This window comes from Streptomyces sp. NPDC025273 (genome assembly GCF_040638585.1).
GTDB lineage: Bacteria > Actinomycetota > Actinomycetes > Streptomycetales > Streptomycetaceae > Streptomyces > Streptomyces cinereorectus.
Map to the genome: position 1 here is coordinate 277,020 of NZ_JBEZYP010000007.1, position 55,536 is coordinate 332,555.

At 71.2% G+C, this 55,536-nt stretch carries 26 protein-coding genes (1 of these 26 cut by a window edge); 21 read left to right on the top strand and 5 right to left on the bottom strand.

Translation table 11 applies throughout. From position 1 onward, the window contains the following. Positions 1 to 358: the end of a BTAD domain-containing putative transcriptional regulator gene (locus AB0F38_RS15025; RefSeq protein WP_361892200.1), read on the top strand. The gene continues 2,645 nt to the left of window position 1, outside the view; the window shows 358 of its 3,003 coding nt (coding positions 2,646-3,003); its start codon lies off the left edge, out of view; the stop codon is at positions 356 to 358. A gap of 48 nt (positions 359 to 406) precedes the next feature. Here the strand turns inward: AB0F38_RS15025 and AB0F38_RS15030 are convergent, their stop codons facing one another. Further along, entirely contained in the window at positions 407 to 619 is a 213-nt protein-coding gene (locus tag AB0F38_RS15030) for a hypothetical protein (RefSeq protein ID WP_361892107.1), read from the bottom strand. Positions 620 to 989: 370 nt separating this feature from the next. On the opposite strand from AB0F38_RS15030, the gene AB0F38_RS15035 reads away from it, so the two are divergent. The 15 genes from AB0F38_RS15035 (at position 990) to AB0F38_RS15105 (ending at position 34,097) form a co-directional block, all read left to right on the top strand. Then, a complete protein-coding gene (locus AB0F38_RS15035) occupies positions 990 to 2,324 on the top strand; it encodes a helix-turn-helix domain-containing protein (RefSeq protein ID WP_361892110.1) in 1,335 nt (444 codons plus the stop codon). Positions 2,325 to 2,476: 152 nt separating this feature from the next. Next, positions 2,477 to 12,001, top strand: coding sequence for an amino acid adenylation domain-containing protein (locus AB0F38_RS15040; RefSeq protein ID WP_361892113.1), 9,525 nt, complete (start codon positions 2,477 to 2,479; stop codon positions 11,999 to 12,001). Beyond that, positions 11,998 to 12,783, top strand: coding sequence for an alpha/beta fold hydrolase (locus tag AB0F38_RS15045; RefSeq protein ID WP_361892116.1), 786 nt, complete (start codon positions 11,998 to 12,000; stop codon positions 12,781 to 12,783). The genes AB0F38_RS15040 and AB0F38_RS15045 overlap by 4 nt, the downstream gene beginning before the upstream one ends. Positions 12,784 to 12,903: 120 nt before the next feature. Beyond that, positions 12,904 to 13,935 carry a TauD/TfdA family dioxygenase gene (locus AB0F38_RS15050; protein WP_361892118.1) on the top strand — a complete coding sequence of 344 codons (1,032 nt, stop codon included), beginning with the start codon at positions 12,904 to 12,906 and terminating at the stop codon, positions 13,933 to 13,935. An 8-nt stretch (positions 13,936 to 13,943) separates the two neighbouring features. Then, on the top strand, positions 13,944 to 15,854 hold the full coding sequence (locus tag AB0F38_RS15055) for an amino acid adenylation domain-containing protein (protein ID WP_361892121.1): 1,911 nt from the start codon (positions 13,944 to 13,946) through the stop codon (positions 15,852 to 15,854). A 77-nt stretch (positions 15,855 to 15,931) separates the two neighbouring features. After that, complete coding sequence (locus AB0F38_RS15060) at positions 15,932 to 19,723, top strand: condensation domain-containing protein (protein ID WP_361892123.1); 3,792 nt, start codon at positions 15,932 to 15,934, stop codon at positions 19,721 to 19,723. A gap of 166 nt (positions 19,724 to 19,889) precedes the next feature. Then, positions 19,890 to 27,032, top strand: coding sequence for an amino acid adenylation domain-containing protein (locus AB0F38_RS15065; RefSeq protein ID WP_361892126.1), 7,143 nt, complete (start codon positions 19,890 to 19,892; stop codon positions 27,030 to 27,032). Then, positions 27,029 to 27,244 (top strand): MbtH family protein, encoded by a 216-nt coding sequence (locus AB0F38_RS15070; protein ID WP_361892128.1) that lies wholly within the window; start codon positions 27,029 to 27,031, stop codon positions 27,242 to 27,244. The genes AB0F38_RS15065 and AB0F38_RS15070 overlap by 4 nt, the downstream gene beginning before the upstream one ends. A 186-nt stretch (positions 27,245 to 27,430) precedes the next feature. Next, entirely contained in the window at positions 27,431 to 27,844 is a 414-nt protein-coding gene (locus AB0F38_RS15075; protein WP_361892130.1) for a cobalamin B12-binding domain-containing protein, read from the top strand. Then, a complete protein-coding gene (locus AB0F38_RS15080) occupies positions 27,841 to 29,115 on the top strand; it encodes a methylaspartate mutase (RefSeq protein ID WP_361892133.1) in 1,275 nt (424 codons plus the stop codon). Before AB0F38_RS15075 ends, AB0F38_RS15080 begins: the two co-directional genes overlap by 4 nt. Before the next feature lie 79 nt (positions 29,116 to 29,194). Continuing rightward, on the top strand, positions 29,195 to 30,199 hold the full coding sequence (locus AB0F38_RS15085; protein ID WP_361892135.1) for an asparagine synthetase A: 1,005 nt from the start codon (positions 29,195 to 29,197) through the stop codon (positions 30,197 to 30,199). Further along, the gene (locus tag AB0F38_RS15090; RefSeq protein WP_361892138.1) at positions 30,196 to 31,500 is read left to right on the top strand and encodes a glutamate synthase-related protein; all 1,305 of its coding nucleotides are present in this window, start codon (positions 30,196 to 30,198) and stop codon (positions 31,498 to 31,500) included. The genes AB0F38_RS15085 and AB0F38_RS15090 overlap by 4 nt, the downstream gene beginning before the upstream one ends. Before the next feature lie 68 nt (positions 31,501 to 31,568). Continuing rightward, positions 31,569 to 31,880 carry a hypothetical protein gene (locus AB0F38_RS15095; protein WP_361892141.1) on the top strand — a complete coding sequence of 104 codons (312 nt, stop codon included), beginning with the start codon at positions 31,569 to 31,571 and terminating at the stop codon, positions 31,878 to 31,880. Positions 31,881 to 31,945: 65 nt separating this feature from the next. After that, positions 31,946 to 33,235: an MFS transporter gene (locus AB0F38_RS15100; RefSeq protein WP_361892145.1), complete on the top strand. Its 1,290-nt coding sequence runs from the start codon at positions 31,946 to 31,948 to the stop codon at positions 33,233 to 33,235. Positions 33,236 to 33,242: 7 nt separating this feature from the next. Further along, on the top strand, positions 33,243 to 34,097 hold the full coding sequence (locus tag AB0F38_RS15105; RefSeq protein WP_361892148.1) for a 4'-phosphopantetheinyl transferase superfamily protein: 855 nt from the start codon (positions 33,243 to 33,245) through the stop codon (positions 34,095 to 34,097). Positions 34,098 to 34,214: 117 nt separating this feature from the next. On the opposite strand, the gene AB0F38_RS15110 is transcribed toward AB0F38_RS15105, so the two are convergent. Together AB0F38_RS15110 and AB0F38_RS15115 are read right to left on the bottom strand one after the other, a co-directional pair. Then, the gene (locus AB0F38_RS15110; RefSeq protein WP_361892151.1) at positions 34,215 to 37,466 is read right to left on the bottom strand and encodes a GH92 family glycosyl hydrolase; all 3,252 of its coding nucleotides are present in this window, start codon (positions 37,464 to 37,466) and stop codon (positions 34,215 to 34,217) included. Positions 37,467 to 37,829: 363 nt separating this feature from the next. Further along, entirely contained in the window at positions 37,830 to 38,027 is a 198-nt protein-coding gene (locus AB0F38_RS15115; protein ID WP_361892206.1) for a hypothetical protein, read from the bottom strand. A 310-nt stretch (positions 38,028 to 38,337) separates the two neighbouring features. Between AB0F38_RS15115 and AB0F38_RS15120 the strand changes: the two genes are divergently transcribed. The 4 genes from AB0F38_RS15120 (at position 38,338) to pglX (ending at position 50,722) form a co-directional block, all read left to right on the top strand. Beyond that, positions 38,338 to 40,566 (top strand): AAA family ATPase, encoded by a 2,229-nt coding sequence (locus tag AB0F38_RS15120; protein WP_361892154.1) that lies wholly within the window; start codon positions 38,338 to 38,340, stop codon positions 40,564 to 40,566. After that, the gene (locus tag AB0F38_RS15125) at positions 40,563 to 41,771 is read left to right on the top strand and encodes a restriction endonuclease (RefSeq protein WP_361892157.1); all 1,209 of its coding nucleotides are present in this window, start codon (positions 40,563 to 40,565) and stop codon (positions 41,769 to 41,771) included. Before AB0F38_RS15120 ends, AB0F38_RS15125 begins: the two co-directional genes overlap by 4 nt. 651 nt (positions 41,772 to 42,422) lie before the next feature. Beyond that, entirely contained in the window at positions 42,423 to 47,105 is a 4,683-nt protein-coding gene (pglW, locus tag AB0F38_RS15130) for a BREX system serine/threonine kinase PglW (RefSeq protein WP_361892160.1), read from the top strand. Then, a complete protein-coding gene (gene pglX, locus AB0F38_RS15135) occupies positions 47,102 to 50,722 on the top strand; it encodes a BREX-2 system adenine-specific DNA-methyltransferase PglX (protein WP_361892163.1) in 3,621 nt (1,206 codons plus the stop codon). Before pglW ends, pglX begins: the two co-directional genes overlap by 4 nt. A 75-nt stretch (positions 50,723 to 50,797) precedes the next feature. Here pglX and AB0F38_RS15140 read toward each other — a convergent pair whose 3' ends face one another. Together AB0F38_RS15140 and AB0F38_RS15145 are read right to left on the bottom strand one after the other, a co-directional pair. Continuing rightward, positions 50,798 to 51,007, bottom strand: a complete 210-nt coding sequence (locus AB0F38_RS15140) for a DUF397 domain-containing protein (RefSeq protein WP_361892166.1) — start codon at positions 51,005 to 51,007, stop codon at positions 50,798 to 50,800. Continuing rightward, positions 50,989 to 51,831 carry a helix-turn-helix transcriptional regulator gene (locus AB0F38_RS15145; protein ID WP_361892169.1) on the bottom strand — a complete coding sequence of 281 codons (843 nt, stop codon included), beginning with the start codon at positions 51,829 to 51,831 and terminating at the stop codon, positions 50,989 to 50,991. Before AB0F38_RS15145 ends, AB0F38_RS15140 begins: the two co-directional genes overlap by 19 nt. 1,073 nt (positions 51,832 to 52,904) lie before the next feature. Here AB0F38_RS15145 and AB0F38_RS15150 point away from each other — a divergent pair. Beyond that, the gene (locus tag AB0F38_RS15150) at positions 52,905 to 55,472 is read left to right on the top strand and encodes a DNRLRE domain-containing protein (RefSeq protein ID WP_361892203.1); all 2,568 of its coding nucleotides are present in this window, start codon (positions 52,905 to 52,907) and stop codon (positions 55,470 to 55,472) included. The last annotated feature ends 64 nt before the right edge of the window (positions 55,473 to 55,536 follow it).

A 55,536-nucleotide genomic window follows, 5' to 3' on the forward strand; every position in this document is an offset into this window, starting at 1 on the left:
GCTGCTGGAACGGGGCGACCACGACCGGGCGGTGCTGACCTTCACGGAGGTGCTGGAGCTGTGCCACGAGTCCGGCGACGTCATCGGCGAGGGGCATCTGCTGCGTGACCTGGGGCACGCCTTCACCCAGATGGGCCGGCCCGACCGGGCCAGGGCCTTCTACGACCGGGCCATCGCGGCCCGGGAGCACATCATGGATTTTAGTGGTGGCGCGCTGGCGCGCCTGGATCTGGCGCGACTGCTGGAAGGGGACGCGGCGCAGTCCCGGGAACTTCTGATCCCCGCGGTCGACGTGTTCCGGGACCGGGGGATGGCGCGGGAGCTGACCGAGGCGAAGCGGTTGCTCGGCGTCGGCTGAGACCGTCAGGCCGACGGGGGGCGCTCGCCGTGAGCGGGGCGTGCGCGGTCAGTCCCAGGGGTTGTTGTCCGTGCCGGAGCCGGCCGGGGTCGTGCCCTCGGTGGGAGCGTCCTCGGTGGGGGCGGTGACGGCCGTCGGGGCGGTGGCGTCGGCGGCCTCCGCGGCCCAGCCCGTCTGAGCGCCCAGGCCGGTCACGATCACGATCAGGGCCGAGGCGACAGCGGTGCGGAGAGCGGTGCGGGCGGTGGTGTTCTTCGTCATCGGATTCCCTCTCGGTGGTGTCGTTTCCTTCTGACCACCAAATTACGGAGGACCGGATTCACGGGGCCGCCCGTGGCCTTATCTCCCCGCTATCACGGCATCGGCTCCCTATCACCGCGCCCGAAGTCCCTGGTCTCCCCCGCTCCTTGGGGATTCCGGCTCCGGGGACCTCCCCCGCTCCGTGGGCGGGGGAGGTCCCTGCCGCTTGTGACTCCTCCCCGTCCAGAGCCCGGGTCCGGGTCGGGCCGGTGGTCCGGGATAGCGGAAGTCCATGGGGGGTTAGGGCCGGGATGCCCCCTGGATAGTCGACGTTCGAAGGATGGAGGAAGAACCTTCGTCAGGCCCCGAACCCGACCAGCAGGAGCTCTTGATGACGATCAGCCCTTCCCCGCAGGACGCCACCCCGGACTCCTCGGCCCTGGGTTCCCTGATACGCGGACACCGGCTCCGTATCGGCCTGACCCAGCGCCAGTTGGCGGACCTCTCCACCATCAGCGTCCGCGCCATCCGCGACCTGGAGAAGGGAAAGGCGCAACGGCCCAGAACCGACACGGTCCGGCTGATCGCGGACGGCCTGCGGCTGGGACCCCGGGCCCGTACCGCTCTGGAGGAGGCGGCCCAGCGCGGACCCCGTGGAGGCGGTGACGGCAGACGTTCGGGCGCCGATCATCCGGCGCCGCCCGTGCCCCTGCACCCCCTCATCGGTCGGGAGGCGGAGACCGCGGTGGTCGTGGAGGAACTGAGGTCGGGGACCGAGCGCCTGATCACGGTGCTGGGGCTGAGCGGTGTGGGCAAGACCCGGGTCGCCCTGGAGGCCGCCTCCCAGCTGCACGCGGCGGGCTTCCCCGTACTGTGGCACACCGCCCCCGACTCCGGCTCCGCCGACTTCCTGCCCGCCGACGACGCTCCCTCCACCGCTCTGACAGCGGAATGCGCCGATTTCCTGCACGGCGGCGGGCAGACCGACGGGCTCCCGGCGCGCCTCGCGAACCTTGCGGGCGGCAGCGGCATCCTGCTGGTGCTCGACGGCGTCGACACGGGCCTGCTCGACGGCCACCGGCTGAACCGTCTGCTGCGTGACGTCCCCGGGGCCCGCCTGCTCCTCACCGCCGAGGAGCCCTGGAACGTCCCCTGCGAACGCCTCTTCCTGCTCTCCCCGCTGGACGCACCCGCCCCTCCCGCCGGCGCCGACTCCCCCGCCACCCGCTTCTTCCTCAGCCGGCTGCGGCGCGTCCGCCCGGACATCACGGCGGACGAACGGTCGCTGACGGACATCGCGCGGATCTGCCACCGCCTCGACGGCCACCCCATGGCGCTGCTCGCCGCCGCCTCCTGGCTGACCGTCTGCGACCTGCCCATCCTCTGCGGCATCGTGGACTCCGATCCCGCCGCCCTGCTCGACCACCTGTCCGGCGATCCGGCGGGCTCGCGCCTGAGGGAGCGGGCGGGCCGTACCATCGGCCGGCTGCCCGCCGGCCACCAGAGGCTGATCTCCGCCCTGCGCGAGGCGGGCGAGGACGAGTTCGGCCTGGGCGACGCCGTCCGGCTGACCGGCCTCCCCCTGCCCCACTGCGGCCGCATGGTGCGCGATCTGCTGGTCAGCGGGGTCATCCGGGCCAGTACGGACACGGGCCGCTCCGCGTTCCGGGTGCTGTGCGTGGTGCGGGCCCTCTCCCCGGCCACTGCCGCCGACGCTGCCGCCTGACTGCCGCCGCTCCGCCGAACTGCTGGCGCACCGCCGGGTCTACTGCCGCTTCGCGGCCCCACCCACGGGTTGTATGGCACTGCCCCGCCCGGCACGACCCTCCGCCCGGCGCCGTTCCGCCCACCTCCGCAGCGACTTCCCCAGGAGCTCCCATGCCGTCCGATGCGCCCGTCGCACCTGTCCCGGCCGTCGTCCGGTTGCCGCTCTCGGTGGCCCAGCGTGACATCTGGACGGCCCACACCCTCGACCCCACCGGGCTGCGGTACAGCGTCGGCGAGTGCAGGGAGATTCTCGGGCCGGTGGACCCGGAGCTGATGGCGGCCTCCTGGCGGCGGCTGGCCGAGGAGGCCGACTCCCTGCGTGTCCTGCGCTTCGAGGACGACGGGGAGCAGGTGTGGCAGCTGGTCGGCACGGACGCCGGCTCCCGCAGCCTGCCGTTCACCGACGTGAGCGCGATGGACGACCCGGAGGCGGAGGCATGGCGCCGGATCGACGCGATGGTCTGTGCCCCGTACGACCTGACCCGCCAGGCCCCCGTACGCTGCGCGCTCTTCAAGCTGGGCGAGGAGAGGTACTTCTACTTCTACGGCTTCCACCACCTGGTCGTCGACGGCGTGGGCGTCTCGATGCTGCTGGCGCGGCTGATCGCGCTGTACGAGCTGGCGGTCGCGGGCGAGCCGTGGGACGCCTCCCCCTTCGGACGGCTTGCCGATCTCATCGCCGAGGACACCGTCTACCGGCAGTCCGAAGAAGCGGCCGCCGAACGGAAGGGCTGGCAGGAGCACCTGGCCGGTGCCCCGGACGCGCCCCGCATCGTCCAGGGGGCCGGCCGGGCCCCCGCCGCGCACGGTGGACTGCCCTTCGCGCGGCGGAGCGTTGGGGTGTCCCCGGCGGACGCCGAGCGGCTGCGGTCCGTGGCCCGTACCGAGCGCGTCTCCTGGTCCATCCTCCTGGTGGCGCTGTTCACGGTCTACCTGCACCGGGTCACGGCCGCGGACGAGCTGGTGGTCGCCCTGCCGGTGACGGGCCGGAAGTCGAGGACCGCGCGGAGCACGCCCGGCATGATGTCGAACATCGTTCCGCTGCGGTTGCGCGTCCGGCCCGGGGAGTCGCTCAGCGCGCTGGTCCGGTCGGTGTCCACCGAGGTCAAGCACGGCCTGCGCCACCAGATGACCCGTTACGAGGACCTGTGCCGGGACGCGGGTGTCCTCGACGGTTCACGCAGGCTCGCCTCGCCCGTCATCAACCTCATGGGCTTCAACTCGGAACTGACCGTGTGCGGTCACCCGAGCGTCAACCACAACGTCAGCAACGGCCCGGTCGACGACCTGAGCATCACCGCGTACGACCTGGGAGCGGCCGGCGGGCTGCGCATCGACTTCGACACCCCGGTCGACGGTGTCGACGTGGACGCCGTCGCAGCCCATCAGGACCGGTTCGTCGGCTTCCTCGCCGGGGCCCTGGCCGCCGAGGAGCCGACCGCACGCGAGGTGGCCGGTCTGGACGTGCTGTCCGGGGCCGAGCGTGAGCTGCTGACCGGCCGTTGGGCCGGGCCGGTGGTGGAGGCCGACGAGACGACGCTGGTGGAGCGGTTCGAGGAGCAGGCGGCACGGTTCCCGGACAAGCCAGCACTGATCGACGGGGACCAGCGGGTCAGCTACGCCGCACTCAACGCCGACGCCAACCGGTGGGCCCGGCACCTGCGCTCGCGCGGCCTGGGCCGCGGTGACATGGCGGGCATCCTCTTCGAGCGTGGCGCTCTCTTCGTCACCGCTCTGCTCGCGGTCCTGAAGACCGGCGCCGCGCACGTACTGCTCGACCCCGACTTCCCCGACGAACGCCTCCGGTCGGCAGCCGACGACGCGGGTATCGGCCACCTCGTCACGCGCCAGGAGCTCGCCGGCCGTATCGCCGGCGGGTGGGCCGTCCATACCGAGGCCCCCGCAGCGCTCCTGGACCACGGCACCGGGAATCTCGGCCTCCCGCTCACCGCCGAGGACGCGGCGTGCCTGATGTTCACCTCGGGCTCGACCGGCCGGCCCAAGGGCATCCTGTCCTCCCACCGCAATCTCGTCTCGACCCTCACCCGGCAGAGCTATCTCCCCTTCGGCCCGGACCAGGTCATCCTCCAGTGCTCACCCGTCTCCTGGGACGCGTTCAGTCTGGAGCTCTGGGGCGCCCTGCTGCACGGTGGCACCGCCGTGCTCCAGCCGGGGCAGAAGCCCGAACCCGCGATCGTCGACGAGCTGGCACAGCGGCACCGCATCACCACCCTGCTGCTGTCCGCAACCCTCTTCAACTACCTCGTCGACGAACATCCCGAAGCCTTCGCGTCCGTCACCACCGCCTTCACCGTCGGCGAGGCCGCTTCCCCCACCCACGTCCACGCCCTCCAGCGGCTCCGGCCCGGCATGGCCGTCGTCAACGGCTACGGGCCCGCGGAAGCGATGATCTTCGCGACCACGCACACCGTCGAGCCGGGCACGGAGCCACACCCGGTGATACCCATCGGATCCCCCCTGGTCAACAAGCCCGCCTACATCCTGGACAGCCACCTGAGGTTGTGCCCGCCGGGTACGACGGGGGAGCTCTACCTCGCGGGCGACGGCCTCGCCCACGGATACCAGGGGCGGCCGGACATCAGCGCCACCCGCTTCGTCCCGCACCCCTTCGGGGGCGCGGGCAGCCGCCTCTACCGCACCGGCGACCTCGCCCACTTCGACCGGAACGGCGTCCTCCACTACGAGGGACGAGCAGACGACCAGGTCAAGGTCCGCGGCTTCCGGATCGAACCCGGCGAGATCGAGGCCGCTCTCCTCACCCACCCCCGCATCACCCAGGCGGTGGTCACCCTCCACGACGACCGGCTCGCCGCGTACGTCGTCGCGGATCAGCCCGTCCCTCTCGAAGAGATGCGCCGTCACCTGGCCGACCGGCTCCCCGAGCACCTCGTACCCGCGTCTCTGACACCCCTGGACCGGCTCCCCTTCACGGCCAACGGGAAGATCGACAAGCGTGCCCTGCCCGCCCCGTCGATCACTCCCACGGGCGGTCGCGCGTCCCGCACGGCCGAGGAGGAGATCCTGGTGGCGCTGTTCGCCAGGACGCTCGGCCTGCCCGACAGCCCCACGATCGACGACAACTTCTTCACGCTGGGCGGGCATTCACTGCTGGCCGCCCGCCTCACCAATCACATCGCCGACGCCCTCGGCGTCCGGCTGACCATCCGCGACGTGTTCCAGCACCCCACCCCCGCCCGCCTCGCCGCACACCTCACCGAGAAGAACGGCACACCCGCACCGCCCCCGCTCCTCGCGGCACCACACCAGGACGACGCACTGCCGCCGGCCTCCTACGCCCAGCAACGACTCTGGCTCCTGGCCGACATCGACGGCAAAAACGCCGCCTACAACGTCCCCATCGCCGTACGCATACAAGGCACCCTGCACACCACGGCACTCGAAGCCGCACTCAACGACGTCACCGCACGCCACGCACCCCTCCGCACCGTCTTCGAAACCATCGACGGCGAACCCCGCCAGCGCGTCCTGCCCCCCACCTCCACACAGACCACCGTCACACACCGCCACATCGACGCCGAAGACCTCGACACCGAACTGACCGCAGCCGCCCGCCACGTCTTCGACCTGCGCACCGAAACCCCCCTGCGCGCAACCCTCTTCGACCTCGGCAACGGCTCACAGGTCCTCCTGCTCCTGCTCCACCACATCGCCACCGACGGCAGCTCCAACACCCCCTTCTTCACCGACCTCTCCCACGCCTACCGAGCCCGCCTCACCGGAACCACACCCGACGACGAAACCGTCCTGGAACCGCTCCCCATCCAGTACACCGACTACGCACAGTGGCAACGACGCCTCCTCGGCTCCGCGGAAGACCCCGAAAGCCTCCTGGCCCAGGACCTCGACTTCTGGCGCACCACCCTCACCGGCCTCCCCCAGGAACACAGCCTCAACCTCGACCGGCCCCGCCCCGCCCACGCCACCCACCACGGCGGAGAAGTCACCGTAGAACTGGGCGACGACCTCTACGAGCGGATCCGTGAACTGTCCCGGACGCAGGGGTGCACCCCCTTCATGGTCGTGCACACCGCACTCGTCGCCGCCCTCACCCGCCTGGGAGCAGGCACCGACCTGGCCATCGGCTCACCCGCCTCAGGACGCGGCGACGAACAACTCCAGGACCTCGTCGGATTCTTCGTCAACACCCTCGTCCTACGCACCAGCACCGCCGGCAACCCCACCTTCCGGGAACTCCTCGAACACGTCCGCACCACAGACCTCGACGCGTTCGCCCACCAGGAAACCCCCTTCGACCTCGTCCTCGACACCATCAACCCCACCCGCACCCTCACCCGACACCCCCTCTTCCAGATCTGCCTCGGTCTGGAGGCAGGCAGCTTGCCGGAGCTGAGCCTGGCCGGTGTTCAGGCCGCGGAGGTGTCCGGTGTCCTGAACGGCTCGGCCAAGTTCGACCTGGAGTTCCTCCTCCGCTCCGACGACAGCAAGCGCCTGCACGGCGCGATCCTCTTCGCCCGGGATGTGTTCGACGAGGCGTCGGTACGGCGGATGGCCCGCGTCCTCGGCGGAGTCCTCCGGCAGGCACTGGCCGACCCGGACCTGCGCCTGGCCGACCTCGACGTCCTGACCGCGACCGAGCGCGAGCTGCTGACCGGCCCCTGGGCCGGAACCACCGCGGACACCAACGACGCGACCCTGGTCGAACGGTTCGAGGAACAGGCCGCACGCCGACCGGAGAAGACCGCACTGATCGACGGCGAACGGCGGGTGACGTACGCCGAACTCAACTCGACCGCGAACCGGTGGGCCCGCCACCTGCACGGCCTGGGCCTGGCCCGGGGTGGCATGGCCGGTGTGCTGCTGGAACGGGGAGCGGACTTCGCCGCGGCCGTGATCGCGGTGACGAAGACCGGAGCCGGATACACCCTCCTCGACCCCGACTTCCCCGACGAGCGGCTGCGCTCCGCCGCCCAGGACGCCGGCATCACCCACCTGATCACCGACGCGGCACTGTCGGAACGCCTGGGCGGGCCATGGGTCACGGTGGCCGAGGATCCCACTCGGCTCACCGCCCTGCGGGACGACGACCTCGGCTTCTCCCTCACCGGTGCTGACGTGGCGTGCCTGATGTTCACCTCAGGATCGACAGGACGCCCCAAGGGCATCCTCTCCTCCCACCGCAACCTCGTCTCCACCGTCACCGCACAGAACTACGGAACCTTCGGCCCCGACGAAGTCTTCCTCCAATGCTCACCCGTCTCCTGGGACGCCTTCAGCCTCGAATTCTGGGGCGCACTCCTCCACGGCGCCACCACCGTCCTCCAACCCGGACAAAAACCCGAACCCGCACTCATCACCGAACTCGCACACCAACACCACGTCACCATGCTCCAACTCTCCGCCAGCCTCTTCAACTACCTCACCGACGAACACCCCCAAGCCTTCACCACCGTCACCACCACCTACACCGGCGGCGAAGCCGCCTCACCCACCCACATACACAAACTCCACCAACACCACCCCCACCTCACCATCACCAACGGCTACGGCCCCGCCGAATCCATGGGATTCACCACCACCCACACTATCAACCCCACCAACCAACCCCCCACCACCATCCCCATCGGCACCCCCCTCACCAACAAAACCGCCCACATCCTCGACCACCACCTCCAGCTGTGCCCACCCGGCACCACCGGACACCTCTACCTCGCCGGCCACGGCCTCGCCCACGGCTACCACCGACGACCCGACACCACCGCCACCCACTTCATCCCCCACCCCTACGGACCCCCCGGCACCCACCTCTACCGCACCGGCGACCTCGCCCACTTCGACCACCACGGCCACCTCCACTACGACGGCCGAGCCGACAACCAAATCAAAATCCGCGGCTTCCGCATCGAACCCGGCGAAATCGAGAACACCCTCCTCACCCACCCCCACATCACCCAAGCCACCCTCACCACCCACCACGACCAACTGACTGCCTACTACGTCACCGAATCCACCCAGCTCACAGCGGACGACGTCCGCCGCCACCTGGCCGACCGGCTTCCCGAACACCTCGTACCCACCCACCTGACACCCCTCGACCGACTCCCCCTCACCCCCAACGGAAAAATCGACACCCGGGCCCTGCCCACCCCACGGTCGGTCCCTGGGACGCGGCGCGCACCGCGTACGCCGAGGGAGGAGATCCTGGTCACACTGTTCGCCAAAGCCCTGAAGACGACAGAGCCGGTCGGGGCCGACGACAACTTCTTCACGCTGGGCGGGCATTCGCTGCTGGCCGCCCGCCTCACCAACCACATCGCCGACGCCCTCGGCGTCCGGCTGACCATCCGCGACGTGTTCCAGCACCCCACCCCCGCCCGCCTCGCCGCACACCTCACCGAGAAGAACGGCACACCCGCACCGCCCCCGCTCCTCGCGGCACCACACCAGGACGACGCACTGCCGCCGGCCTCCTACGCCCAGCAACGACTCTGGCTCCTGGCCGACATCGACGGCAAAAACGCCGCCTACAACGTCCCCATCGCCGTACGCATACAAGGCACCCTGCACACCACGGCACTCGAAGCCGCACTCAACGACGTCACCGCACGCCACGCACCCCTCCGCACCGTCTTCGAAACCATCGACGGCGAACCCCGCCAGCGCGTCCTGCCCCCCACCTCCACACAGACCACCGTCACACACCGCCACATCGACGCCGAAGACCTCGACACCGAACTGACCGCAGCCGCCCGCCACGTCTTCGACCTGCGCACCGAAACCCCCCTGCGCGCAACCCTCTTCGACCTCGGCAACGGCTCACAGGTCCTCCTGCTCCTGCTCCACCACATCGCCACCGACGGCAGCTCCAACACCCCCTTCTTCACCGACCTCTCCCACGCCTACCGAGCCCGCCTCACCGGAACCACACCCGACGACGAAACCGTCCTGGAACCGCTCCCCATCCAGTACACCGACTACGCACAGTGGCAACGACGCCTCCTCGGCTCCGCGGAAGACCCCGAAAGCCTCCTGGCCCAGGACCTCGACTTCTGGCGCACCACCCTCACCGGCCTCCCCCAGGAACACAGCCTCAACCTCGACCGGCCCCGCCCCGCCCACGCCACCCACCACGGCGGAGAAGTCACCGTAGAACTGGGCGACGACCTCTACGAGCGGATCCGTGAACTGTCCCGGACGCAGGGGTGCACCCCCTTCATGGTCGTGCACACCGCACTCGTCGCCGCCCTCACCCGCCTGGGAGCAGGCACCGACCTGGCCATCGGCTCACCCGCCTCAGGACGCGGCGACGAACAACTCCAGGACCTCGTCGGATTCTTCGTCAACACCCTCGTCCTACGCACCAGCACCGCCGGCAACCCCACCTTCCGGGAACTCCTCGAACACGTCCGCACCACAGACCTCGACGCGTTCGCCCACCAGGAAACCCCCTTCGACCTCGTCCTCGACACCATCAACCCCACCCGCACCCTCACCCGACACCCCCTCTTCCAGATCTGCCTCGGTCTGGAGGCAGGCAGCTTGCCGGAGCTGAGCCTGGCCGGTGTTCAGGCCGCGGAGGTGTCCGGTGTCCTGAACGGCTCGGCCAAGTTCGACCTGGAGTTCCTCCTCCGCTCCGACGACAGCAAGCGCCTGCACGGCGCGATCCTCTTCGCCCGGGATGTGTTCGACGAGGCGTCGGTACGGCGGATGGCCCGCGTCCTCGGCGGAGTCCTCCGGCAGGCACTGGCCGACCCGGACCTGCGCCTGGCCGACCTCGACGTCCTGACCGCGACCGAGCGCGAGCTGCTGACCGGCCCCTGGGCCGGAACCACCGCGGACACCAACGACGCGACCCTGGTCGAACGGTTCGAGGAACAGGCCGCACGCCGACCGGAGAAGACCGCACTGATCGACGGCGAACGGCGGGTGACGTACGCCGAACTCAACTCGACCGCGAACCGGTGGGCCCGCCACCTGCACGGCCTGGGCCTGGCCCGGGGTGGCATGGCCGGTGTGCTGCTGGAACGGGGAGCGGACTTCGCCGCGGCCGTGATCGCGGTGACGAAGACCGGAGCCGGATACACCCTCCTCGACCCCGACTTCCCCGACGAGCGGCTGCGCTCCGCCGCCCAGGACGCCGGCATCACCCACCTGATCACCGACGCGGCACTGTCGGAACGCCTGGGCGGGCCATGGGTCACGGTGGCCGAGGATCCCACTCGGCTCACCGCCCTGCGGGACGACGACCTCGGCTTCTCCCTCACCGGTGCTGACGTGGCGTGCCTGATGTTCACCTCAGGATCGACAGGACGCCCCAAGGGCATCCTCTCCTCCCACCGCAACCTCGTCTCCACCGTCACCGCACAGAACTACGGAACCTTCGGCCCCGACGAAGTCTTCCTCCAATGCTCACCCGTCTCCTGGGACGCCTTCAGCCTCGAATTCTGGGGCGCACTCCTCCACGGCGCCACCACCGTCCTCCAACCCGGACAAAAACCCGAACCCGCACTCATCACCGAACTCGCACACCAACACCACGTCACCATGCTCCAACTCTCCGCCAGCCTCTTCAACTACCTCACCGACGAACACCCCCAAGCCTTCACCACCGTCACCACCACCTACACCGGCGGCGAAGCCGCCTCACCCACCCACATACACAAACTCCACCAACACCACCCCCACCTCACCATCACCAACGGCTACGGCCCCGCCGAATCCATGGGATTCACCACCACCCACACCATCAACCCCACCAACCAACCCCCCACCACCATCCCCATCGGCACCCCCCTCACCAACAAAACCGCCCACATCCTCGACCACCACCTCCAGCTGTGCCCACCCGGCACCACCGGACACCTCTACCTCGCCGGCCACGGCCTCGCCCACGGCTACCACCGACGACCCGACACCACCGCCACCCACTTCATCCCCCACCCCTACGGACCCCCCGGCACCCACCTCTACCGCACCGGCGACCTCGCCCACTTCGACCACCACGGCCACCTCCACTACGACGGCCGAGCCGACAACCAAATCAAAATCCGCGGCTTCCGCATCGAACCCGGCGAAATCGAGAACACCCTCCTCACCCACCCCCACATCACCCAAGCCACCCTCACCACCCACCACGACCAACTGACTGCCTACTACGTCACCGAATCCACCCACCTCACACCCGACGACGTCCGCCGCCACCTGGCCGACCAACTCCCCGAACACCTCGTACCCACCCACCTGACCCCCCTCGACCGACTCCCCCTCACCCCCAACGGAAAAATCGACACCCAGGCCCTGCCCACCCCACGGGCAGCCGTCTCCTCGGGCGGACGTCAGCCGCGCACCCCGCTCGAAGAGACCCTGGTCGCCCTCTTCGCCGGCACGCTCGGCACGAGCGCCGCGCTGACGATCGACGACGACTTCTTCACGCTGGGCGGGCATTCGCTCCTGGGCGCCCGCCTCACCAACCACATCGCCGGTTCGCTCGGCGTCCGGCTGACCGTCCGCGACCTCTTCCAGCGCCCCACCCCCGCCCGGCTCGCCGAGCACATCGCCTCCCTCCAGGCCGCCCCCGTGCAGAAGGCCCGACCCGCCCTCCGCCGCCGTACCAGGACAGAACGGATGAGTTCATGACCACCTCCCCGCCGCCCGCCGCAGAAGACGTCGTCTGGGACCTGCCGGGCGATGCCCCGCACCGCCTGTCACTGCTGGTGCTGCCGCACGCCGGGGGCAACGCCCACGCGTACGGCGCCTGGCGCGAGCACCTGCCGGCCGATGTGCGGCTGCTGATCGGCCAGTACCCCGGACGGGGCGCCCGCTACTGCGAGGACCTGCCCGAGTCGGTCGACGACCTGGCGCTGCCGGTGGTCGACTCACTGCCCGCGGACACCGGTGACCTGGTGGTCCTCGGCCACAGCATGGGCTCCTTGGTCGCCTTCGAGGTGACGCGCGCCCTTCAGGCGGCCGGCCACACCCCCCGGGGGCTGATCGCCTCCGCCTGCCGGGCGCCGGTCCTGCCCAACCAGTGCCCGGTGCACCCGGAGCTGCTCGACGACGACCAGCTGGTCGCCGCCATCAAGGAGCGCGGAGGCACCGACGACGGCATCCTCGACGAACCGGAGCTCCGCGAGATCGTCCTGCCGTCCATCCGGGCCGACTTCGCCATCGACGACGCCTACCGGTGCACCGTCCCCGACATCCGGCTCGACTGCCCGGTCGCCGTCTTCGGCGGCGACGCCGACCCGATCGTGCCGGTCGACATGCTCGGCGGCTGGTCCCTGGTGGCCGGGGGTGATGTCGTGCCGGAGGTTCTCCCCGGCGACCACTTCTACTTCCAGCAGGACCTGCAGGGCTTCTTCGCCCGCCTCAACCCTGTTCTGGCCACCCTGCGCGACGCCGCGACCGCGGCCGGCTGACCCCGTCGGCCAGCCTTCCGCGGGGTGCCGCGCGATCCCGTCCGCATGGTGCCGGGGCCCGTGGAACTCCACCGGATCCCAGCCCATCCACCGACTTCCAGCGAAGGACGAAGAACTCCCGTGACCACACTCTCCCAGCCCACCGCCACCGGCATCACCCCGATCCGCGAGCCCGGCAAGCCGGTTCTCGTGCACACCCCGGACTTCACCGGCATGGCCGAGGCCGCCGCCTGGCTCACCGCCCACCGCCCCGCCATCCAGGCCGAGTTGCACCGCTCCGGCGCCGTGTTGCTCCGTGGTCTGCCGGTCGAGGACGCGGCGACGTTCGCCGAGGCGCGTGACGCGCTCATCGCCGAGCGGGCCGGGTACAAGGAGAAGGCCACCCCCCGCACCGACTTCGGCGAGGGGGTGTTCTCCTCCACCGACCTGCCCGCAGTCCAGCCGATCCGTCTGCACAACGAGAACAGCTACACCCTGGACTTCCCCGGCGTCCTGCTGTTCGGCTGCGTCATCGCACCCGAGACCGGCGGTGCGACCACCGTCGGTGACATGCGCAAGGCACTCGCCATGCTGCCGGCTGACCTGACGGCCCGGTTCGCGAAGGCAGGCTGGCTGCTGGAGCGCAACTACTCCGACCTGGCGGGCATGCCCTGGCGCAAGGCCTTCTCCTCCGAGGAGCCGAAGGGCGCCGAGGAGTACTGCGACGCGAACGCCATCGGCTACGAGTGGCTGGACGAGGACACCCTGCGCACCCGGCAGCTCCGCTCCGCGATCATCACCCACCCGGTGACCGGTGAGCGCTCCTGGTTCAACCACTTCGCCTTCTGGAACGCCCGCACCCTGGACGAGGACGTCCGCGAGGTCCTCGTCGACACCTTCGGCGAGGACGGGCTGCCGTTCAACACCTACCTGGGCGACGGCACCTCCCTCACCGATGCCGAGGTGGACACCGTCAACGAGGTGTACCAGGCGGTCACCGTGCGCGAGACCTGGCAGCGCGGCGACCTGATGCTGGTCGACAACATCCTCTGCGCACACGGCCGGGAGTCCTACACCGGCGCCCGCAAGATCCTCGTCGCCATGGGCGAGCCCGTCCCGCTGGCCGACTGCTCCCCGAGCACCGCGCCCTCCACCACCCCGTACGGAGAGTGAGCCCCGCCATGACCGCCGTCCTTCCCGATCGCTCCCCCGCCCCCGCCCCGCTCCTCGCGCCGGACGGTTCCTGCGCGGGCTGCGACACCTGCTCCGCACCAGTCGGCCACCCGGCCTTCTGCTCCTGCGGCGACTGCGCGGCCGGTACCGGGCCGGCCGACCTGATGGCCCGGCTCTCCGCCGTCCCCGGCGGACGTACCGCCGTCGTGGGCGGTGACCGGGACCTGACCTTCGCCGAACTGCGCGAGGAGGCCGCCGCGTTCGCGGCCGGTCTGGCCGCCCGGGGCATCGGCCCGGAGAGCGTCGTGGCGCTCTGCCTGCCGCGGGGAGCCGACCTGGTCATCGCGATCATCGGCACCCTCACCGCCGGCGCCGCCTATCTGCCGGTCGACCCGGCGCTGCCCGAGGAGCGCCGCCGGTACCTCGTCGAGGACTCCGGCGCCGGCCTCGCGGTCGTCGCGGTCACCGCGTCCCTGCCTCGGGGCTCCGGCGTCCCGGCCCTCTCCCTGTCCGCCCTGACCTCGCAACAGTCCGGCCGTCCGGCCGTGTTCGCGCCGGAGCCGGTCGCCGCCGGCACGCTGGCCTACGTCATCTACACCTCCGGGTCCACCGGCCGGCCCAAGGGCGTGGAGATCGGCCGCGGTGCCGCCTCCCTGCTGCTGCGAGAGCTGGAGGGGGTGGGCGCCGCCACCGGGGAGGGCCGCCGGGTCGGCTGGAACGCCTCCCCGTCGTTCGACGCGTCGGTGCAGCAGTGGGTGCGGCTCTGCCGCGGCGACACCCTCGTGATGATCGACGAGGAGACCCGCCGGGACCCCTCGCTGCTCGCCGCGTTCATCGACGCCCAGGCCCTCACCGACCTGGACATCACCCCCTCGCACGCCGATCCGCTGCTCGACCTGCTCACCGGGGACGGCGGCCCCCGGCCGCTGACCCTGCTGGTCGGCGGTGAGGCGATCAGTCCGGCACTGTGGGACCGGCTGGCGGCTGCCCACCGGTCCGGCCTGCTGCGCGCGCTCAATGTGTACGGGCCGACCGAGTGCACCGTCGACGCCACCGCCGGCTGGATCGACCGGCCCGGCCGGCCGCACATCGGCACGGTGCTGCCGGGCCTGCGGGCGCTCCTGCTGGACGAAGGCCTCGCACCCGTCGCCCCGGGGGAGGCCGGCGAACTGTATCTGGCGGGCCGACGCGTCGGCCGCGGCTACCGGGGCCGTCCCGGGCTGACCGCGGAGCGGTTCGTCGCCGACCCGACCGGAGGCCCCGGCGAGCGGATGTACCGCACCGGCGACCGCTGCCGCCTGCTGCCGGACGGCCGGCTCGCCTACCTGGGCCGTGCCGACGGTCAGGTGAAGCTGCGCGGGCACCGCATCGAGCCGGCGGAGACCGAGGCCGCCCTGACCCGCCAGGACGGGGTGGCCGAGGCCGCCGTGATCCTGGGCGCGGACGCGGGCGGCACCGCCTGCCTGATCGCCTACCACCGGGGCGGCGACCCCGAAGTACTGCGCGCGGCGCTGACTGCCGAGATGCCCTCGTACATGGTTCCCTCGGCGTTCGTCCCCGTGGATCGCTTCGCGACGACGCCCAGCGGCAAGCTGGACCGCTCGGCGCTGCCCCCGAGTCTCCCCGCGGCCCCGGCGGAGCCCGGGCCGGCGGCGGCACAGGACGACGGGGCCGCTCCGGCCGGCCGTGCGGAGGAGCTGATCGCCCGGGTGTGGGCCCAGGTCCTCGGCCGCTCGTCGATCGGACCCGACGACAACTTCTTCAAGCTCGGCGGCCATTCGCTGCTCGCCATCAAGCTGGTCTCCCGGGTACGGGCCGAGCTCTCCCTGTCACTGCCCGTGAAGGCCGTGTACGCCCACCCGAGACTGCGTGACCTCGCCGCTCACATCGGCGAGCTCATGGCCGCCCGGGATGCCTGAACTCCTCCCGCGTATCCGCAGGTTCCGCCTTCCGCCCGTACCCCGCCCGCCCCCGCCCTTCCCGAGGAGCAGCAATCGTGATCCCCCTCTCCTACGCCCAGCGTCGGCTGTGGTTCCTGAACCGGCTGGAGGGCTCGTCCCCCGCCTACAACGCACCGGTCGTGCTGCGCTTCGACGGCACCCCCGACCGGGGTGCCCTCGCGGCGGCGGTGCGGGACGTGGTGGAGCGTCACGAAGTACTCCGCACGGTCTACCCGGCCAAGGACGCCGAGCCGTACCAGCACATCGTCGGCGATCCCGACGTACGGTTCGAGGTCCGGGAGTGCGCGGCCGGCGAACTGGATGCCGCCGTCACGGCCCTCGCGCGCACCCCCGTCGACATCGAGCGGGAACTTCCGCTGCGGGCACGGTTGTTCACCGATCCTGCGGGACAGGCCGTCCTCGTCCTGCTGATCCATCACATCGCCACCGACGGCTGGTCGGTCGGCTGCCTCCTGGCCGACCTCGACGCCTCCTACCGGGCCCGCGTCGAAGGCCGTGCTCCCGACCGGGAGCCGCTGCCCGTCCAGTACGCGGACTACGCGCTGTGGCAGCGGGACATGCTCGGTGATCCCGAGGACCCGCGGAGCACGGCGTACGAGCAGCTCGCCCACTGGCGCGAGGCCCTGGACGGCATCCCGGCCGTGACCCGGCTGCCCGCCGACCGGCCGCGTCCGGTGGAACCCTCCCACCGGGGGGCCACCGTCACCGGCCTCCTCGACGCCTCGGCCCACCGGGCGCTGACCCGGCTGGCCCGGGCCCACCGTGCGACGTTCTTCATGGCCGCCCGGTCCGCGCTCTGCCTGGCGCTGCGGGCGGCGGGCGCCGGCCCGGACGTGGTGGTGGGCACGCCGGTGGCCGGACGCCCCGAGGAGGACCTGCACGAACTCGTCGGATTCTTCGTGAACTCCCTCGCGCTGCGCGCCGATCTCTCCGGCGATGTCGGACTCGGCGCACTGCTGGACCAGGTCCGCGACACGGACCTGGCCGCCTACGCCCACGAGGACCTGCCCTTCGACCTGCTCGTGGAACACCTCAACCCGGAACGGTCCCTGGGCCGCCATCCCTTCTTCCAGGTGATGCTCACCGCGCAGACCGCGCAGGACACCACCGTGTCCATCGGCGGCATACCCGCCGCTCTCGACGGGGCCGACCTGGCGACCGCCAAGTTCGACCTCAGCTTCCACTGCACCGAGACGCACCGGCCCGACGGCGATCCCGACGGCGTGCAGCTCGGACTGCAATACGCGACCGACCTCTACGACGAGAACACCGCGCGGCTGCTCCTGACCCTCTTCCAGCGCGCGCTGGCGGCCTTCGCCGAGCAGGCGGGCGACACCCCCGTCAGCCGGATCGACCTGCTCACCGATGGTGAACGCCAGGAGCTCGACCGCCGTCATGAGGCCCTGACCCGGGCCGAACGGCACGCCGCCACCCAGGGCGCGCCGCACGACGGCGACCGGCCCGGCCAACGCCGCGCCGCCGATCCCCGCGAGGAGATCCTGCGCAGTCTGTTCGCGGAGATCCTGGGCCGTGAGGAGGTGCTGGCCTCGGACAACTTCTTCAAGCTGGGCGGGCACTCCCTGCTCGCCGGGAAGCTCACCAACCGCATCCGCACCACCCTCGGCCTGCGGGCCGCCATCCGCGACATATTCCTCGCCCCCACTCCCGGACAGCTGCTGCGGCGCCTCGGTGAGGACCGCGAGGACTCCGTACGACCTGCCCTGCGCCCGGTGCCGAAAGCACTGCGGCCCACCCGGACCCCCTTGTCCGCCGCCCAGCAACGCCTCTGGTTCATGAGGCAGTTGGAGGGACCGAGCGCCACCTACAACATTCCGGTGGTGACCCGGCTGCGCCGCCCGGTCGACCCGGACGCGTTCGCCGCCGCCCTGGGCGACGTCGCCGAACGGCACGAGGTGCTGCGCACGGTGTACCGGTCGGCGGGCGGTGAGCCCTATCAGGAGGTGCTGGAGGGCGCGCGACCCGTGCTGGAGACCGTCACGACGGACGGGCCGGACCGGCTGCGGGCGGCCGTGGACGCCGCCGCCGGGCACGTCTTCGACCTCGGCGCCGAGATCCCGTTCCGCGCCTGGCTCATGGAGGAGGCCGGCGGGAGCCAGGTGATGGTGCTGCTGGTGCACCACATCGCCGGGGACGGCTGGTCCACCGGCTGCCTGCTCGCCGACCTCGACACCGCCTACCGGGCCCGCGCCGGGGGCAGCGCTCCCGGCTGGCGACCGCTGCCCGTCCAGTACACCGACTACACCCTCTGGCAGAACGACCTGCTCGACGGCGAGCACGGCATCGCCGGTGAACAGCTCGCGTACTGGCGAAAGGCCCTGGACGGGATGGGACCGCTGCTCGCGCTGCCCACCGACCGGCCCCGGCCGGCGGAGGGTGACGGGGTCGGCGCCCTCACCGGCTTCGAGGTCGGTGCCGCCACCCACCGGGGGCTGCTGCGCATCGCCCGCCGCAACGGCGCGACCCTCTTCATGGTGGTGCAGGCCGCCCTCGCCTCGCTCCTCACCAGGCATGGGGCCGGCACCGACGTGGCGCTCGGCACCACCGTGGCGGGCCGTGCCGACGACGCCCTGCACCCGCTCGTCGGGTTCTTCGTCAACACGCTGGTCCTGCGCACCGACACCTCCGGGGACCCCGCGTTCACGGAGTTGCTGCGCCGGGTCCGCGACTCCGGTCTCGCCGCCTACAGCCACCAGGACCTGCCCTTCGACCGGCTCGTCGAGCACCTCAGTCCGCACCGTTCCGCCGCCCACGCTCCGCTCGTCCAGGTGATGGTGCAGGTGCACGCCGCCGGGACCGCGGCCGGCGCCCCCTCCGCCCTGGACGGCGATCCGGTCGTCTTCCGCAGCACCGGCGCCAAGTCCGACCTCACCTTCGCGCTGACCGAACGGGCGGAGCCGGACGGCGGCCCGGCCGGTCTGCAGGGCGTCCTCGAATACGCCACCGCGCTCTACGACGAGGACACCGCCCGCCTCCTGGCCCGGCGGCTGGCCGAGACCCTCGACGCGTTCGCCGCGGATCCGGGAGCGCCGTTGTCCGGGCCGCGGTACGGTCCGCCGGCTCCGGGCGGCCGGGAGGCGGTCCTCGACGAGCTGGGGCGTCCGGTGCCGGTGCGGGTGCCCGGCGAGGTCCACGCGCTCACCCCGGGCGGGGCGCCGCGCGCCACGGGGCGGCGGGCCTACCCCGGGGCCGACGGCGCCCTGCACCCCGTCGCCACGCAGACGGTGGGCGGTTACCCGGTGGAGCCCGGCCGGGTGGAGGAGGTGCTGACCGGGCACCCCGCCGTGTCCGGCGCGGCCGTCGCCGTCCGGGACGGCCGGCTGCTCGCGTACGTCGTCTGCGCGCCCGGCGCCGGTGAGGCCGAGCTGCGCGGCTGGGCCTCCGAGCGGCTGCCCGAGTACCTGGCCCCCGCCCGCGTGATCAAGGTGCCGCGCCTTCCGGGGCCGGGTGAGGACGCCGCGGAACTGCCCGAGGAGGAGACACCGGCGGCAGAGGTCCCGGCCGACTGGGAGGAACGCCTGCTGGGCGTCTTCCGCGACGTTCTCGACGGTCGCGCCATCAGCCGTTCGGACAACTTCTTCAAGTCGGGCGGCCACTCCTTGCTGGCCGTACGGCTGCTCAACCGCATGCGCTCCGAATTCGGCCAGGACCTCACCCTGCGGGACGTGTTCCGCAACCCGACCGTGACGTCCCTGGCCCGGCGGCTCGCCGCCGGTGACGGGGCCGCGGCCGCTCCGGCGGCGGCCGGACGCGCCGCGTCGCCGGCGCTGCGGCGCCGCACCCGCGCGGGCACCCGGAGCCGGGGCTGACGCCCCCGGCACCTGGCGGGACCGGCAGCTCCGGGCGGCATACTGCCGCCCGGAGCTGCCTGGCGTACTGCCCCGTCCCGGGTCGCGCCGCCCCTAGCGTGAAGGGCACGGAGGCGAGAGGACCCGTTCGCCCCGGTCTCTCGGCCCTTTACCGGAGGAAATCAGCATGGCCCCCATCAGAACGGAAGACCTGCTCGACGGCGGACCACCTCCCTCCCCCGCCCCGCCGGTGCTGGACCTCATCGCCCACCAGGTGCGCACCCGCCCCGGCGCCTGCGCCCTCGTCCACGGCACCGCCCGGCTGACCTACGCCGAGCTGGCCGGGGCGGTGCGCGACCGCGCCCGTGCCCTCACCGGGGCGGGTGCGGGCCCCGGTCGCCTCGTCGCCCTGCACCGGCCGCGCGGCATCGACGCGATCGTCGGCCTGCTCGCCGTGCTCAGCACCGGCGCCGCCTATCTCCCCCTCGACGTCGAGGCCCCCGACGCCCGCAACGCGGCTGTCCTGAAGGACAGTTGCGGAGACCTGGCACCCGCCCCCGCAGAGGTCGCCCGGCACGGTGAGGTCGTCCTGGCCGGCCCAGGTGCCGACGAGGACGCCGCGTACGTCATCTACACCTCCGGATCGACCGGCACTCCCAACGGCGTCGTCGTCGCCCACGACTCCCTCGCCCACTTCATCGCCGGCGCCATCCCCGTCTACGGCATCGGCGCCGACGACCGGGTACTCCAGTTCAGCCCGCTGCACTTCGACGCCAGCGTCCAGGAGGTCTTCGCCACCCTCGGCGCGGGCGGCACCCTCGTGCTGCGCACCGAGGACATGCTCGACGTCGCGGAGCTCCTGGCCGGGTGCGCCCGCCACGGCATCACGCTGCTCGACCTGCCCGCCGCCTACTGGCACGAACTCGTCTACGTCCTGGCCACCGGCTCGGCCCGGCTCCCGGACTGTCTGCGCACCGTGATCATCTACGGCGAGGCCGCCCTCCCCGAGCGGGTCGCCCAGTGGCGCGCCCTGGCCGGGGAGCGGGTCCGGCTGCTCAACGCCTACGGCCCCACCGAGACCACCGTGGTGGCCACCGTCGCCGACCTCAGCCGGCACGGCGACGGCCCCATCCCGATCGGCCGCCCCCTGCCCGGCGTACGGGCCGCGGTGGTGGGCGGTGAACTGTTCCTGCTGGGCGGCGGTCTGACGCGCGGATACCTCGGCCGTCCCGAGCTGAACGCCCGCCGCTTCACCGAGCTGGACGGCGAACGCGCCTACCGCACCGGCGACCTCGTCACCATCGGGGAGGACCGCCAGATCGTGTACCACGGCCGTGCCGACGACGAGGTCAAGATCGGCGGACAGCGCATCGACCCCGCCGCCGTCGACTCCGTCCTCGCCGGCCACCCCAAGGTCCGGGAAGCCGCCGTCGTCGCCCAGCAGGGCGGAGACGGTGTCAAGCGGCTCGTCGCCTTCGTGGTCACCGAGGGCGGCACCGGCGCCGAGGAACTGCGCGCCTGGATACGCGAGCGCATGCCCGCCGCGGCGGTCCCCGCCGCCGTCAGCGTCGTCGTCGCGCTGCCCCGTACCAGCTCCGGGAAGATCAACCGCAAGGCGCTGCGCACCGCCGACCCCCGGCTGCCGGTCGTCGACGAGGAGCCGCTGCCCGTCGACGACCGGGTGCCGCTCTCCCACGCCCAGCGCCGCCTGTGGCTGGTCAACCAGCTCGACGGCCCCTCCGCCGCGTACAACCTGCCGATCGTCCTGCACCTGGACACCGCGCCCGACCTCACCGCGCTGGCCGCCGCCGTGGGGGACCTGGCCGAGCGGCACGAGGCGCTGCGCACCGTGTTCCTCGCTCCGGGGGACGAGCCGTACCAGCACGTCCTGGCCCCGTCCGCGATCCGGCCGCGTACCGTCCTGTGCCCGTCCGGCGAACTTCCGGACCAGGTGGCCCTGTTCACCGCCGAGACCTTCGACCTCTCGCGTGAACTCCCCCTGCGGGTGGCTCTGTTCCTTCCCGAGGAAGGTCCCGGCGCGACCCTCGCCGTGCTGCTCCACCATGTCGCGGGCGACGGCTGGTCACTCACCCCTCTGATGACCGACCTGGCCCACGCCTACCGGGCCCGGACCGGGGGCGCCGCCCCCGACCGGGAACCATTGCCGGTCCAGTACGCCGACTACACCCTCTGGCAGAACGACCTGCTCGGCGCGAGTGAGGACCCGCACTCCGCCGTCTCCCAGGGCCTGGAGCACTGGCGCGAGGCCCTGGAGGGGGTGCCCGCCGTCACCGATCTGCCGCTCGACCGGCCGCGTCCCGCCGTCCCGAGCCACCGCGGCGGTCTGGTGGACGTCACCCTGGAGGCCGGCGTCCACGCACGGCTGGTCCGCCTGGCCGCCGATCACGACGCCAGCCTCCTGATGGTGCTCCAGGCAGCGCTGGGCCTGGCCCTGCGCGCGGCGGGCGGCGGCGAGCGGGTGGCCCTCGGCACGCCCGTGGCCGGACGCGACGACGAGGCGCTCGACGCCTTGGTCGGCTTCTTCGTCAATACGCTCGTCCTGCCCACCGACACCTCCGGCGATCCGGCCTTCGCCGATCTGCTGGGCCGGGTCCGCGACACCGACCTGGCCGCCTTCGCCCACCAGAGGGTCCCCTTCGACCTGGTCGTCGAGCACCTCAACCCGCCGCGAACGCCCGGCGTGCACCCGCTGTTCCAGGTGATGCTGACCCTGACAGCGGCCGGCCCCGACGACAGCGCCTTCCGCTTCGGCCCGATCGACGGCCGATTCACGGCCGCCGGCCCGGCCACCACCAAGTTCGACCTCACGGCCGCGTGTGTGGAGCACCGGGACGCCGCCGGAGCGCCCGCCGGACTGCGGCTCGCTCTGGAGTACGCCCGCGACGTCCTCGACGAGGACACGGCGAGCATTCTGCTGGCCGCGCTGGAACGCGCCCTGCGCGCCGCCGCCGACCGTCCCGCCTCCCTGGTCGCGGACGCGGCACTGGTCGCCGCCGACGACCGCCGGGCCCTGGACGGACGCCGGAAGCGAGCGGCCGCCCGGGCCGTCGAGGCAGCCGCCACCGCGGACCGTGCAGCCGCCCTCGCCGCCGACGCGCCGCCCGCCGAACACGTCGACACGCTGCGCGCCATGTTCGCCGAGGTCCTCGGACTGGACCAGGTCGGCCCGCACGAGGGCTTCTTCACCATCGGCGGCCACTCCATGAGCGGGGTGCGCCTCGCCAACCGGATACGGGCCCGGCTCGGCGCCGACATCTACGTACGCGACCTGCTGCTGGCACCCACTCCCGCAACCCTGGCCCGTCGTATCGCCACCGGCGTCACGGCCGACGGCGGCGAGCACGCCCCCGCCGCCGCGCGACTCGCCCCGCGCGCGGACCGGCCCGAGCGCGTCCCGCTGTCCTACGCGCAGCGCCGGCTGTGGTTCGTCGACGCCTTCGAGGGGCCCAGCGCCACCTACAACATCCCGCTGGTCCTGCACCCGGCCGAACCGCTGGACGCGGACGTCCTGGCCGAGGCACTGGCCGACCTCGCCGGCCGCCACGAGGCACTCCGCACCCGCTACCGGGCCGTGGACGGCGAACCCCACCAGGAGATCCTGCCGGCGGCCCGTCCCGCCCTCGACGTGCGGACCGTCCCGGCCGGGGCGCTCGCCGACACCGTCGCCGCGGCCGCCGGGCACGTCTTCGACCTCGCCGAGGAGATCCCCCTGCGGGGCACGCTGGTCGAACCGGACGACGGAAGCGGGCAGGTCCTCGTCCTGCTCGTGCACCACATCGCGGCGGACGGCTGGTCCACCGGGCCGCTCCTCGCCGACCTGGCCCACGCCTGCGTCGCCCGGGCCGGGGGCCGTGCGCCCGAGTGGCAGCCGCTGCCCGTCCAGTACGCCGACTACGCCCTCTGGCAGCAGGAGCTGAGCACCGGACCGGCCGCCCGCGCGCACCTCACGTTCTGGGAGAAGACCCTCGCGGGTGCTCCCCCGGTGCTCGAACTGCCCGCCGCGCGCCCCCGCCCCGCCGAAGCCTCCCACCGGGGCGGACACGCCCCCGTCACCGTCGACGCCGCGACCCACCAGGCCCTGGAGACGCTGGCCCGGCGCAGCGGCGCCACGCTCTTCATGGTTCTCCAGGCGGCGCTGGCCGCCGTCCTCACCCGGCACGGGGCGGGCACGGACCTGCCGCTGGCCACCATGACCGCGGGACGCGACGACGAGCAGCTGAGCGATCTGGTCGGCTTCTTCGTCAACACCCTGGTGCTGCGCACCGACACCTCCGGCGACCCGACCTTCGAGGAGCTCCTCGCCCGGGTCCGGGAGACCGATCTGGCCGCCTACGCGCACCAGGAACTCCCCTTCGACCGCCTGGTCGAACACATCAACCCGGCCCGCACCACCGCACACCACCCGCTGGCCCAGACGGTCGTCCAGCTCCACCACGACTACACCCGCGACGCCCCCGGCGCGGACGCCCTCTTCCGGCCGGCCGGACCGGGCGCCGGTGGGGGGATCTCGACCAAGTTCGACCTGACCTTCGCCATGTGGGAACGGCAGGACGGCGACGGGGAGCGGGCCGGACTGGCCGGCGGTCTGGAGTACGCCACCGACCTCTTCGACGCCCCGAGCGCCGCGCTGCTCGCCGCCCACATCGGGGAGTTGCTGCGGGTCGTGGCCGCCGACCCGGCGACACGGATCGGAAGGGTCGACCTGCTCACCGCGGCCGACCGGTTCCGGCTGATCGCCGAGTACAACGACACGGCCACCGCCACCGCGGCGCCGGCCCCGGGCACGGTGCACGAGCTGATCGCCCGGCGGGCGGCCGCGGCCCCGGCCGCCCCGGCGCTGATCACCGACGAGGAGACCCTCGGATACGGAGAGCTCGACGCCCGTGCCGAGGTGCTGGCCTCCCGGTTCCGGTCGGCGGGAGTGCGCCGCGGCGACACCGTGGGCGTCCTGCTGGAGCGCGGGGTGGCGCTGGTCGTGTCGGCGCTCGCCGCCCTCAAGTGCGGCGCCGCCTACCTGCCGCTCGACCCGCGGCTGCCGTCGGCCCGCATCGGGCTGATGCTGACGGACGCGCGGGCCGGTCTGGTGGTCACGGACGCCTCCCGCACCGCGTGCGTCCCGCAGCCGGAGGGCGCCGCCCTGCCGGTGCTGGCCGTGGACGCCGCCGTACCCGGGGAGGCGGCCGCGCCCGTGTCCGCGGCCTGCGGGGCCACCGGCGACGACCTGATGTACGTGATGTTCACGTCCGGATCCACCGGCCGCCCCAAGGGGGTCGGTGTCACCCACCACAACGTGGTGGCGCTGGCGGCCGACCGCGACATCGCCACCGGGGGCCCGCAGCGGATGCTGGTCCACTCGGCGACCGGGTTCGACGCCTCGGTCTTCGAGATCTGGGTGCCGCTGCTGAACGGCGGCAGCCTCGTGATCATGCGCGGTGACGGCACCGACCTGGCCGAGACCGGCCGGGCCGTGCGCGAACACGGCGTCACCGCCGCCTACTTCACCATGGGTCTGTTCCACGTCATGGCGGACGAGGGCCTGGACACGCTGGGGCTGCTCCGCGAGGTGTGGACCGGCGGGGACGTCGCCTCCCCCCAGGCCGTCCAGCGGGTCCTGGACCACTGCCCGGACACCGTCCTCGTCCACTCGTACGGGCCGACCGAGACCGCCTTCGCCTCCCACAACCAGTGGTTCACGACGGGTCAGCGTTCGCTCCGGGGCGCCGGGGTGCACCTCGGCCGCCCGATGGACAACACCCGCAGCCATGTCCTCGACGACGCCCTGCGGCCCGTGCCGCCGGGGGTGCCCGGGGAGCTGTACATCGCCGGTTCCCATGTGGCGCGCGGCTACACGGGACGGCCCGGCCTGACCGCGCAGCGGTTCGTCCCCGACCCGTTCGAGGCGGACGGCAGCCGTATGTACCGCACGGGCGACCGCGTGGTGTGGACCCCCGGCGGGGAGCTGCGCTTCCTCGGGCGCGCGGACGGCCAGATCAAGCTGCGCGGGGTACGGATCGAGCCGGGCGAGGTCGAACAGGCGCTGTCCGCGCACCCGGCGGCCGGGCAGGTCCTCGCCCTCGTCCGCGAGGACGCGCCGGGCCGCAGGAGCCTGGTCTGTTACGTCGTGCCGCGCGCCGGTGAGGCGGTCACCGAGGCGCAGCTGCTCGCCACGGCCCGCGCCGCGCTGCCCGAGCACCTCGTGCCCTCCGCGGTCGTCGTCCTCGACGCGATCCCGCTGACCGTCAACGGCAAGCCGGACCGCGCGGCGCTGCCCGCCCCGCGGCGGGACGCCGGGGCGGGCGGGGGGAGGCGGCCCCGCAACGCCCGTGAGGAGGTGCTGTGCGGGCTGTTCGCCGAGATCCTCGGTGTGCCCCGGGTCGGCATCGACGACAACTTCTTCGCGCTGGGCGGGCATTCGCTGCTCGGCATCCGCCTGGTCAGCCGCGTCCGCTCGGTCCTGGGCGTCGAACGCACCGTCCGCGACCTGTTCCGCTCGCCGACCCCCGCCGGGCTGCTCGGCTCCCCCGAGGACGGATCGGCCGGAGCCATGGGCGTGCTGCTGCCGCTGAGCACCCGTGGCGCCCGCCGCCCGCTGTTCTGCGTGCACCCCGGCACCGGTGTCGGATGGGCCTACGCCGGCCTGGCCGGGCACCTGGGCGACGACCAGCCGCTGTACGCCCTGCAGGCACGGGCGCTGAGCGAGCCGGGCCACCGGCCGCGCAGCGTCGAGGAGATGGCGGACGACTACCTCGAGCACATCCGGCAGATCCAGCCCTGGGGCCCCTACCGGCTGCTCGGCTGGTCCTTCGGCGGCATCGTCGCCCACACGATGGCCGTCCGGCTCCGTGAGGCCGGCGAGCGGGTCGAGCTGCTCGCGCTGATGGACGTGCACCAGACGGGGCCCGGCAGTGTGTCCGTACTGCCGCCGCAGGAGAGCGCGCCGGCGGCGGCCGGCGATCTCGCGGCCGAGGTGGAGCGCATCCGTCGCGAGGACCCCGTCCTCGGCGGGTTCAGCTCCGCCGAGATCCGGGGGGTGCTCGGTGCCTCCGAGACGCACGCCGCTCTCATGGCCCGGCACGTGCCGGGCGTGGCCGACACCGGCGCCCTCTTCTTCACCGCCCGAAGAAAGGGTGAGGCGGAAGGCGCCCTGGCCGCTACCTGGATTCCGTTCCTGGACGGAATCATCGAAAATCACACCGTTGAATCCGGTCACCTCCGGATGGCTGAGCAAGAGCCCATCTCACACGTCGGAAGAATCATCTCGGAGAAACTCTCCGCCCTGCAGGAAAACGAACTGAGGAGCCAGTCATGAGCAACGCCGTCAATCCCTTCGACGACACCGAGGGCATTTTCCACGTCGTCGTGAACGACGAGGGCCAGCACGCCCTGTGGCCCGACTTCGCGGACATTCCCGCAGGCTGGAGCAGCGTCTGGGGCACCGGAAGCCGCGCCGGCGCCCTGGAGTACATCACCGCGAACTGGACCGACATCCGCCCCCGGAGCCTGGTGGCCCAGTACTCCTGACACACCTCGGGAAAGAAACAGGCAGAAAAGAGCCGTGTCCCGCGCAATCCGCGCGGGACGTGGCTCTTTTCCCATTCCTCCTTCATCGCGACCGCCACGGGACGTGGATCGGAAAAGGAAACTGCCGCTCCGTACTGCCGCCCCGACTTCCCCTCCGGGAATCCTTACGACCCTATTCTCGAACACATGAAGATACTCCTGAGCGGAACCGCTTCGGATTCACACACATGGAATCTCGTGTACCTCGGGCTCTTCCTGGAGGAGCTGGGGCACGAGGTGGCCGGCCTGGGGCCCTGTGTGAGCCCGGAACTGCTGGTGGCCGCCTGCCGTCGGCACTCCCCCGACCTGGTGGTGCTCAGCAGTGTCAACGGCCACGGCTACCGCGACGGCCTGGCCGCCGTCCACCGGCTGCGCGCGGAGTCCGCGACGGCCGCACTGCCCGTGGTGATCGGCGGCAAGCTCGGCGTCGCCGGCTGCCGTCAGGAGGCCGACGTCACCCGGCTGCTGCGGGCAGGCTGCGACGCCGTCTTCGGTGACGGCGACCTCGACGCGCTGCGCGGCTTCCTGGCCGCCCACGCCCGCGAGCAGGTGCCGACATGAGCGCCGCACCACCGCCCTTCGGCTCCTTCGTCGCGGCGGGCGCCGCGGTCGGCCGCCTCGTCGTCCAGCCCCGCATGGGCTTCAGCGACCCCCGCGCGATGCGGACCGGCCTGGAGCGGACCAGGGCCGCCACCGCCACCACCGTCGGTACCCTGACCATCGACAGCTACACCCGGGTCGGCGATCTGGCCGGAGCCCGCGCCGCCGTCGCCGAGGGCGCCCGGCTCAACGGCTATCCGATCGCCACCCACCCGCAGGCCGTCACCCGGTCGCTGCTCGACGCGGTACTGGACGCCGACTTCCCCGTACAGGTACGCCACGGGTCCTCCCGGCCGGAGGCGATCATCCGCGCGCTCACCGCCGCGGGCCTCGACGCCACCGAGGGCGGCCCCGTCTCCTACTGCCTACCCTACGGACGCACCCCGCTGCGGGAGTCCGTCGAGGCCTGGGCGCGCGGCTGCGAGCTGCTCGCCGACAGCGCCCGCCCCGGCGGCGTACCGCACCTGGAGAGTTTCGGCGGCTGCCTCCTCGGACAGCTCTGCCCGCCGGGCCTGCTCGTCGCCATGAGCGTGCTGGAATGCCTGTTCTTCACCCAGCACGGCCTGCGCAGCGTCTCGCTGAGCTACGCCCAGCAGACCGACCAGGACCAGGACGAGGAGGCGGTACGCGCACTGCGGAGACTGGCCTCCGAATTCCTCCCGGCCGGCGTCGACCACCACGTCGTGCTCTACACCTACATGGGCGTCTACCCCCGCACCGAGCACGGCGCGACCCGGCTGCTGGAGTCGTCGGCCCGGCTCGCGGTGCGTGCCGGAGCCCACCGGCTGCTCGTCAAGACGACCGCCGAGGCCCACCGCATCCCCACCGTCGAGGAGAACGTGCGGGCGCTGGAGACCGCCGCCGCGGCCGCCGCGCTCGCCGGGCGTCCGCCGGCCGCGGGTCACGACGCGGGCGGCGAGGTGTACCAGGAGGCCCGCGCGCTGATCGAGGCCGTCCTCGGCCTCCACCCCGATCTGTCCCGCGCCCTGCCCACGGCGTTCGAACGCGGCCTGCTGGACGTGCCGTTCTGCCTCCATCCCGACAACGCGGGCCGCTCCGGCAGCTTCATCGACCCCGCCGGCCGGCTCCGCTGGTCCCGGACCGGGTCCATGCCGATCCGGGCCGACGCATCGGCCGACGCCACCGCGCTCACCGCCTCCGACCTGCTCACCGCCCTCAACCACGTCGCCGAACACCACGACCGTACGGCGGCGCCCCAGCCCGTCGGCTGACCCCGGCGGCCCGGTGCCGCCACCCGCGAACTCCCCGCGTCCCCGGACGCTTCAGGACGACCGAACAGGAGACCCTGCCATGGACCAGACCCCGCGAACCGGCGGAGCTGTCACCCCGCCCCCGCTCGGCGAACACCTGCGCTCACCCCGGCTGCGCGCCGCCATGCTCATCCAGCAGGAAGCCCTGCACGCCGCCAGGGACTACCTGCGCGGCCGGGACTTCGTGGAGCTGCTGCCGCCACTCGTCGGACCCGTCACCGACCCCGGCGGCCGCGGCGCCAAGGCACTGGACGTCGACTACTACGGCCATCCCTACAAGCTGATGACCAGCGCCATCCTCTACAAGCAGGCCTCGTTGCGCGGCTTCCCCAAGCTCTTCTACATCGCCCCCAACGTGCGGGTCGAGCCCGAGGAGACCGCCACCACCGGCCGGCACCTGGTCGAGTTCCACCAGATCGACGTGGAGATCGCCGACGCGAGCCGTGAGGAGGCCCAGGAGATCGCCGCCGGCCTCCTCACGCACGTCACCGAGCAGGTGTGCACGGCCCTCCCGGGCGTGCTCGCCGAACTCGGCCGCGAGGAGGCCGGCTTCGCCGACGTCCGCAGCGGCAAGTACGACGTGTGCACCCACCACGAGGCAGTCTCCCGGCTCCTGGCCTCCGGCCACCCGCAGAACCCCGACGGCGAGATCGACTGGGCCGGCGAGCGCCTCCTCTCCCTGGAGAGCGACCGGCCGTTCTTCATCAACGACTACCCCAAGGGCTCCCGCGGCTTCTACGACCGGGAGGATCCCGACAACCCCGGGGTGCTGCGCAACTTCGACCTGATCGCCCCGCATGGCTACGGCGAGCTCGTTTCCGGCAGCGAGCGGGAATCCGACTACGCGACCATCGTGACCCGCATGCGGGAGAGCGGCGAGAACCCCGCGAAGTACGCCTGGTACCTCAAGGAGGCCCGCGAGGGCATCCCCGCCAGCGCGGGTTTCGGCATGGGCCTCCAGCGCCTCGTCCGCTTCCTGACCGGTCTCGACGCCGTGTGGCAGGTCAGCGCCTACCCGAAGCTGCCCGGGGTGGTGGCCCCGTGAGCGCCCTCGGAGCACCGGGCTTCCCCGAGGCGCGGATTCGCGCCCGCGCCCGCAACGGCACCGCCGAGGTCTTCCCCGACCCCGACGCGTACGGCACACAGCTGTTCGGCCCCGGCGCGTACGGCGCGGACCTGGCGCACGGCCCCGGCGACGGCCTCGACGGCGCCCGGATCGTCCCGCCCGTCTTCACCCCCGAACGCCTCGAGAAGCTCATCGACCTCGCCCGCGAGCCGGAGTTCACGGACGTCGACCTCTCCACCCGGGTGGGCGGCTTCGCCTCACGGCTCCCGCTGTACCTGTCCGCCTTCGGCTCCACCCGGGCAGGCAGCGGTGACCTGGCCGTCCACGCGAGCAGGCAGGCGGCCCGGCTCGGCATCCCCATGGTCATCGGGGAGAACATGATCCCCGTCCACGGCTACCGGCGCGCCGGCGACGCCACCCGCTCCGCGCTCCTCAGCCGCATCGAGGCCTATCTCGACGCCGTGCCCGACGGTGTCGGCGGCATCGTCGTCCAGCAGTCCACCGAGGACGCCGACTCCGAGGTCTGGAACCTCCTCTACAGCGACCCGTCCCTCCGCCCGCTCCTGGAGACCGGCCGCCTGGCCTTCGAGCTGAAGACCGGCCAGGGCGCCAAGCCCGGACTCGGCGGCATGACCGTCGTCGGCGGGACCGAGGCCGAACAGCTCGCCCGGCGCTTCACCGTGCGCAAGGTCTTCGACGAGGGGGGAGAACGCCAACTGCGCTGCGCCACCCCCGGCACGTTCACGGATGAGATCCTCCGCCAGCAGCTGCGCTTCATGCGGAACAACTTCCCCAAGGCCATCACCTGGGTGAAGTTCCACCCGGGCCGTGACATCGCGGACGCCGCTCGGACCGCCTGGGCGGCCGGTGCCGGGGCGGTGACCGTGGACGGCGCGGAGGGCGGAACCGGCTACGCGCCCCGGGTCTTCCTGGACCAGGTCGGCCTGCCGCTCGCCGAATGCCTGCGCCGCATCGGCCGCCCCGACGGCTGCCTCCTCGCCAGCAGCCGCATGTGGGAGGGCGGACGCGCGCTGCGCGCCCTCGCCCTCGGAGCCGACGCCGTCGGTCTGGGCCGCGCGGCCCTGATCGCCGTGGACGAGGACCCCGAGCACGGCCTGGAACGCCTCGCCGACAGCATCGCCCTCGAACTGCGTCTGCTCATCAGCGCGCTCGGCAAGTACAGCGTCACCGCCGTCGGCCCCGACGACCTCTGGTGGCCCGACGCCCCGGCGGCACCGGCGCACCGGCCCGCGTCCGACCCGCTGGGAGCCGTGCGGTGACCGCCGCCCGCCGCCCGCGTCCGGGTCAGGCACCGCACGTCCGTCGCCGGCCCCCCGGTGGCCCTGTCATGACCGCCCGCCGGCACCTCGCCCACTGCACCGTCCACGCCCGCTTCTCCCTCTCCGACATCCCCCGGATCAGCGTGGCCGCCGCCCCCGACGAGCGCTCCGCGGCCACGGCCCGCGCCGCCGCCGTGCGGGCCCTCGCCCAGGCCGGGCGCGGCTACCTCGGCGGCCGCGTCGAACTGCGCACGCACGGCGGGACCGCCCGCTGCCGCTCCGTACGCCGGGCCACCGACCGCGCCGTCGCCCTCGCCGTCGCGGCGACCCTGCGCGGCGACGCGACCGGCGTCCGGGTACGCGTCCGCCCGCTCGGCTGAACCGGTCCCGCCCGCAGGACCCTCCGCACCCCGCCCCCCGACCGTCTCCGCAGAAGGCCGACCCCATGGAACCGAGCTCCACCACCAGCGCACCGGCCGGCACCGGCCCCGGCGTCGACTGGCCCCGCATCCGCAGCCTCGTCGTCGGTCAGGCCGCCGTACAGGCAGGGAGTTTCGCCCTCCTGATCGCCATGAGCTGGACCGCCGTCCAGCTCGGCGGGCACGGCGCCGTCACCTTCGTCATCCTCGCCTCCACCCTTCCGCGGGCCCTGATGCTCCTGTTCGGGGGCGTACTCACGGACGCTCTGGGCCCCCGTGCCCTCCTGCTGCGCGCGACCTCCACCCGCGTCGCCGTCCTGGCGGCCGGGGCCCTGATCACCGCGACCACCGAGACGCTGTGGCCGCTGATCGCCATCGCCGTCGTCGAGGGATCGCTCCTCGGGCTCACCGGGCCCGCCTCCGGCGTCCTGCTGGTCCGCCTCGCCCCCGACGAACACCTCGGCCGCGCCAACTCCCTCTTCTCCATGGTGCTGCGCCTGGCGCCCATCGCCGGATCGCCGCTCGGCGCGTGGCTCGTCGTCGTCGGCGGCCTGCCCAGCGTCATGGTCCTCGCCGCCGTCGGCTGCGCCGTCTGGCTGGTCTGCGCCGCCCACGTCACCCACGGCATGCCGCGCCCCGAAGCCCGCACGTCCGGACCCTCCGTACTGCGCCGCTCCGGCGACGGCTTCCGGCTCCTGGCCGCCCACCCGCGGCTGCTGTGGATGTTCGTCGCCTGCTTCTGCCTGGACCTGGCGTTCGCGTGGCCGGCCGAGGTCGCACTGCCCCTCCAGGCCTCCGCCAAGGGCTGGGGCGTCGGCACGGTGGCACTGGTGCTCGCCGCATTCAGCGTGGGCGCCCTCGCGTCCGCCGCGGCCGGCTCGGCCCTCGCCCACCGCATCCCGGTCTTCCTCAAGCTGGTGGTGACCGGCACCGGGCTCGCCGCCGGTATGGCCGCCATGGCGCTCATGCCCTCGCCCCTCACGCTCGCCGGCGTGGCCTGCGCCGTCGGCCTGTTCTCCGGCCTCAACGGGCCCGCCCTCGTCACCGCCTACCAGCAGGCCGTCCCCGAGGGCCGGATGGGAGCGGCGATGTCCATCCTCAGCCTCGCCACCATCGGCGCGGCCCCCGTGTCCCTGGCACTGTTCAGCGCCGTCTCCCTGCACCTCGGAGTGACAGGGACCTGGCTGCTCTGCGCGGCGCTCGCCTTCCTCTCCCCCCTCGCCGCGGCCGTCGGGCTGCGCGCCCCGGCGGGGAAGACGGCCCCACCCCGGGCGACGGTCCCCACCGCGCCCGAGCCCACCACCACTTCCGTGTGAGGCAGACATGACCGCGACGGATCCCCGCCATCGGCCCGGTTCCACGGCAAGCGCCACCCTGCTCCCCGACCCGTTCCCGCCCCTGACCGCCGGCTCCACGGCGGGCGCCGCCCTGCTCCCCGACGCCCTCCCGCCCCTGACCTCCGCCCTGCCCCGGCTCCCCTGGCCCAGCCCGGCCCGCCCGCGCCTGTGGCTCGTCACCACCGCCGCCCACCAGGAGACCGTCGCCCGCTACGCACCCCTCGTCCTCGACCCGGCCGAACTCGCCCGCGCCGAGGAGTTCCGCCGGCCCGGCGACCGGGCCACCTACATGTGCGCCCACGTCGGGCTGCGCCGCCTGCTCGGCGCCCACCTCGGCATCGCGCCCCGCACCGTGTCGGTGGCCCGCGCCCCGTGTCCCTGCTGCGGGGAGCCGCACGGCCGCCCCGTCCTCCCGGACGGGCGGCTGCACTTCTCGCTCTCCCACTGCGAGGGGATGAGCCTGATCGCGGTCGCCGCCACCCCGGTCGGCGTGGACGTCGAGCCGGTGCCCGCGCCGGAGACCGTCGCGGAGGCCGCGGAGGTGCTCCACCCGGTCGAGTCGGCCGAGCTCGCCGCGCTCGCCCCCGACGCGGCCGCCGTCGCCTTCGCCCGCGTATGGACCAGGAAGGAGGCCTATCTGAAGGGCATCGGCGTCGGCCTGGGCGCCGACCCGGCCACCGAATACGTCGGCTCCGGACCGCTGCCGTCCGCGCCCGCCGGCTGGGTGATGGCCGATGTGGCGGTCCCGGTCGGCCACCGCGCGGCCGTGGCGCTGCAGTGGCGACAGGACGGCAGGACACCCGGTCCGGACCGGGCGCGGTACGAGGACGCACGGCCGTGATCCCCGGCGACTCCGGCCTCGGCCCGTGTGACCGTACGGCTTCAGGGCCCCGGCGCCGCCGCGCCAGGGCCCTGAAGAGAGGTGAGGGACGGCGGACCGGCGGCCCGTCGTCCCGCTCTACGCGAGCGTCATCGCGTAGATCTCGACGCGGGCGTCGTCCGGGAGCGAGACCGAACGGACCGTCTTGCCCCCGTCGAGCTCGACGGCCGTGCCGAACAGCCGTATGGACGGCCCGTCGACTCCGCTGCCCTGCTTGATGCGGTGCGGCATGTCGAGGACGACCGTGGTGCCGTCCGGGGCGGACCCCGCCCAGTCGCCGAACGTCACCGACTTCTCCGCGCTGCTGCCGTCCGCGTAGTACACGGTCAGTGCGGTCGTCACCGGACCGTTGTGCGACGCGCCGACCAGCCGCAGTGCGCCGTGCTCTCCGGCGGGCAGCAGGAGCGCCTGCCCGCGCGCTTCGAGGAAGTTGTCCGCCCTACCGGTGGCGTCCGGCGCGTCGTACGTCACCCCGTCCCAGGTGACCGGCCCGGCCTTGGGCAGCAGGTCGCCGTCATAGCTCCAGCCGTGCCCGTCGAAGTTGCCCTCGTCGGGGTTCGCCACCGTGGCCGTGCCGTCGTGACCGAGGTCCGCGCGCAGGTTCACGGCGCACTGCCCGTCCGCCTCGCTCGCACAGGTCGTGGCGGGACGCACGGCGACGGTGGCTTCGCGGGTGACCGAATTCGCCCCGCGGCCCTCGACCTTCACCTCCACCGGGTAGGACCCGGCGGCGGCTCCCGGCGGCACGGTGATGTCGAGGGACACCTTCTTCTGCACCGGCAGGTGTCCGGACTCGATCTCCAGGGGCGAGCGCGGTGCCGGCGTCGCCTTCCAGCCGCTGGGCAGCTTCGTCGTGACGGACACGTCCAGTTCGCCGGGTGCCTGCCCGAGGACGTCCAGCGTGAACTTCGCGGTCTGCGCGGTTTCGCCCGTGGGGACGACCGCCGAGGCGGGGCGCAGCGACGCGTCGACGTGCTTGCGGCTGTCGGGAGACGCCTGGTTGACGGACGGCGGCTGCGCGCCCTTGCCCGTGCCCCAGGAGGAGGGGGAGGTCCCGAGCCGGTGGGCCAGGGTTCCGCCGTGCGCGAGCCGGTTCCAGCTGAGCCAGGTCTGCGGTACGTCCCGGCCGTTCAGGGCCACGCCCTGCACGTACCGCTTCGTGTCGCTCGCTCCGGGCGCCTTGATCGTCAGCGTGCCGCCCTGGCCCTCGGTGCCGGACGCCTCGGGATAGCTGCCGATCCGGACGGTCGCCGACTCGAACTGCGGGCTGGACATGGCCAGGAAGTCACCGCCGCTCATCGTCGGGTAGAGGCCGAGCGAGGAGAAGACGTACCAGGCCGACATGGTGCCGAGGTCGTCGTTGCCGGTCATCCCGTCCGGTCCGTCGGTGAACAGCGTCATCGCCGCCCGCACCACGGTCGCGGTCTTCGCCGGAGCCCCGACCCAGTTGTACATGTACGGGGAGAGCAGGTCCGGCTCGTTGTTCGGGTTGTACGTCGGCTTGCCGTAGTAGTCGTACGGCTGCGAGATCCAGTCGTTGCGAGCGGTGCCCGCCGGGTCGGTGAGCAGCTTGTCGTGGACGAAGAAGGAGTCGAGCCGCTTCTCGGTGGCGCTCCGGCCGCCCATCAGGCGGACGAGACCGGCCGGGTCCTGCGGCACCAGCCACTGGTACTGGTAGGCGCCGCCCTCGTGGAACTGGTGCGCCGCCTCGACCGGGTCGTACGGCGTGAGCCAGGTGCCCTCGGCCGTCCGGGGCCGGAACTGCTTGATCGAGGAGTCCCACAGGTTCTTGTACCACTGCCCGCGTGCGGCGAACATCCGGGCGTCCGAGGAGTGGCCGAGCCCGTCGGCCATCAGCGCGAGCGACGCGTCGGCGGCGGAGTACTCCAGCGTCGCCGACGCCGGGTGCTTGCAGTCGTTGTCGCCGCCCTTGTCCGCGCAGTCCTTGCCGATGCCGAGACCGGACGGGATGTAGCCGCGCTTGCCGTAGTGGTCGGCGCCGGAGCGTCCGTTGTACGGCGAGTCGGCGGGCGGGGTGCTGGTCGCGTTCTTCCTCAGCAGCGCGTACGCCTCCGCCTCGTGCCCGGCGAGCAGACCCTTCGACCATGCCTCCACGAGGAAGGGGGTGACCGGGTCGCCGGTCATGATGTTGGTCTCGCTGTTGGCGAGCGCCCAGCGGGGCAGCCAGCCACCGTCCCGGCCGGCCGCGACGACCGACAGCGCGACGTCCCGGGCGACCTTCGGTTCCAGCATCTGCAGGAGCTGGTTCTGCGGCCGGTAGGTGTCCCAGAGCGAGAAGTTCTGATACGGCGTGAAGTCCTGTGCCGTATGCGTCCTGTCGTCGAATCCCTGGTAGCGGCCGTCCACGTCACCGGCCAGGTTCGGGTGCATCTGGCTGTGGTAGAGCGCGGTGTAGAAGGCCTTCTGCCGCTCCGGGGCGCCTCCGCTGATCCGGATGGAATCGAGCTGCTTCTTCCAGGTCTCCCGCAGCGCGGCGTGCGTGGCGTCGAAGTCGAAGGAGTCCCCGGTCTCCGCGGCCAGGTTCTTACGGGCGCCCTCCACGCCGGTGTAGGACAGTCCCACCTTGAGGACGGCGTCCCGGTCGGTGGTCGCGTCGAAGGTCACCCAGGCGCCGTTGCGGCCGTCTCCCTCCGCGTCACGGGTGTCGGGCCTGGGGTCCGCGCCGTCCCACGTGCCGTAGGCCTTGAAGGGCCGGTCGAAGGTGGCGCTGAAGTAGACCGTGTGCTCGTCGTGTCCGGCACAGAAGCCCCCGGCGCGCACCCGGCCCTCGATCATCCGGTCGCCGACGACGTGCACCTCGGAGTCCAGCACCGGCTGGTTGGCCCTGCCGGTGTTGAACAGGACGTTGGCCGCACCGGTGGAGGGGAAGGTGTAGCGCTGCCACCCGGTGCGCTCCGTGGCGGTGAGCTCCGCGTCGACGTCGTACTTCTTCAGCCCCACACGGTAGTAGCCGGGGCCGGCCTCCTCGTCGGCGTGGCTGTACGGGGAGCGGTAGGCATCCGGGTCCACGGAGTCGACCGCGCCCGTGGTCGGCATGATGGGCAGCTCGCCCATGACACCGCAGCCGACGCCGGACAGGTGCGTCTGGCTGAATCCGTGGATCGAGTCCTGCTTGTAGTCGTAACCGCCCTGGCCACCGGTGTCCGGACTGACCTGGACCATGCCGAAGGGCGCGCTCGCCCCGGGGAATGTGTTGCCGAAGTTCTGGGTTCCGACGAACGGATTCACCAGATCGATCGGTTCGACGTCCGCGGCGGCGGAGGGCTGGGCGAGGCCGAGCACTCCGCCGCTCGCGAGGACGGCGGCCATCAGGCCGGCTGTGATACCGGAGGCACGGGAACGGAACGGTCTGAAAGCCAACCGCATGGCGTTTTTCCCTTCATACCCTGACACGCCTGACAACGTTGTCAGGCGTTTGGGTCGAACCGTAGCCTCCGCCCGTCCGGATGTCACTGGGTGGGCGGGTCCGGGATCGCGTGGAGATCAGAACAGGGGAACGAAACGGCAGGGCTCCGCCGCCGCACACCTGCGGCGGCGGAGCCCTGCCGTCCACCATCGGGAGCCTGCGCCGGCCGACGCGGCGCCGGATCCGGGTCCGGGTCCGGGTCCGGGTCGAGCGTGGCCGGAGGGACGAACCCGGTTCACACCGGCTCGGCCCACGGCGTGGCGGGGTCAGCGCCTGAAGCTGTCCTTCGACCTCTCCTTGACATCCCGGGCCTTGCCCCTGGACTCCAGTGCGGCTCCCTTGGCTGCGGTGGTCTCGTCGCCCACCGCGTGGGCCACCTTCCTCACAACCTTCCCGACAACCTGCTCGGTCTTGGCCTTGGCCTTCTCTCCGCCGCTCATGTCGGTCCTTTCGTAGTCACTCACCCCTACGCCTGCCCCGGGCTCCGGAGCGGAAACAACGGACACCGCGCTTCGGGCATCACCCGCTCCTCCGGGTTCCACGCTCGACCTGACCGCGGCCGGCAACGAGGCGCTGACGCGGTCGACGTCGCAGCGTTCGGCGGGCGCCGGCCCCGCGGCGGTCCCGCCGCACCCACGGGGAGCGCGTCATCGATCTGCGGGTGGCCTGATCATCACCCATGGCAGCAGTGGGAACCGGCCGCCCTCGTCGTGGCGCATGCCCGACCCCCTTACTAGGGTGGGCACTTCGAAGAGCGTGAGGGGCGGGGGAACTGTGGCGAGACGGCCGGACGGCGCCGAGGTCGCGGCGGTGGTGCAGCGGATCTTCCGCGACGGGTTGCTCAGCGGGAAGTCCACGTTCCAGCCGGAACTGGCCGCCTGGACCGAGGCGACCGCCTCCGATCTGCGCGCCCGCTTCGTCGACCGGCCCGACGAATCGTCGGACACCTTTCTCGTCAAGCTGCGCCGCCAGCTCACCGGCGCCCCGGACGAGACGATCGTCCTCGCCGCCGAGCTGCTCTTCGTGAACATGGCCCCGCTGGTCCCCGAACAGATCGGCCTTCCGAAGAAGCTGCAGATCCTCCGAGAGGTACTGTCCTGGGCCGACCGCCGCCCCCTGGATGTGGACCAGGACGTGCGGCCCGCCCTGAAGGGCTTCCTCCATGGTGGGCAGGGATTCCTCAACTACCGCTGGGCGCAGTTCCAGGTCCTGGTCCTCCTCGTGGAGCGGCTGGCCGGGACGGAGCGCCGGGAGAGAGAGGAACTCCTCGCCGACCCATGGCGGTTCCGGACCCTCTGCTTCGACATCCAGGACTCGGTCGGCCACAAGAAGGGCCGCGCCCAGATCCACGTACTGCTCTTCACGCTCTTCCCGGACAGCTTCCAGCCCATCGCCAGTGCCCATCACAAACACGAGATCCTCCAGGCGTTCGCGGACGAGCTCCCCGGCCCCACCGGCAACGACGACAAGGACCTGCTGACGCTCAGCAGAACGCTGGAGGGCCAGACCGGCCGGACCGTCGACTTCTACGACGAGCCCTGGGTCGGCCGCTGGCGCAGGACCAAGGGCGCCGTGCGGCACGAGCAGCGCGGCTGGCTGGTCCGCGGCAACAACGTGGACGGGCACGACTTCATCCCGGCCTGGCTCAGCCAGGGCTACTGCTCGCTCTCCTTCCGGGAGCCCCCGGAGATCCCCGCCGGCGCCACCAAGCAGCAGGTCCGGCAGGCGGTCGACGAGGCCATGCCCGAGGCAACCGCCCAGACGCGCGGGGCAGCCGCCTACCAGCTCCATGTCTTCCTGACCGTCATGCAGCCGGGCGACCTGGTCGTCACCGTCACCCCGGACGAGGTGCACGTCGGCACCGTCCAGGGCCCACCGGCGTACGACCCCTCCGAAGGCCTCGACAACGCCCGCCGCCGTCCGGTGCGCTGGGTCACCGCCGAACGCCCCCTCGTCCGGGCCGACCTCCCGGAGAAGGTCCAGGCACGACTTCCGCTGCCGCCGACGGTGTACGACATCAGCAGCGTGGCCGCCGAGCTGGCGGAACGAGCGGGCCTGGAGGACGTGGTCGCCGAGGAACTCGCCGACGCCGACATCACCAAGCCCCTCGAATTCCCGCCGGTCACCCAGGAGCTGGCGGACGAGCTGCTCATGCCGCTGGAGTGGCTGCGTGAAACCGCCGAACAGCTCCAGGACCAGCTCCAGCTGGTGCTGCACGGACCGCCCGGCACCGGAAAGACCCACGTCGCCCGTGCCCTGGCCAGACATCTGGCGGGCCCGGACCGGGTGGAGCTGATCCAGTTCCACCCCTCCTACACCTACGAGGACTTCTTCGAGGGCTTCCGTCCCGTGCCCGGCGACAACGGCACGGTCGTGTTCAGCGTGCAACCGGGCCCGTTCAGACTGCTGGCCGAGCGGGCGCGGAGGGACCCGGCGAACCCGTACATCCTGATCATCGACGAGATCAACCGGGCCAACCTGGCGAAGGTCTTCGGCGAGCTGTACTTCCTGCTGGAGTACCGCGAGGAACCCGTCACCGTCCAGTACAGCCCGCACGACCCGTTCCATCTGCCCGGCAACCTCTTCCTCATCGGCACGATGAACACCGCCGACCGCTCCATCGCGCTGGTCGACGCGGCGATGCGCCGCCGCTTCGCCTTCCGCCGGCTCTCCCCCGAGAAGCCGCCGGTGCGGGGACTGCTGGCCCGCTGGCTGCACGCCCGCGGTCTGCCGGACACGGCCGCCCGGCTGCTGGACGAGCTCAACTCCCGCCTCGGCGAACCCGACCGCACCATCGGCCCGTCGTACCTGATGAGGCCCGGCACGGCCCGCCCCGGGGGCCTGGACCTCATCTGGCGCACCCAGATCCTGCCGCTCCTGGAGGACCAGCTCCACGGCACGGGCATCGACGTCGAGGGGGAATTCGGCCTGGACACCCTGCGCGCGGCCGTCGTGCCGCCGGACCCGCCGGCCGGCTCCTCGCCCCCGGCCGTCGAACCGTGAGCCCCGACCTCACCCTCACCGTCCGGGAGACCTGCCCCGGCACCCCGTACGAGCTGACCGGCGACCAGGTGGCGGCCCTGGTCGCCGTGCCGGACCTGGTACGGCTGACCCCGGCACCGGGCGGGCGCTGGAGCGTGCGAGGCAACCAGAAGGTGGGCCTGATCCGTCTGCGCACGCGATCCGGTGGGGCGATCCATCTCCGTCTGCGCCCCAAACTCGGCATCAGGGACCTCCTCTTCCTCCTCTCCTACTCGCCCACCGACCCCTGGCACCCGGAGCAGGTCACCGCGGCCACGGCGGACGACCTCCTCCCCGCCCTCGCCGACCTGCTGGCCCGCACCGTCCGCCGCACCCTGGAGGCGGGAGTCCTGCACGGCTACCGCGAGGTGGAGGAGGAGCTCCCCCTGATCAGGGGGAGCATCCGCACCACGGCCCAGCTCCGCCGCACCGGCCTGCCGCTGCCGATATCGGTCCGGTACGACGACCACACCCCGGACATCCCCGAGAACCGCATCCTGCTGGCAGCCCTGCATCTGGCCGCTCACCTGCCGGGTGTCCCCCACCCGACCCGCCTGACCCTCCGTCACCTCGCCGACCGCCTCCCCGGCGTACGCCGCCCCCACCCCGGCGAACCGCTTCCCACCTGGACCCCGACCCGCCTCAACGCCCGCTACGCCCCGGCCCTCCGGCTGGCCGGACTGCTCCTGTCCGGCCGCTCGATACGGCCGGAAGGAGGCACATCCGCCCCGGCCGACGGTTTCCTGCTGGACCTGCCGAAGGTCTTCGAACGCTTTGTGACGGTGACACTCGGCGAGGCCCTGGCCCGCCACGGCATCCGCTGCGCTCCCCAGGACGTCCACCGCCTGGACGAAGCGCGCCGGACCGCCTTCCGCCCCGACCTGGTCCTGTACCGCGAGGGCCGCCCGATCTCGGTGATGGACGCGAAGTACACGTTCCTCAAGGTCACGGCCCCACCCGTGGACCACCTCTACCAACTCCTGGCCTACTGCACCGCCCTGGGCATCACCCACGGCCACCTCGTCTACGCGGCCACCACCCCGGGCACGGCCCCCACCGACCACGTGATCCGCTGCTCCCCCGTCACGATCACGGCCCATGCCCTGAACCTGAACGACGCCCCGGCCAAAGTCCTGGCGCAGACAGCCGCCCTCGCCGCCACGGCGGCGACGGCCACCACCGCCTGAATCCGCCTGGTCTGCTGGAGCGCCACGGTTCGTCGGCCGAATTCCTGCCGCTGTCGCGCGGCCTGTTCGCCCGCGAGCGTGTGTTCCCGGGCCAGCCGCTGTCGGCTGTCCTCCAGTTGCTTCCGCGCGTGCGCACCGCAGGGATTCGGTGGCGGACTCCACGGTCTCGCGCTGGTCGGTGAGCTGGGCCCGGCGGCGGATGGTGTTCTGCTCGACCGACTGTCGTTCCGCCGCGCTGAGAGCACTCGGCTGCCGACGCATACGTCGGGTCACCGAGACCCCCGCTCAAATCGTAGTGGGAGGAGCTCGGTGCGGGGGCGGAAGCGATCAAACCGCCCCTCGCCAGATCTTCCGCACTTCGCCCCCCCGTACGGTCCCGACCTGACCTCGTCGGTCCGCCGGTGTACGCGTCACGTTCGCGGCGTGACCGCCGCCCGCCACGGGAACGGCGCGCCCAAGAGCCGCGGAACGTGGCGTGGTGGCCATGTCCGAAGGCACTCCCACGCCCAACTCCCTTTCCCGAAGCGGATTCTGCCCGCACCCCCGCCGTTAGGATTCCCGAGGGGGCACCTCTGCCGTTTCGGCACTCGACAGCGCGGGCCGACCGGGTGCAACCACGGGGATACGGAAACCAACGGGTGGGGACAGCGCATGCGTGAAGGCCGGTGGACCACGGTCACCGAGTCGGAGTTCGACCATGAGCGGCGTGGGCTGAAGGCCATCCGGGAGAAGCTGCCGGACGCCGATCCATGGCGTGCCTGGTCGAACTTCACCTTCACCGCCAACAGCGGGCACGTCCGCGAGGTCGACCTGCTCGTCGTCGCACCCGGCGGCGTCTGCATGATCGAGCTCAAGAACTGGCACGGCTCCCTCGCCAGTGAGAACGGCACCTGGATCCAGACGACGCCCACCGGCCGCCGCGTCCCGCACGGCAACCCGCTGCACCTGGTAGACAGGAAGGCCAAGGAGCTGGCCGGTCTGCTCGGCCAGAACGGCAAACGGGTGTGGGTGGGCGAGGCCGTCTGCTTCACCGAGAACTCCCTGCGCATCCGGCTGCCCGCCCACGACCAGAACGGCGTGTACAGCGTCGACCAGCTGGTCGAGATGCTGAAGCAGCCGCCGGGCGACGAGCGCAGGCGCATCACCGCGATCGGCTCCCGGGAGATCAAGGCCGCACTGACCCGCGTCGGCATCCGCAAGAGCGAGGCCGAGTACAAGGTCGGGCCGTACGAGCTGCAGCGCAAGTCGTTCGACACCGGTCCGACCTGGGCCGACTATCTGGCCGAGCACACCGAACTGCCGGAGTCCGCCCGCGTCCGGATCTATTTGCGGGAGCGCGGCTCGGACGCCACGATCCGTAAGTCGGTGGAGAACGCCGCCCGGCGCGAGGCCGCGGTGCTGCAGCGCTTCCGGCACCTGGGCGCGGTGCAGCTCAAGCAGTACAACCCGTCGGGGCACACGGCCGGCCCGGCCCTGATCTTCGACTACCACCCGCAGACCCTGCGCCTGGACGAGTACCTGCTCCAGTACGGCGACAGGCTCGACATCCTCGGCCGCATGGCACTCGTGCGGCAGCTCGCCGAGACGATGCGGTCCGCCCACTCCAGCCGGATCTACCACCGGGCGCTGGCCGCGCACTCCGTGCACGTCCTCCCCCGCGACCGCGGCCCCCGGGCACAGGCGACGGGCGAGGAAGCTGCCTGGCTCACTCCCCACCTGCAGATCTCCGACTGGCAGATCGCCACCCAGCGCAGCGGGTCGGGCGGCGCCACCACGGGCATGACCCGGCACGCGCCGACCGCCCTGTCCACGACCCACCTGGCGGAGGACTCCGGCGCCTACCTGGCACCCGAGCTGCGTGCTCCGAACGCCGACCCGGTGTACATGGACGTGTACGGCCTCGGCGTCCTCACCTACCTCCTGGTCACCGGGAAGGCGCCGGCCGCGAGCCAGGCCGAGCTGCTGACCCGCCTGGAGGCCGGCGAGGGTCTGCGTCCCAGCGCCCTGGTGGACGGGCTGTCGGAGGACATCGACGACCTGGTGCAGGCGGCCACCGCCTACCGCGTGGACCAACGGCTGTCCACGGTCGACGAGTTCCTGGACCTGCTGGAGCTGGTCGAGGACACCCTGACCGCCCCCGCCTCTCCTCCCGCACCACAGGCACCGGAGAAGGACCCGCTCGAAGCCGTCGCCGGTGACGTCCTGGGCGGGCGCTGGGAGGTCCGTCGCCGCCTCGGTACGGGTTCGACGAGCCGCGCGTTTCTGGTGCGCGATCTGGAGGCCGAGGCGCGCGGGAACCGCCCGCTGGCCGTCCTCAAGATCGCCCTGTCCGACAGCCGGGGCGAGATCCTGGCCCACGAGGCGCAGGTGATGAACCGGCTGCGTCCCGACTCCCGGGTGATCCGGCTCGTCGAACCCGAACCGCTGCACATAGCCGGCCGCACGCTCCTGGTCCTGGAGTACGTCGGCGACGAGCGGGACGACGCCGCTGAGAGCGCCAGGCCGAGCGGCGGCAGCAGGACCCGGGCGCGTGAAGAAACGGTCGCCCGCCAGCTCCGGGACCGCGGGCGCCTGCCGATCGACCAACTGGAGGCGTACGGCGACTACTTGTTCGGTGCGGTGGACTTCCTGGAGGGCGAGAGCGTCTGGCACCGGGACATCAAGCCGGACAACATCGCCATCCGGGTCCGCCCCAACCGCACCCGCGAGCTGGTCCTCATCGACTTCTCGCTGGCCGGCTATCCGGCGAAGGACTACGAGGCGGGTACGGAGGGCTACCTCGACCCGTTCATCGGCACCCTGACCCGCACCGCCTACGACTCGCACGCCGAGCGGTACGCGGTCGCCGTCACCCTGCACCAGATGGCCTCGCGCGAACTGCCCCGGTGGGGCGACTCCTCGGTCCTGCCCCGGCAGACGGACAGCGAGGAGTTCCCGTACCCGACGCTCGCGGCCGACGCCTTCGAACCGGCTGTGCGCGACGGCCTGATCGCCTTCTTCCAGAAGGCCCTGCACCGGGACGCGGCCCGGCGTTTCCCCGAGCTGAAGCCGATGCGGGACGCCTGGCGGAAGATCTTCCTGGAGGCCTCTCAGGCCGTTCCGTCCACCCGTTCCAGGCTCCCCGAGCCCCCCGGGGCGGCGACCGGCGACGGCCGGCCGACCATCGCGGACGCCGAGCCGCTCACCGCGGAGCAGCAGCGTGACCAGCTGGCCCAGCAGGTCACGCGGGACACCCACCTGTCGGCGGCGGGCCTCACCGAGGCCGCCCAGTCCGTCCTGTACGGCCTGGGCATCACCACGGTCGGCGGGCTCCTGGACTACAGCCGCCGCAAGCTCGTCAACGCGCCGGGCCTGGGTGCCAAGACCCGCGGGGAGGTGCAGCGCCGCCAGCGTGAGTGGGGTGAGCTGCTCAGCGAGACGCCGGTGTCCCCGCTCACCCCCCGGGGCCGGGCCGAGGCCAGGGAGGAGATCGCCCAGCTGACCGCCGGCGAGACCACCGCCCTGGACGCCCTCGCCACGGGCGGCAGCACGTCCGGTCTCCCCGGGGCGGCGCTCCGCTCGGTCAGTCTCGACGCCCTCGCCACGATCCTGGTGCCCGAGCTGAACAACAACGGCGCCAACCACAACAAGGTCGAGATGGTCCGGCTGCTGCTGCGCCTGCCGAACGAGCGCGGCGTGCTCCCGGACATCGGTGTCTGGCCCCGGCCCAAGGATGTCGCCGAGGCTCTCGGCATCACCTCGCAGCGCGTCTACCAGCTGCTCAAGGAGGAGCGGAAGCGCTGGAAGAAGGACCCGAGCGTGCGGGCGCTGCGCGCCGAGATCATCGATCTGCTCGCTGGCCTGGGCCGGATCGCCTCGGCCTCGGAGATCGCCGACGCGCTGGCCGTGCGGCGCGGCACCCAGCTGCCCGAGCGGGAACAACGGCGCGCGCTGGCACTGGCGGCGGTGCGGGCGGTGGTGGAGCTGGAGCAACTGGACCCGGAGAACGCGCAGTTCCAGCACCAGCCGAACCGCAAGGCGACCGAGGAGTCCCTCGGCGCGGGCATGCTCGCCCTGGACGTACGCGAGGCCGACGAGGCCACGGGCACCCCGGGTGACCCGCCGGACACCCCCACGGCCCCGGGTCTGCTCGACTACGCCACCCGGCTGGGCAGGAAGGCCGGCAGCCTCGCGAAGCTGGACACGCTGCCCACGGCGACGACGGTCCTCGGCGAGCTGGGCGCGCTGACCCCGCCGCCGGGCACGGTGGAGTGGGACGAGCGCAGGCTGGTCGAGCTGGCCGCCGCCGCGTCCGAGAACGCGGCGGCCACCCCGCGCCTGGAGATCTACCCCCGGGACCTGGACTTCGTCCGCGCCCTGCGGCTCACCCAGGCCGGGCTGGTCCGGCTGATCCCGGACATGCCCGAGGGGCGGCAGCCGGGGATCACCGGGGAGGACGTGCATGAGCGCATACGCGCCCGCTTCCCGGAGATCGTCGTGCCGGACGGCCGCGGCGGCACCACCCACGACCTGCCGACGGCCGGCCCCCTGACGAAGGCGTTACGCGAAGCCGGTTTCGACCTCACGCTCTCGACGCGTGAACACACCGGGACGCTGCGCTATCTGCCGACCCGGATGGACACGGCGTCCAGCTATCTGACCACCGGCACCTGGCCCCGGTCGACGCGTACGGGCGCGGTGACGCGGTACGCCGACGACCCCCTGCTGGCAAGCGCGATACGCACCGACGAACGCCTCACCGCCTCGGCCCGGCGAGACGGATACCGCGTGCTGACGGTACGCCAGGACCTCGTCTCGAAGGCCGTCAAGGCGCTCTGCGGCACGGACGGCGGGATCGGTGCGCACGCAACGTCGGTGACGGAGCACTTGCTCGTGGCCCTGCACGCGCTGGTCCCGCCGGGGACGAAGCCGACCTGGGAAACCCTCCTGAAGGCCGACGTGGCGGAGCCCGGCTCCCGCAACGCCGTGAAGTTCGCGGAGTACGCGCGCACCGCCTGGGGCGCGGTCGAGCCGCGCATACGGGAACTGCTGGCCACCGGCGGCCCCGGCACACCCCCGGTCCTGCTGACGGACGCGACCGCCTTCGCCCGGTACGACGCGATGGGCGTCCTGCACCGGCTCGCACAGGCGGCACGCCACGGCGGGCGCGGACTGTGGCTCCTGGTCCCCCAGAGCGACCCCACCCGCGAGCCGAAGCTCGGCCAGGTCGCGGTCGCCTACCAGGCGGGCCTGGGCGAGTGGATCGAACTTCCGGACGCGTGGGTGGACGAAGCCCACCGGACCGGCGCAGCCGCCGACAGCGGCACCGAGGAACACCAGGGAGACAGCAAGTGATCGACGGCAAGGCTCTGTTAGGCGCCCTGAAGCAGCAGGTCAAGGCAGCCGAGACCGACCTGACGCAGCAAGTGAAGGCCGTCTCGGAGGTGGGAATCCGCCTGCGCACGGAGTACGACAGGGCCCGCAAGCTGGGCCGTACGGCCGCGACCTGGAACGCCTGGCTCGACGAGCGCGTCACGCAGGTCGCGGTGGCCTGGGTGCTGGGCACGGTGTTCGTCCGCTTCTGCGAGGACAACCTGCTCATACCCGAGCCGTATCTGACGGCTCCCGAGGACGACCGCCGCGACCTGGCGCTCGCCCGGTTCGAGGACTACGTCTCGACGTCGGACGACCCTACGTACCGGGGCTGGCTGGAGACGGCCTTCGAGGAACTGGGCGCGGGGCAGGCGGGCCGGCTGCTCTTCGACAGGAAGCACAACCCCCTGTTCCAGATACCCCTGTCGCACGACGGGGCACGCGACCTGGTCGACTTCTGGCGCGGGCGGGACGAGGCGGGGGCGCTGGTCCACGACTTCACGGACCCGCTGGAAGACGACGGCGACGGGACAAAGGGCTGGGACACCCGGTTCCTCGGCGACCTGTACCAGGACCTGAGCGAGGCGGCCCGCAAGACGTACGCGCTGCTCCAGACCCCGGAGTTCGTGGAGGAGTTCATCCTCGACCGGACGATGACCCCGGCGATACGGGAGTTCGGGTACGAGGAGCTGAAGATGATCGACCCCACCTGCGGGTCGGGGCACTTCGTGCTGGGCGCGTTCCGGCGGCTGGTGAAGCTGTGGGCGGACGGACAGCCCGGGAAGGACCGGCACGAGCGGGTGCGGGCCGCGCTGGACTCAGTGCACGGGGTGGACCTGAACCCGTTCGCGGTGGCGGTGGCGCGGTTCCGGCTGCTGGTGGCGGCTATGGCGGCCAGTGGGGTGCGGACGCTGGGGGAGGCGGCGGGGTACGAGTGGCCGATTCACCTGGCGGTGGGGGACTCGCTGATCAAGGCCCGGCAGCTGGAGCTGAATCTGACGCTGGGTGGAGATGAGGAGGGCGAGGACGAGCTGGCCTCGTTCGCTTACGCCACGGAGGACGTGCACGAGCACCCTGGGATTTTAAAGCAGGGGCGGTACCACGTGGTAGTGGGGAATCCGCCTTATATCACGGTTAAGGACAGAAACCTCAATGCGCTTTATCGGAATCTTTATAACGCCTGCAGCGGCACCTACGCACTATCAGTGCCCTTCGCGCAGCGTTTTTTCGAGCTAGCCAAACGCGGCGACACGGAAAGCCACGGGTACGGAATGGTAGGGCAAATTACAGCCAACTCCTTCATGAAACGAGAATTCGGAACAAAGCTAATCGAGAGCTATTTCCGCGACTGCGTAGAGTTGACAGAGGTCATCGACACCTCCGGCGCCTACATCCCCGGCCATGGAACGCCGACAGTAATCCTGATCGGGAATAATCGAAATGATAGCAACCGCCTCTCGACCGTTCGCACCGCACGCAGCATCCAAGGGGAGCCGGACGCTCCGGAGAAGGGTGAGAATGGATTGGTCTGGCAAGCGATTGTTACCCAAATTGATGCACCAGGGTCAGTAAGTGCATGGGTTTCCGTAGATGATCTGGCGCGAGACTATTACTTCAACACACAGCCGTGGATCCTGGCAGATGGAGGGGTTGAAATGGTCGAGCAGATCAACACATCCGCTTCCGCCCCACTGAAGTCCACAGCTGAAGCAATCGGCCGCACCACCCACACCGGCATGGATGATGCATTCTACATCCCGAGCACTGCGGCCAGGACGCTCGGCCTAGATAGTTTCTGCGTACCCGTCGTCCTTGGAGACGGAGTTCGCGACTTCAAAATCACGTCACCAATCTCAACCTATTTCCCCTACAACGAACACGGAAAGCAACGAAAAATCAGCGCAAGGGAAAAAAGGTTTCTGTGGCCTAACCGCACTGGACTAAATACGCGCATCGACTTCGGAAAGACGCCTGCCGAACGTGGTTTACGGTGGTTTGACCACAGCATGTTCTTTCCTAAGCGGTACGCGAATTCACTCGGCATCGCATTTCCGTTCGTCTCCACCCATAATCATTTCTCCTTGGATCGTGGCGGCAAAGTATTTAAGCAAACCGCACCCGTAATCAAACTGCGGGAAGGAGCGAGCGAGGAGGAGTACCTACGAATACTCGGGGTCCTCAACAGTTCCGCAGCTGGTTTCTGGCTCAAGATGGTGAGCTACCCGAAGGGGGGCGACCCTCTGGGAGACGATGGCGCACGGGTAAGCATCCATCCATGGTCAGACCGTTACGAGTTCACTGGGACGAATCTTGAGGATTTCCCCCTCCCTTCCATTTATCCCACCGTCCTCGGCACAGCCCTGGATTCCCTCTCTCAAAAACTTACGGCCGTAGAACCGTTCACCCTCACGTCCACGACCACTCCAACAAGCCTCGCCCTCCGCACAGCCTTCTCAATCTGGACCTCCATCCGTACACGCATGATCACCCTTCAGGAAGAACTGGACTGGCAGGTCTACTCTCTCTACAACCTGCACCCGGAGGATCTCCGCGTATCCGAGAACCCCGACTCCCCTGAAATTCCCGAAATTGCTCTAGGTGAGCGCGCCTTCGAGATCGTCCTCGCTCGCCGCGTAGCCGCAGGCGAGGCCAGCGCCGAATGGTTCAAGCGCCACAACTCGAGTTTCATCACCGAAATCCCCGCGAATTGGCCCTCCGCATACCGCGACATCGTCCAGAAGCGGATTGATGCTATCGAGTCAAGCCGGGCCATCGGCATGATCGAGCGCCCTGAGTACAAGCGTCGCTGGGCCACCGAAGGGTGGGACGCTCTCCAGCGGAAAGCACTCCACTCGTGGCTGTTGGACCGGATCGAGTACGGGAACCACTGGTTCGACGAGAACGACAACCCGGCCCTTGTGACCCTCTCCCGCCTGACTGACGTACTCTCCCTCGATCAGGACTTCGCCTCCGTCGCGAAGATCTACGAGCCGCGCAAGGAACCCCACCTCGTTGTGGCCGAGTTGATGACGGGTGAGCATGTGCCGTTCCTCTCCGCCCTGCGCTACAAGCCCTCCGGGCTGAAGAAGCGCGCGGATTGGGAGCACGTGTGGGATCTCCAGCGGCAAGAGGATGCCGCCCCGGACGAGATGGCGAGGCGAAAGATCCGGGACAGCATCCCCGTACCGCCGAAGTACGCTTCCGCCGACTTCCTGCGTCCCTCGTTCTGGAAGGCACGCGGGAAGCTCGACGTGCCCAAGGAGCGGTTCATCTCGTACGGACAGAGCAACGCCGCCACCCCCGAGCTGTACGGCTGGGCCGGCTGGGATCATCGTGAGCAGGCATACGCACTCGACGCGTACATCGCCTCCCATGAGGCACTGACCTCCGAGGAGTTGACGCCTTTCCTCGCGGGGCTGCTGGAGCTCCAGCCCTGGCTGGACCAGTGGCACGACGAGTTCGACGCAGACTTCGGCGCCTCCCCCGCCGCCTTCTTCCGAGGCGACCGGCAGATGGTCCAGGGCGAGCACGGCCTCACGGACGACGACCTGCGTGCTTGGCGCCCGGTCGCAGCCAAGCGTGGCGCCAAGAAGCAATAGTTCGCGCACGAAGACACTGACGGCCCGCGCTGACCATCCACTGGTCGGCGCGGGCCGTCTCGTACGGCTGATGCATCAGGCCCGCAGATCTCCGTCTTTCACGGCGGACACGAACGACGACCAGCCATCCGCAGCGAACGTAAGCGTCGGTCCGTGTGGGTTCTTGCTGTCGCGCACGGGAACGATGGCTGCGAAGCCGTCGGCGACCTCGATGCAGTCACCTCCCGTCGAGTTGCTATAACTGCTCTTGCGCCACTGGCTGGCGTTCAGTTCGATGGATCGCACGACACTTCCTCCAACATGCGCAGGACGAACTTCCGCGACTCGGCCGGGGACAACGCCAGGTCGCGCATCGCATCGTACGCACGTTGGAGATGCTCAACAGGTGCGCATTCTTCGATGAGCTCACCCCTGTACGCCGTCTCGACATAGGCCACTGTGCGAGAGTCTGGCAGCCGCAGGAACTTGACGGCAGTGCTGTCCAGGCCATGCATGCCGGCACTGAACGGCAACACGTGCAGCGTCACCTTGGGGCGCTCCAACACATCAGCCAAGTAGTCCAACTGCTCGCGCCATTCACCCATGTCTCGCGGCTTGGTCCGCAATACCGCCTCCGACAAAATGACACGAAACGGCGGTGCGTCAGCACCTTCAAGCAGCTCCCGCCGCCCCATGCGCGCGTCTACCTGCTGCGTCAACTCCGGCTCCTCGAATCCGCCTGCCGCCAGCAGCTCCCGCGCGTACCCCCGCGTCTGCAACAGCCCCGGCAGCACGCTCACCGCGAAGTGCCACAGGCTCGTCGCCTCCGCCTCCAGCGCCATGTACCGCTGGTACCGCGCCTTGAACTGCGACTGGTCGCTGATCGCCAGCTCCCACAGGGCCAGCAGCAGCCCCGGCGTCCCGTAGTAGTGGTCCAGGGCCTGGACGACCTCCGGCCCGCCGACCGTCTCGCCCTTCTCCATCTTGCCGAACAACGACCAGTCCCAGCCCAGCCGTTCGCCGAGCTGCCGCAGACTGTCGCCGCGCGCGGTGCGCAGCAGGCGCAGCTCCTCCGCGAATCGTGCCCGTGGTTCCCTGCTGCGGCCTGTGACCGCCCGCCTCGTCGGCATAGCGCCCTCCGTGGAACGTGTGGAACTTGATCCGCCCACCGGAGAAGCACACCCCGCCCCCGATGAGTCCCGTCCATACCCGAGGCCACCCTCGCGACCAGCCCTCTCACGCACCGTAGCCAGAGGCATCGTGACCAGGCAGAAGAATGCGCAAAGTACAGCCGAAGGAGAAGAAAGCCACCGCCCCGCCACCTCTCCGCATACGTATCGGCGAATCGTTCCCTACGAGCTCGTCACACGATCTTGTGACCTCAGGCACTACATTTCGCGCCACAGCGCCAAACGGAAGTCACGTCCGGGCATCAAACCGTGCAGCTCGGCGTTTGCCGACAGTTAAGCAACGACCAGGGTTCCCACCGACCCCATCGCGCCGTAGGCAGCCCGGAGCGGTTCAGCTCGTTGTGACCGCTGCATCCACTTTCCATGCGTAACAGCAGGGCTCTCGATGGACGAGCAGCCTGTGTGACTCCGCCCGCAGGTGGTTGACCATGCCCCACGTGCGGCGTCGAAGGACCTGGAAGTTTACTTCCAGCCAGGTTTCACCACCGGGCACGACGACTTCAGATCCGTCTGAGGCTTTGTGGTCGTTTCATCTGCCATTCATCACTTGCTCGCGGAATGTCCGTGGATTGCGTGCGCAATATCCGCGAATGGGCGACTGGCGAGTACTCAGGTGCGCCCCTCATGCTGCGTCTATGTGTGACCAAGCCGATGTTTGAGACGCCTCCCCTTTGCAAGATCAACGCCGCCGCAGCTTCACCCTCCGAAGTCCTTCGTGCGGCCGGAACCGCACTACTGCACTCCGCTTGGCGTACATACCGTCATTCGAGTGTGCGTTCTACACTCCGATCGAATTCCCAAGAGGAAGGCATCACTTCGTGTCTCCTGACACACAGTTTTACGGGCCGAAACGGGGCAGACGGATATCTCGGGGGGCGACGGCAGCAGCGCTGCTGCTGGTCGCCGAGGCCGCTTTCGTCGCCGGCGGCACGGCCGTCGCGGCAACCCCCGAGCCGAAGGCGGCCTCAACGCAGGCCCAGCAGCCGTCCGGAGGCGAGATCCTCGCCTCCGACATGGCCTGGGCCGCCGCCCACGCCAAGGGCTCCAAAGCATGGGCGATCCTGGAGGCGAAGAAGATCGGCAAGAAGGTCGTCGTCACCGACGAGACGACCGAAACGACATACACCGTCGCCAACCCCGACGGCACCCTGACCACGGAGCTCTCCGTCGGCCCCGAACGCGTCTGGCGCGGCGGGAAATGGCATCAGGTCGACGTAACCTTCGACCGCGCGGCCGACGGCTCCGTGAGCGCGAAGAACCACCCCAAGGGCCTGCGCCTGGCCGGCAAGGGCGGCACCAAAGCCGCCTCCCTGCGTGCCGCAAAGAACGCCGCGCCCCGCGACCTGGTCACCCTCGGCCAGGGCGACGAGAGCGTGACCCTCCAGTGGAAGGGCGGTCTACCGCAGCCCGAACTGGACGGCACCCGCGCCCGCTACAAGAGCGCCGTGCCCGGCGCCGACGTCATCGTCGAGGCCACCCGCACAGGATTCGAGCAGTTCGTCGAGATCGACGAGCGGCCTACCGGCGCCTACTTCTACACCCTGCCCGTCAAGGCCAAGGGCCTGAAGGCGAAGGCGAACAAGGACGGCTCGGTCACCTTCACCGATACCAAGACCGGCGCCCAGCGCGCCACCATGCCCGCCCCGGTGATGTGGGACGCCACCGTTGACAAGGCTTCCGGCGAGCACACTCACCGGGCACGCGTCGACATGAAGGTCGTCGACAAGGGCGCGGGCCAGATCGACCTGGTGGTCACCCCCTCGGCGAAGTTCCTCGCCGACCCGGACACGAAGTTCCCGGTCACCGTCGACCCCTCCACCTCCGCACTGTCGAACACCTTCGACACCTATGTGCAGCAGGGCGAGACCGTCGACTGGTCCACCGACACCGAACTCGACCTCGGAAACCCCGGGACCACGAATCCCGACGGCACCCCGCGCACCGCACGCTCGTTCATCACCTGGAACACCACGCCGATCCAGGACGCGCTGATCGTCGACACCAACCTGGCGCTGTGGAACTTCCACTCCGGCAACACCGACTGCACCGCCCAGTCCTGGACCGTCTGGGACACCAGTGCCCCCTCCACATCCTCGCGGTGGACGTCGCAGCCCACGTGGAAGCAGCAATACCACTCCTCCACGCAGACCAGGGGCAACCCGGACTGCACCGCCACCCAGCCCGACGGCTGGGTCAACGCGGATGTCGACACCCTCGTCCAGTCCTGGGCCGCGGCCAATGTCACCCGCGGCCACATGGGATTGCGCGCCGCCACCGACGACGTCAAGGCGTGGAAGCGGGTCAATTCCGCGAACAACGCGGCCAACCAGCCCAAGCTTTCCGTCACCTACAATTACCGGCCCTCGGACGGCACGAACCGGCAGGCCGGCGCACCGTTCAAGTCGTACGCGGGGGTGTGGGCGGTGAACACCACCACCCCGACCCTGCGTGACACCTTCACCGACCCCGACGGCGACACCGTCAACGCCACCTTCCAGGTCTATGACGCCGCCACCAACACCCCCATCACCACCCCGGCCGGTGAGGGCCTGCTCGTCTCCGACTTCGGTGAGCAGGGCAAGCCGGTCAGCGTCACCGTGCCGGCCGGACAGCTCCAGGACGGCAAGACGTACAAGTTCCGCACCAACGCCTACGACGGCACCCACTACAACCTGAACTGGTCCCCCTGGACCCAGTTCGTCGTCGACACCACGGCGCCGGACGAGCCGCAGAGCATCACCTCGGCCACCTACCCGGAGGACTGGGGCGGCGGCGGGGCCAACGTCACGGGCACTTTCGACGTCACCACCGGCGCCTCGGACGCCTACGAGGTGCAGTACCGCCTCGACCCGTTCTCCGACGATCCGGACGACTACGGCTGGTCGTCGGTGCGCACCACCACTCCGACGCTGTCGGCCAGTGTCGTGGCTCCGGACGCCTTCTACGCGGTCACACCCACAGCGGACGGCAACCATGCGGTGCAGACCCGCACCGTGGACCGGGCGGGCAACGTCGGCCCGATCAAGGACTACGGGTTCACGGCCGGCAACCGGGACTACAACCGGGAGCAGCGGGTCGACATCGCGTTGCCCCAGCCGGACCGGACCGCGGCGGACCCCGCGCACAACAACAGCCCGATCGCCCTGCCGGCGGACCCGAGCGCGGCACGGAGCGGATCGGACGGCGCTTCCGCCTCGCGGACCTTCGAGAGCGAGGGGAGCGGAAAGGTGTCCGTCAAGGTCACTCCGCTCGCCCAGCGTTCCAAGGCCTGGCGCAAGGTCGCGGCCGCCCGGGAGGGCGGCGGGTCGATGACGACCCAGACCACCGGGCCCGTCATCTCGGACAAGTCCATCTGTGATCCGGACAAGCCGAACCAGCGTTCCGTCTTCACGCGCGACGCGGCATGCAAGCTTGAGACCTGGACTTTGACAGCGATCGATCCGAGCTCGGGCGGACTGCAGAAGTTCATGACGCAGGTCGAGGTCATGCTGCAGGTCCAGGTGGACAGGAAGAGCGACAGCGGCCTCGTTGAGGTGTGGGTCCAGATGACCCAGGGCTCTTGCAAGGTCGAATTTCTCTGACGTTTGCGCTGGTCAGCGGGGGATGTCGAGGAGGTCGAGTGGGGCGGCGAAGGGTTCGTAGGAC

Bases quoted from the DNA above. Each gene is read 5' to 3' on its own strand.
- AB0F38_RS15100 (WP_361892145.1), top strand. From the start codon at position 31,946: ATGGAACCGAGCTCCACCACCAGCGCACCGGCCGGCACCGGCCCCGGC.
- AB0F38_RS15045 (WP_361892116.1), top strand. From the start codon at position 11,998: ATGACCACCTCCCCGCCGCCCGCCGCAGAAGACGTCGTCTGGGACCTG.
- AB0F38_RS15065 (WP_361892126.1), top strand. From the start codon at position 19,890: ATGGCCCCCATCAGAACGGAAGACCTGCTCGACGGCGGACCACCTCCC.
- AB0F38_RS15095 (WP_361892141.1), top strand. From the start codon at position 31,569: ATGACCGCCCGCCGGCACCTCGCCCACTGCACCGTCCACGCCCGCTTC.
- AB0F38_RS15110 (WP_361892151.1), bottom strand. From the start codon at position 37,466: ATGGCCGCCGTCCTCGCGAGCGGCGGAGTGCTCGGCCTCGCCCAGCCC.
- AB0F38_RS15035 (WP_361892110.1), top strand. From the start codon at position 990: ATGACGATCAGCCCTTCCCCGCAGGACGCCACCCCGGACTCCTCGGCC.
- AB0F38_RS15085 (WP_361892135.1), top strand. From the start codon at position 29,195: ATGGACCAGACCCCGCGAACCGGCGGAGCTGTCACCCCGCCCCCGCTC.
- AB0F38_RS15075 (WP_361892130.1), top strand. From the start codon at position 27,431: ATGAAGATACTCCTGAGCGGAACCGCTTCGGATTCACACACATGGAAT.
- AB0F38_RS15070 (WP_361892128.1), top strand. From the start codon at position 27,029: ATGAGCAACGCCGTCAATCCCTTCGACGACACCGAGGGCATTTTCCAC.
- AB0F38_RS15105 (WP_361892148.1), top strand. From the start codon at position 33,243: ATGACCGCGACGGATCCCCGCCATCGGCCCGGTTCCACGGCAAGCGCC.
- AB0F38_RS15080 (WP_361892133.1), top strand. From the start codon at position 27,841: ATGAGCGCCGCACCACCGCCCTTCGGCTCCTTCGTCGCGGCGGGCGCC.
- AB0F38_RS15030 (WP_361892107.1), bottom strand. From the start codon at position 619: ATGACGAAGAACACCACCGCCCGCACCGCTCTCCGCACCGCTGTCGCC.
- AB0F38_RS15040 (WP_361892113.1), top strand. From the start codon at position 2,477: ATGCCGTCCGATGCGCCCGTCGCACCTGTCCCGGCCGTCGTCCGGTTG.
- AB0F38_RS15145 (WP_361892169.1), bottom strand. From the start codon at position 51,831: ATGCCGACGAGGCGGGCGGTCACAGGCCGCAGCAGGGAACCACGGGCA.
- AB0F38_RS15150 (WP_361892203.1), top strand. From the start codon at position 52,905: ATGGCCTGGGCCGCCGCCCACGCCAAGGGCTCCAAAGCATGGGCGATC.
- AB0F38_RS15055 (WP_361892121.1), top strand. From the start codon at position 13,944: ATGACCGCCGTCCTTCCCGATCGCTCCCCCGCCCCCGCCCCGCTCCTC.
- pglW (WP_361892160.1), top strand. From the start codon at position 42,423: ATGCGTGAAGGCCGGTGGACCACGGTCACCGAGTCGGAGTTCGACCAT.